This is a genomic window from Streptomyces sp. NPDC057424, assembly GCF_042803315.1.
In the GTDB taxonomy this organism is placed as follows: Bacteria; Actinomycetota; Actinomycetes; order Streptomycetales; family Streptomycetaceae; genus Streptomyces.
Genome location: NZ_JBHVCP010000053.1, coordinates 1 through 52,331 on the forward strand (window position 1 = coordinate 1; position 52,331 = coordinate 52,331).

Annotated in this window: 44 protein-coding genes, 1 tRNA gene and 2 pseudogenes; 18 read left to right on the plus strand and 29 right to left on the minus strand. The window is 72.0% G+C overall.

The features are described 5' to 3' along the window. Window positions 1-25: 25 nt before the first annotated feature. Window positions 26-682 carry an ANTAR domain-containing response regulator gene (locus ACFU3E_RS30635; RefSeq protein ID WP_384165405.1) on the minus strand — a complete coding sequence of 219 codons (657 nt, stop codon included), beginning with the start codon at window positions 680-682 and terminating at the stop codon, window positions 26-28. A gap of 102 nt (window positions 683-784) precedes the next feature. On the opposite strand from ACFU3E_RS30635, the gene ACFU3E_RS30640 reads away from it, so the two are divergent. Then, window positions 785-859: transfer RNA gene (locus tag ACFU3E_RS30640), tRNA-Leu, on the plus strand. Between the two features lie 106 nt (window positions 860-965). After that, a pseudogene (locus ACFU3E_RS30645) lies at window positions 966-1,713 on the plus strand (helix-turn-helix domain-containing protein). 7 nt (window positions 1,714-1,720) lie between these two features. Here ACFU3E_RS30645 and pyk read toward each other — a convergent pair. Both pyk and ACFU3E_RS30655 read right to left on the minus strand, forming a co-directional pair. After that, on the minus strand, window positions 1,721-3,157 hold the full coding sequence (gene pyk, locus ACFU3E_RS30650) for a pyruvate kinase (RefSeq protein WP_384165408.1): 1,437 nt from the start codon (window positions 3,155-3,157) through the stop codon (window positions 1,721-1,723). Between the two features lie 162 nt (window positions 3,158-3,319). Continuing rightward, the gene (locus ACFU3E_RS30655; protein ID WP_384165411.1) at window positions 3,320-4,036 is read right to left on the minus strand and encodes an SIMPL domain-containing protein; all 717 of its coding nucleotides are present in this window, start codon (window positions 4,034-4,036) and stop codon (window positions 3,320-3,322) included. A gap of 161 nt (window positions 4,037-4,197) precedes the next feature. On the opposite strand from ACFU3E_RS30655, the gene ACFU3E_RS30660 reads away from it, so the two are divergent. Continuing rightward, complete coding sequence (locus ACFU3E_RS30660) at window positions 4,198-5,994, plus strand: bifunctional metallophosphatase/5'-nucleotidase (RefSeq protein ID WP_384165414.1); 1,797 nt, start codon at window positions 4,198-4,200, stop codon at window positions 5,992-5,994. A gap of 13 nt (window positions 5,995-6,007) precedes the next feature. Here ACFU3E_RS30660 and ACFU3E_RS30665 read toward each other — a convergent pair whose 3' ends face one another. The 5 genes from ACFU3E_RS30665 to ACFU3E_RS30685 form a co-directional block, all read right to left on the minus strand. Beyond that, on the minus strand, window positions 6,008-7,420 hold the full coding sequence (locus ACFU3E_RS30665; RefSeq protein ID WP_384165417.1) for a lysine N(6)-hydroxylase/L-ornithine N(5)-oxygenase family protein: 1,413 nt from the start codon (window positions 7,418-7,420) through the stop codon (window positions 6,008-6,010). Then, a complete protein-coding gene (locus tag ACFU3E_RS30670; protein WP_384165420.1) occupies window positions 7,417-8,817 on the minus strand; it encodes a pyridoxal phosphate-dependent decarboxylase family protein in 1,401 nt (466 codons plus the stop codon). The genes ACFU3E_RS30665 and ACFU3E_RS30670 overlap by 4 nt, the downstream gene beginning before the upstream one ends. Window positions 8,818-9,622: 805 nt before the next feature. Further along, on the minus strand, window positions 9,623-12,763 hold the full coding sequence (gene pepN, locus ACFU3E_RS30675) for an aminopeptidase N (protein ID WP_384165424.1): 3,141 nt from the start codon (window positions 12,761-12,763) through the stop codon (window positions 9,623-9,625). Between the two features lie 138 nt (window positions 12,764-12,901). Beyond that, the gene (locus ACFU3E_RS30680) at window positions 12,902-13,252 is read right to left on the minus strand and encodes a chorismate mutase (RefSeq protein ID WP_384165427.1); all 351 of its coding nucleotides are present in this window, start codon (window positions 13,250-13,252) and stop codon (window positions 12,902-12,904) included. Window positions 13,253-13,272: 20 nt separating this feature from the next. Then, window positions 13,273-13,536 (minus strand): hypothetical protein, encoded by a 264-nt coding sequence (locus ACFU3E_RS30685; protein WP_384165430.1) that lies wholly within the window; start codon window positions 13,534-13,536, stop codon window positions 13,273-13,275. 332 nt (window positions 13,537-13,868) lie between these two features. Here ACFU3E_RS30685 and ACFU3E_RS30690 point away from each other — a divergent pair, with 332 nt between their 5' ends. Then, entirely contained in the window at window positions 13,869-14,756 is an 888-nt protein-coding gene (locus tag ACFU3E_RS30690; RefSeq protein WP_384165433.1) for a hypothetical protein, read from the plus strand. 147 nt (window positions 14,757-14,903) lie between these two features. Here the strand turns inward: ACFU3E_RS30690 and ACFU3E_RS30695 are convergent, their stop codons facing one another. Beyond that, the gene (locus tag ACFU3E_RS30695) at window positions 14,904-15,818 is read right to left on the minus strand and encodes an SDR family oxidoreductase (protein WP_384165436.1); all 915 of its coding nucleotides are present in this window, start codon (window positions 15,816-15,818) and stop codon (window positions 14,904-14,906) included. Window position 15,819: 1 nt separating this feature from the next. Then, entirely contained in the window at window positions 15,820-16,578 is a 759-nt protein-coding gene (locus ACFU3E_RS30700; RefSeq protein ID WP_384165439.1) for an SDR family oxidoreductase, read from the minus strand. A gap of 55 nt (window positions 16,579-16,633) precedes the next feature. On the opposite strand from ACFU3E_RS30700, the gene ACFU3E_RS30705 reads away from it, so the two are divergent. Genes ACFU3E_RS30705 through ACFU3E_RS30720 form a run of 4 tightly spaced genes read left to right on the plus strand, consistent with a single transcriptional unit; the run spans window position 16,634 to window position 19,993 of the window. Further along, window positions 16,634-17,395 carry an enoyl-CoA hydratase family protein gene (locus ACFU3E_RS30705; protein WP_384165442.1) on the plus strand — a complete coding sequence of 254 codons (762 nt, stop codon included), beginning with the start codon at window positions 16,634-16,636 and terminating at the stop codon, window positions 17,393-17,395. Beyond that, the gene (locus ACFU3E_RS30710; RefSeq protein ID WP_384165445.1) at window positions 17,392-18,228 is read left to right on the plus strand and encodes a CoA transferase subunit A; all 837 of its coding nucleotides are present in this window, start codon (window positions 17,392-17,394) and stop codon (window positions 18,226-18,228) included. Before ACFU3E_RS30705 ends, ACFU3E_RS30710 begins: the two co-directional genes overlap by 4 nt. Next, entirely contained in the window at window positions 18,225-18,944 is a 720-nt protein-coding gene (locus tag ACFU3E_RS30715) for a CoA-transferase subunit beta (protein WP_384165448.1), read from the plus strand. The genes ACFU3E_RS30710 and ACFU3E_RS30715 overlap by 4 nt, the downstream gene beginning before the upstream one ends. Further along, on the plus strand, window positions 18,941-19,993 hold the full coding sequence (locus ACFU3E_RS30720; RefSeq protein ID WP_384165451.1) for an NAD(P)H-dependent flavin oxidoreductase: 1,053 nt from the start codon (window positions 18,941-18,943) through the stop codon (window positions 19,991-19,993). Before ACFU3E_RS30715 ends, ACFU3E_RS30720 begins: the two co-directional genes overlap by 4 nt. Here the strand turns inward: ACFU3E_RS30720 and ACFU3E_RS30725 are convergent. The 3 genes from ACFU3E_RS30725 to ACFU3E_RS30735 are packed head-to-tail and all read right to left on the minus strand — an operon-like array spanning window position 19,977 to window position 22,609. After that, the gene (locus tag ACFU3E_RS30725) at window positions 19,977-21,134 is read right to left on the minus strand and encodes an acetyl-CoA C-acetyltransferase (protein WP_384165453.1); all 1,158 of its coding nucleotides are present in this window, start codon (window positions 21,132-21,134) and stop codon (window positions 19,977-19,979) included. The two genes, ACFU3E_RS30720 and ACFU3E_RS30725, sit on opposite strands and share 17 nt — an antisense overlap. A gap of 23 nt (window positions 21,135-21,157) precedes the next feature. Next, complete coding sequence (locus ACFU3E_RS30730) at window positions 21,158-21,808, minus strand: TetR/AcrR family transcriptional regulator (RefSeq protein ID WP_384165456.1); 651 nt, start codon at window positions 21,806-21,808, stop codon at window positions 21,158-21,160. A gap of 12 nt (window positions 21,809-21,820) precedes the next feature. Further along, the gene (locus ACFU3E_RS30735) at window positions 21,821-22,609 is read right to left on the minus strand and encodes an SDR family oxidoreductase (protein WP_384165458.1); all 789 of its coding nucleotides are present in this window, start codon (window positions 22,607-22,609) and stop codon (window positions 21,821-21,823) included. Window positions 22,610-22,658: 49 nt separating this feature from the next. Here ACFU3E_RS30735 and ACFU3E_RS30740 point away from each other — a divergent pair, with 49 nt between their 5' ends. Both ACFU3E_RS30740 and ACFU3E_RS30745 read left to right on the plus strand, forming a co-directional pair. Further along, on the plus strand, window positions 22,659-23,798 hold the full coding sequence (locus ACFU3E_RS30740) for an acyl-CoA dehydrogenase family protein (RefSeq protein WP_384165461.1): 1,140 nt from the start codon (window positions 22,659-22,661) through the stop codon (window positions 23,796-23,798). Further along, window positions 23,798-24,832 carry an acyl-CoA dehydrogenase family protein gene (locus ACFU3E_RS30745; protein ID WP_384165464.1) on the plus strand — a complete coding sequence of 345 codons (1,035 nt, stop codon included), beginning with the start codon at window positions 23,798-23,800 and terminating at the stop codon, window positions 24,830-24,832. The genes ACFU3E_RS30740 and ACFU3E_RS30745 overlap by 1 nt, the downstream gene beginning before the upstream one ends. Here ACFU3E_RS30745 and ACFU3E_RS30750 read toward each other — a convergent pair. Together ACFU3E_RS30750 and ACFU3E_RS30755 are read right to left on the minus strand one after the other, a co-directional pair. Beyond that, window positions 24,804-26,462 carry a cytochrome bc complex cytochrome b subunit gene (locus ACFU3E_RS30750; RefSeq protein ID WP_384165467.1) on the minus strand — a complete coding sequence of 553 codons (1,659 nt, stop codon included), beginning with the start codon at window positions 26,460-26,462 and terminating at the stop codon, window positions 24,804-24,806. The two genes, ACFU3E_RS30745 and ACFU3E_RS30750, sit on opposite strands and share 29 nt — an antisense overlap. 112 nt (window positions 26,463-26,574) lie before the next feature. Further along, window positions 26,575-27,309 (minus strand): vWA domain-containing protein, encoded by a 735-nt coding sequence (locus ACFU3E_RS30755; protein WP_384165470.1) that lies wholly within the window; start codon window positions 27,307-27,309, stop codon window positions 26,575-26,577. 207 nt (window positions 27,310-27,516) lie between these two features. On the opposite strand from ACFU3E_RS30755, the gene ACFU3E_RS30760 reads away from it, so the two are divergent. Continuing rightward, window positions 27,517-28,413, plus strand: a complete 897-nt coding sequence (locus ACFU3E_RS30760) for a chitosanase (RefSeq protein ID WP_384165473.1) — start codon at window positions 27,517-27,519, stop codon at window positions 28,411-28,413. Window positions 28,414-28,546: 133 nt separating this feature from the next. On the opposite strand, the gene ACFU3E_RS30765 is transcribed toward ACFU3E_RS30760, so the two are convergent. The 3 genes from ACFU3E_RS30765 to ACFU3E_RS30775 all read right to left on the minus strand — a co-directional run bounded on the left by ACFU3E_RS30765 (window position 28,547) and on the right by ACFU3E_RS30775 (window position 35,724). Beyond that, window positions 28,547-30,010, minus strand: coding sequence for a glutamate synthase subunit beta (locus ACFU3E_RS30765; protein WP_384165476.1), 1,464 nt, complete (start codon window positions 30,008-30,010; stop codon window positions 28,547-28,549). Next, window positions 30,003-34,610: a glutamate synthase large subunit gene (gene gltB / locus ACFU3E_RS30770; protein ID WP_384165533.1), complete on the minus strand. Its 4,608-nt coding sequence runs from the start codon at window positions 34,608-34,610 to the stop codon at window positions 30,003-30,005. The genes ACFU3E_RS30765 and gltB overlap by 8 nt, the downstream gene beginning before the upstream one ends. Window positions 34,611-34,992: 382 nt before the next feature. Then, window positions 34,993-35,724 carry a VIT1/CCC1 transporter family protein gene (locus tag ACFU3E_RS30775; RefSeq protein ID WP_384165479.1) on the minus strand — a complete coding sequence of 244 codons (732 nt, stop codon included), beginning with the start codon at window positions 35,722-35,724 and terminating at the stop codon, window positions 34,993-34,995. 215 nt (window positions 35,725-35,939) lie between these two features. Between ACFU3E_RS30775 and ACFU3E_RS30780 the strand changes: the two genes are divergently transcribed. Genes ACFU3E_RS30780 through ACFU3E_RS30805 form a run of 6 tightly spaced genes read left to right on the plus strand, consistent with a single transcriptional unit; the run spans window position 35,940 to window position 42,755 of the window. Further along, a complete protein-coding gene (locus ACFU3E_RS30780) occupies window positions 35,940-36,989 on the plus strand; it encodes an ADP-ribosylglycohydrolase family protein (RefSeq protein WP_384165482.1) in 1,050 nt (349 codons plus the stop codon). Then, complete coding sequence (locus tag ACFU3E_RS30785) at window positions 36,986-38,224, plus strand: ADP-ribosylglycohydrolase family protein (protein ID WP_384165485.1); 1,239 nt, start codon at window positions 36,986-36,988, stop codon at window positions 38,222-38,224. Before ACFU3E_RS30780 ends, ACFU3E_RS30785 begins: the two co-directional genes overlap by 4 nt. Before the next feature lie 7 nt (window positions 38,225-38,231). Next, window positions 38,232-39,401, plus strand: coding sequence for an ADP-ribosylglycohydrolase family protein (locus tag ACFU3E_RS30790; RefSeq protein ID WP_384165488.1), 1,170 nt, complete (start codon window positions 38,232-38,234; stop codon window positions 39,399-39,401). Beyond that, window positions 39,389-40,750, plus strand: a complete 1,362-nt coding sequence (locus tag ACFU3E_RS30795; RefSeq protein ID WP_384165491.1) for an ADP-ribosylglycohydrolase family protein — start codon at window positions 39,389-39,391, stop codon at window positions 40,748-40,750. The genes ACFU3E_RS30790 and ACFU3E_RS30795 overlap by 13 nt, the downstream gene beginning before the upstream one ends. Continuing rightward, window positions 40,747-41,946 carry a CaiB/BaiF CoA transferase family protein gene (locus tag ACFU3E_RS30800; RefSeq protein WP_384165494.1) on the plus strand — a complete coding sequence of 400 codons (1,200 nt, stop codon included), beginning with the start codon at window positions 40,747-40,749 and terminating at the stop codon, window positions 41,944-41,946. The genes ACFU3E_RS30795 and ACFU3E_RS30800 overlap by 4 nt, the downstream gene beginning before the upstream one ends. Continuing rightward, window positions 41,943-42,755, plus strand: a complete 813-nt coding sequence (locus ACFU3E_RS30805) for an HpcH/HpaI aldolase/citrate lyase family protein (protein ID WP_384165497.1) — start codon at window positions 41,943-41,945, stop codon at window positions 42,753-42,755. The genes ACFU3E_RS30800 and ACFU3E_RS30805 overlap by 4 nt, the downstream gene beginning before the upstream one ends. Before the next feature lie 66 nt (window positions 42,756-42,821). Here the strand turns inward: ACFU3E_RS30805 and lgt are convergent, their stop codons facing one another. From lgt to hisI, 11 genes and pseudogenes are all read right to left on the minus strand, one after another. Next, window positions 42,822-43,799, minus strand: coding sequence for a prolipoprotein diacylglyceryl transferase (gene lgt, locus ACFU3E_RS30810; RefSeq protein ID WP_384165500.1), 978 nt, complete (start codon window positions 43,797-43,799; stop codon window positions 42,822-42,824). Between the two features lie 84 nt (window positions 43,800-43,883). Further along, the gene (locus ACFU3E_RS30815) at window positions 43,884-44,660 is read right to left on the minus strand and encodes a DsbA family protein (protein ID WP_384165503.1); all 777 of its coding nucleotides are present in this window, start codon (window positions 44,658-44,660) and stop codon (window positions 43,884-43,886) included. A gap of 86 nt (window positions 44,661-44,746) precedes the next feature. Further along, window positions 44,747-45,565: a tryptophan synthase subunit alpha gene (gene trpA, locus ACFU3E_RS30820; RefSeq protein WP_384165506.1), complete on the minus strand. Its 819-nt coding sequence runs from the start codon at window positions 45,563-45,565 to the stop codon at window positions 44,747-44,749. After that, on the minus strand, window positions 45,562-46,845 hold the full coding sequence (gene trpB / locus ACFU3E_RS30825; RefSeq protein ID WP_384165509.1) for a tryptophan synthase subunit beta: 1,284 nt from the start codon (window positions 46,843-46,845) through the stop codon (window positions 45,562-45,564). Before trpB ends, trpA begins: the two co-directional genes overlap by 4 nt. A 118-nt stretch (window positions 46,846-46,963) precedes the next feature. After that, window positions 46,964-47,119 (minus strand): annotated as a pseudogene (gene trpM / locus ACFU3E_RS30830) (tryptophan biosynthesis modulator TrpM); the annotation flags it as partial. Window positions 47,120-47,140: 21 nt separating this feature from the next. Then, window positions 47,141-47,950, minus strand: coding sequence for an indole-3-glycerol phosphate synthase TrpC (gene trpC / locus ACFU3E_RS30835; RefSeq protein ID WP_384165512.1), 810 nt, complete (start codon window positions 47,948-47,950; stop codon window positions 47,141-47,143). A gap of 139 nt (window positions 47,951-48,089) precedes the next feature. Then, on the minus strand, window positions 48,090-48,524 hold the full coding sequence (locus tag ACFU3E_RS30840; protein ID WP_384165515.1) for a DUF2752 domain-containing protein: 435 nt from the start codon (window positions 48,522-48,524) through the stop codon (window positions 48,090-48,092). Between the two features lie 83 nt (window positions 48,525-48,607). Continuing rightward, on the minus strand, window positions 48,608-48,859 hold the full coding sequence (locus tag ACFU3E_RS30845) for an HGxxPAAW family protein (RefSeq protein WP_384165518.1): 252 nt from the start codon (window positions 48,857-48,859) through the stop codon (window positions 48,608-48,610). A gap of 110 nt (window positions 48,860-48,969) precedes the next feature. After that, a complete protein-coding gene (locus tag ACFU3E_RS30850) occupies window positions 48,970-49,611 on the minus strand; it encodes a TIGR02234 family membrane protein (RefSeq protein ID WP_384165521.1) in 642 nt (213 codons plus the stop codon). Between the two features lie 41 nt (window positions 49,612-49,652). Then, entirely contained in the window at window positions 49,653-51,134 is a 1,482-nt protein-coding gene (locus ACFU3E_RS30855) for an anthranilate synthase component I (RefSeq protein ID WP_384165524.1), read from the minus strand. Between the two features lie 11 nt (window positions 51,135-51,145). Further along, window positions 51,146-51,589 carry a phosphoribosyl-AMP cyclohydrolase gene (hisI, locus tag ACFU3E_RS30860; protein ID WP_384165527.1) on the minus strand — a complete coding sequence of 148 codons (444 nt, stop codon included), beginning with the start codon at window positions 51,587-51,589 and terminating at the stop codon, window positions 51,146-51,148. An 84-nt stretch (window positions 51,590-51,673) separates the two neighbouring features. On the opposite strand from hisI, the gene ACFU3E_RS30865 reads away from it, so the two are divergent. Next, complete coding sequence (locus ACFU3E_RS30865) at window positions 51,674-52,309, plus strand: TIGR03085 family metal-binding protein (protein WP_384165530.1); 636 nt, start codon at window positions 51,674-51,676, stop codon at window positions 52,307-52,309. Window positions 52,310-52,331 lie beyond the last annotated feature (22 nt).

The following is a 52,331-nucleotide window of genomic DNA, read 5'->3' on the forward strand; positions in this document are numbered from 1 at the left end:
GGCGGGCGGTCCTCTTCGCCTGACCTCAGCCCTTGCCGGCCTTCTTCTCCTCGGCGTCCTCGATGACCGCCTCCGCGACCTGCTGCATCGACATGCGGCGGTCCATCGACGTCTTCTGGATCCACCGGAAAGCGGCCGGCTCCGACAGCCCGTACTCGGTCTGCAGAATCGACTTCGCCCGGTCCACCAGCTTGCGCGTCTCCAGCCGGAGGGTCAGGTCGGCGACCTCCTTCTCCAGCTCCTTCAGCTCCGTGAACCGCGAGACGGCCATCTCGATCGCCGGCACGACGTCGGTCTTGCTGAACGGCTTCACCAGATACGCCATCGCACCGGCGTCCCGGGCCCGCTCCACCAGGTCGCGCTGCGAGAACGCGGTCAGCATCAGCACCGGCGCGATGCTCTCCTCGGCGATCTTCTCGGCCGCGGAGATGCCGTCCAGCTTCGGCATCTTCACGTCGAGAATCACCAGATCGGGCCTGTGCTCACGGGCCAGCTCCACGGCTTGCTCACCGTCCCCGGCCTCACCGACGACGGTGTACCCCTCCTCCTCCAGCATCTCTTTGAGATCGAGCCGGATCAGCGCCTCGTCCTCGGCGATGACGACCCGGGTCGTCATCGGAGGCACGTGCGACTTGTCGTCATCAGGCACGTCAACAGGCTGGGGCGACTCGGGGGCACTCACGTGGGCTCCTTGGTAGGGGCAGGCCGGTACTGCTCCCAAGAGCGTACCTAGCTGCGGTATGGTGGTCAGGCAGTGGGTCGAGGTCAACCTTGGATTCACCGGGCCCCGGTAGCCCAATTGGCAGCAGGCAATGGATTCAAAACCCATACAGTGTCGGTTCGAGTCCGACCCGGGGCACTTTTCCTCGGTTTCCAAGGTCACCACTTCGAAGCGGATGTCCACGTTCTCGTGAACATCCGCTTTTTGCTGCGTGTCGACGTGATCACAGTTCCACAGTGGCCCCATGTACGACGTCAGCACGCGCAAGCGAGCGCTCGCACTGGTCGCCCAGGGCCGCAGCCTGAATTCGGTGAGCCGTGAAACGGGCATCTCGCGGGCCGCGATCCGCTCCTGGCAGGACCGCCTTGAACCGCTGCCCCGTATGGCACCTCCGGACCCCGGACCGCCCGCCGACGAGTGCAAGTACGCCTACCTACTGGGCCTCTGTCTCGGCGATGGCTGCATCAGCGGCCACCCTCGCGGCACCGGCTATCACCTGAGAATCGCGTGCGCAAACTCGTGGCCCGGTCTGATCGAAGCATGCGAGATTGCCATGCGCGCCATCAACCCGACCGGGTGCGCCTCTCGCACTCAGGCGCAGGGATACGTCTCAGTGGTCAGCTACAGCAGGCACTGGCCGCACCTCTTCCCCCCAGCACGGACCCGGCAGGAAGCACGAACGCCGCATCGCCCTCGAACCCTGGCAACAAGTCATCGTCGACGCCCATCCCTGGGAGTTCATCCGGGGGCTGATCCACTCCGACGGCTGTCGGATCACCAACTGGACGACCCGCACCGTTGCCGGTGAGCAGAAGCGCTACGAACACCCCCGGTACTTCCTCACCAACCTCTCTCCCGACATCATCCGCCTCTTCACCACCACGCTCGACCAGGTGGGCGTCGATTGGAAGAAGGCAAACGCACGCAACATCTCCGTCGCCCGCAAAGCCTCCGTAGCCCTCATGGACGCCCACGTCGGACCCGAGTACTGACGACGTCCTACTGCGGACTGTCGTCCTCCCCGATGCGGTGGACCCGGACCAGGTTCGTCGAGCCGGAGACTCCGGGCGGGGAGCCGGCGGTGATGACGACCGTGTCGCCCCGGCGGCAGCGGCCGTAGCGGAGCAGCAACTCGTCGACCTGGCCGACCATCGCGTCCGTCGAACCGACCTCCGGGCCGAGGAACGTCTCCACGCCCCATGTCAGGGCGAGCTGGGAGCGGGTCGCCTGGTCGGGGGTGAAGGCGAGGAGGGGGATCGGGGAGCGGTAGCGGGAGAGGCGGCGGGCGGTGTCGCCGGACCGGGTGAAGGCGACCAGGAAGCGAGCGCCGAGGAAGTCGCCCATCTCCGCGGCCGCGCGGGCGACCGCGCCGCCCTGGGTGCGGGGCTTGTTGCGTTCGGTGAGGGGCGGGAGGCCCTTGGCGAGGATGTCCTCTTCCGCGGCTTCGACGATGCGGGCCATCGTGCGCACCGTCTCGATCGCGTGCTTGCCGACGCTCGTCTCGCCGGACAGCATCACCGCGTCGGTGCCGTCGATGACGGCGTTGGCGACGTCGGAGGCTTCGGCCCGGGTCGGGCGGGCGTTGTCGATCATCGAGTCGAGCATCTGGGTGGCGACGATCACCGGCTTGGCGTTGCGCTTGGCGAGTGTGATGGCGCGCTTCTGGACGATCGGGACTTGTTCCAGTGGCATTTCGACGCCGAGGTCCCCGCGGGCCACCATGATGCCGTCGAAGGCGGCGACGATGTCGTCGATGTTCTCGACGGCCTGGGGTTTTTCGACTTTGGCGATGACGGGGAGGCGGCGGCCTTCCTCGTCCATGATGCGGTGGACGTCCTGGATGTCGCGGCCGGAGCGGACGAAGGAGAGGGCGATGACGTCGAAGCCGGTGCGCAGGGCCCAGCGGAGGTCGTCCTCGTCCTTCTTGGAGAGGGCGGGCACGGAGACGGCGACGCCGGGGAGGTTGAGGCCTTTGTGGTCGGAGATGACGCCGCCCTCGATGACCTTCGTGTGGATGCGAGGTCCGTCGACTTCGGTGACTTCGAGGCAGACTTTGCCGTCGTCGACGAGGATGCGTTCGCCGGTGGTGACGTCGTCGGCGAGGCCGGCGTAGGTGGTGCCGCACTGTTGGCCGTCGCCTTCGGCGCCGTCCTCGACGGTGATGGTGAAGGTGTCGCCGCGTTCGAGGAGTACGGGTCCGTCGGTGAAGCGGCCGAGTCTGATTTTCGGGCCTTGAAGGTCGGCGAGGAGGCCGACGCTGCGGCCGGTCTCGTCGGAGGCCTTGCGCACCCGGTGGTAGCGCTCCTCGTGTTCGGCGTGGCCGCCGTGGCTGAGGTTGAAGCGGGCTACGTCCATTCCGGCGTCGACCAGGTCTTTGATCTGGTCGTACGAGTCGGTGGCGGGTCCCAGGGTGCAGACGATCTTTGCTCGGCGCATGAGGCGAGCCTATGAGTTACCGACTGGTAGAGAATTGGCCGGGCGTGACTGCTCAACAGACTTTGCGTGAAGTGTTATTGACAAGTGTTGAATTGTGCGACCAGGTGCTCCGATGAGCGGTGAACGGAATTCGGTCGGGTTTCCGGAAAGGGGAGGGGGTGTCTAGAGCTGTGGGGGCACCATCGTGAAGCGGGCGTTGATCTGGGCGTGGACGCGCTGGCGCTGGGGTTCGAGGTCGAGGGGGGCGGGGGTGTCCTCGGCGGCGCCGGCGAAGGCCGCGGAGCGCATGCGGCCGGGGGTCTGGGGGTAGGCCGGCGGGGTGCTCTCGGCGCCGATGTCGGCGAGTTCGACGAGGGCGGAGAGGCTGGTGCCGAGGGCTTCGGCGTACTCGCGGGCGCGTTGGACGGCTTCGTGTACGGCCTTCTTGCGGGCTTCGCGGTGGGCGGGCGAGTCGGGGCGCAGGGCCCACCAGGGGCCGTCGACGCGGGTGAGTTCGAGGTCGGCGAGGCGGGTGGTGAGTTCGCCGAGGGCGGTGAAGTCGGTGAGTTCGGCGGTGACGCGGACGCTGCCGTGATAGGTGCGGACGCGTTCGCCGCGGCCGTGTTTGGTGAGTTCGGGGGTGATGGAGAAGGCGCCGGTCTCCAGGCGTTCGACGGCGTCGCCGTAGGACTTGACGAGGTCGAGGACGCCGGCGTTGCGGCGGGTGAGGTCGTCGAGGGCGGAGCGCCGGTCGCGGCCGCGGGCGGCGACGGTGATGCCGATGCGGGCGATCTCGGGGTCGACTTCGAGGCGGGCCTCGCCGCGGACGGCGATGCGGGGGGCCTCGGGTGTGCCGTAGGGGACGGCGGGCTGGGAGGCGTCTGGGGTGGCCGCGGTCATACGCCCCACTCTGTCATGTCTGGGCTGGTTGGCGGTCCGGGACCGGGGGGCCGAGTCATCAGATCGCAACCTGCCGGGTCTGTTGCGGCCGGTCATGGACGGGTCAGAATCTACGCGCGTTATCTACGCGCGTCGTTCACAGATTCCGCGAGGAGCCAGACATGCCGTTGAACCGCCGGAAGTTCCTGGAGAAGTCCGCCGTGACCGGGGCGGGGGTGGCGCTGGCCGGTGCGGTCTCGGCGCCGGGTGCGCAGGCGGCCGAGGCGAAACGGGGCGCCAAGCGGTACGCGTTCACCGTGCTGGGGACGACGGACCTGCACGGCAACGTCTTCAACTGGGACTACTTCACGGACAAGGAGTTCGACGACAAGGACCACAACGACATCGGTCTGGCGAAGGTCTCCACCCTGGTGAACCGGATCCGCGAGGAGAAGGGCCGCCGCAACACGCTGCTCATCGACGCGGGCGACACCATCCAGGGCACGCAGCTGTCGTACTACTACGCCAAGGTCGACCCGATCACCGCCGAGGGCGGGCCGGTGCACCCGATGGCGCAGGCGATGAACGCCATGGACTACGACGCGGCGGCGCTCGGCAACCACGAGTTCAACTACGGCATTCCGGTGCTGCGGAAGTTCGAGCAGCAGTGCCGTTTCCCGCTGCTGGGGGCGAACGCGCTGGACGCGAAGACGCTGCGGCCGGCGTTCGCGCCGTACAGCATGCACCGGCTGCGTACACCGTTCGGGCGGGACGTGAAGGTGGCGGTGCTGGGGCTGACCAACCCGGGCATCGCGATCTGGGACAAGGCGAACGTGCAGGGGAAGATGACGTTCCCGGGTCTGGAGGAGCAGGCGGCGAAGTGGGTGCCGAAGCTGCGGTCGATGGGCGCGGACGTCGTCATCGTGTCGGCGCACAGCGGTTCGTCGGGCACGTCGTCCTACGGTGACCAACTGCCGTACATCGAGAACGCGGCCGCTCTGGTGGCCGAGCAGGTGCCGGGGATCGACGCGATCCTGGTCGGGCACGCGCACACGGAGATCCCCGAGTACTTCGTCACGAACAAGAAGACCGGCAGGCAGGTGGTGCTGTCGGAGCCGCTGAAGTGGGGCCAGCGGCTGACGCTGTTCGACTTCGGGCTGGTCTGGGAGAAGGGCTGCTGGAAGGTCGAGAAGGTGGGCGCGAAGGTCCTGAACTCCAACACGGTGGAGGAGGACCCGAAGATCACGAAACTGCTCACGGACGAGCACGAGAAGGTCGTGGCGTACGTCAACCAGGTCATCGGCACCAACGCGGCGGAGATGACGTCGGCCGAGGCGCCGTACAAGGACGTGCCGATCATCGACCTGATCAATCACATTCAGGCGGACACGGTGAAGCAGGCGCTGGCGGGCACGGAGCACGCGTCGCTGCCGGTGCTGTCGCAGGCGGCGTGCTTCTCGCGCAGTGCCCGGATCCCGGCGGGCGAGGTGACGATCCGGGACGTGGCGGGGTTGTACGTCTTCGAGAACACGCTGGAGGCGCGTCTGATGACGGGTGCGCAGATGAAGGCGTATCTGGAGTTCTCGGCGAGCTACTTCGTGCAGACGGCGCCGGACGCCGCGGTGGATCCGGCGAAGCTGACGAACGCGAACGGTACGCCGGACTACAACTACGACGTGGTGAGCGGTCTGACGTACGAGATCGACATCGCGAAGCCGGCCGGGTCGCGGGTGACGGACGTGCGGTTCGAGGGGCAGCCGCTCGCGGACGACGCGACGTTCGTGTTCGCGGTGAACAACTACCGGGCCAACGGCGGCGGGAACTTCCCGCATGTCGCCGCGGCCCAGCTGCTGTGGTCGAACTCGGACGAGATCCGCAACACCATGATCGCCTGGGTGAAGGCGAAGGGGTCGATCGACCCGGCCGGGTTCGCGGCGGTGGACTGGAAGCTCACGCGCAACGGCACGCCCGTCTTCTGAGCCGCGCCCTTCGTCACCTTCGGTCGTCGACCAGCGGGGTCAGTGCCGGTGCCTCGCGGGGCGGCGGGACGTGCCGGCGCTGGGTGAGGCCGAAGGTGGTGAAGGCGGTGCGGCGCGGGAGTTGGTAGGCCTCCCTGCCGGTCAGGGAGTTGAGGATGATGGCGCTGCGCCAGGCGGCGAGGCCGAGGTCGGGGGCGCCGACGCCGTGGGTGTGGGTCTCGGCGTTCTGGACGTACACCGTGCCGGTGACGGACGGGTCGAGGACGAGCCGGTAGTCCTCGTCGATGCGGGGCCGTTCCCGGTGGTCGCGGCGCATGTAGGGGTCGAGGCCGGCGAGGATCCGGTCCAGGGGGCGCTCGCGGTGGCCGGTGGCCAGGACGACGGCGTCGGTGGTGAGGCGGGAGCGGCTGTCCTGCCGGCTGTGTTCCAGGTGCAGTTCCACCTTGGTCGTGGCGACGCGGCCGGCGGTGCGGACGCGGACGCCGGGGGTGAGGACGGCGTCGGGCCAGCCGCCGTGCAGGGTGCGGCGGTAGAGCTCGTCGTGGATGGCGGCGATGGTGGCGGCGTCGATGCCCTTGTGCAGTTGCCACTGGCTGTCGACGAGCCGGTCGCGGGTGGACTCGGGCAGGGCGTGGAAGTAGCGGGTGTGGTCGGGGGTGAAGTGCTCCAGGCCGAGCTTGGAGTACTCCATGGGTGCGAAGGCCTCCGTGCGGCCCAGCCAGTGCAGTTTTTCGTGTCCGGCCGGTCGGTTGCGGAGCAGGTCGAGGAAGATCTCGGCGCCGGACTGTCCGATGCCGACGACCGTGACGTGTTCGGCGGCGAGGAGGTCGGCGCGGTGGTCGAGGTAGTCGGCGGCGTGCAGGACGGGAACGCCGGGGGCTTGGACGAGGGGTTTGAGAGGGTCGGGGACGTAGGGCTCGGTGCCGATGCCGAGGACGACGTTGCGCGTGTAGGTCCGGCCGAGGGCTTCGGCTTCTCCGTCGGTGTCGAGTTGGGTGAAGTCGACTTCGAAGACGTCGCGTTCGGGGTTCCAGCGGACGGCGTCGACCTGGTGGCCGAAGTGCAGGCCGGGGAGGTTTTCGCAGACCCAGCGGCAGTAGGCGTCGTATTCGGCGCGCTGGATGTGGAAGCGTTCGGCGAAGTAGAAGGGGAACAGCCGCTCGCGGGACCTGAGGTAGTTGAGGAAGGTCCAGGGGCTGGTGGGGTCGGCGAGGGACACCAGGTCGGCGAGGAACGGGACCTGGATGGTGGCGCCTTCGATGAGCAGGCCGGAGTGCCAGCCGAAGGTGGGGCGCTGCTCGTAGAAGACGGTGTCGAGGCCGTCGAGCGGGTGGGCGAGCGCGGCGAGGGAGAGGTTGGCGGGGCCGGTGCCGATGCCGACGAGGTCGCGGGGGGCGTCGGGGCCGGGGGTCTGTGCGGGGTTCATCGGGGGGTGTGTCCTTCCACGAGTGTGGCTCGGCTCGCTGCCGCGAGGTGGAGCAGGGCGGCCAGGTCGTCGGGCCCGGTGGCGGGGTTGAGGAGGGTGGCCTTGAGCCAGAGCCGGCCGTCGAGGCGGGCCCGGCCGAGGACGGCGGAGCCGTCGGTGAGCAGGGCGCGGCGTACGGCGGCCACGGTGGTGTCGGTGGCGTCCGTGGGCCGGAACAGCACGGTGCTGATGACGGGCGGGGCGCGCAGTTCGAAGCCGGGGTGCCGGTCGATGAGGTCGGCGAACTGCCGGGCGTGGGCGCAGACCTGGTCGACGAGTGCGCCGAGGCCGCTGCGTCCGAGGGTCTTGAGGGTGGCGGCGAGTTTGAGGACGTCGGGGCGGCGGGTGGTCCGCAGGGACCGGCCGAGCAGGTCGGGCAGTCCGGCGTCGGTGTCGTCGTCGGCGTTGAGGTAGTCGGCGCGTTGCCGCAGTGCGGCGAGATCGCGGGTGTCCCGGACGGCGAGGAGGCCGGTGGCGACCGGCTGCCAGCCGAGTTTGTGCAGGTCCAGGGTGACGGTGTCGGCGGTGTCGAGCCCGGTGAGCCGGGTGCGGTGCCGGTCGCTGAAGAGGAGGCCGCCGCCGTAGGCGGCGTCGACATGCAGGCGGGCGCCGTGGGCGGCACAGCGGGCGGCGATCTCGGGCAGCGGGTCGATGAGTCCGGCGTCGGTGGTGCCGGCGGTGGCGGCGACGAGCAGCGGGCCGGTCAGGCCGGTGAGGGCCTCGTCGAGGGCGCCGGGGTCGAGTGTTCCGCCCGGGGCGGCTACGACGACGGGTTCGGGCAGTCCGAGGAGCCAGGCGGCGCGGAGCAGTGAGTGGTGGGCGTTGGTCCCGCACACGAGCCGGAGGGATCCGCCGTGGGCCTCGCGGGCGAGGAGCAGGGCGAGTTGGTTGGACTCGGTGCCGCCGGTGGTGATGAGGGAGTCGGGGTGTGCGGGCCCGCCGGTCCCGTGGATCTCCCGGGCCAGTGCTTCCGCGACCATCCTCTCCAGTTCCGATGCGCCCGGCGCCTGGTCCCAGGAGTCCAGGGACGGGTTGAGTGCGGAGGCGGCGAGGTCGGCTGCCGCGGCGACGGCGAGCGGGGGGCAGTGGAGGTGGGCGGCGCACAGGGGGTGGGCCGGGTCGGCGGCGGTTTCGGCGAAGGCGTGGACCAGGGTGTGCAGGGCGTGCGGGTCGCCCCGGTCGGGGAGGACGTCTCCGACCGCGTCCCGTGTGCGGGCCGCGACCGCCGCCGGGCCGCCCGCCGGCAGTGGCCCGCCCCGGGCCCGGGCACCCGTGTGCAGCGCGTCGAGGACGGTGTCGAGCAACGGCCGCAGGGCATGGGGGCCTTCGGGGCCTGAGGCGAGGGGCGGCGTGCTCATGGGGCTGACCTCCGGGGCGCGGGGCGGCGCGCCCCGGAGAACTCAACGATCCAACCCGGGTGGAGGTACCTCCGCAGGGGAAACCGGTCGGAGCCGTGCGGCAGTCGGTCTCGGCTCTTGACGCCGGCGGTGTGGGTCCTCGGCTCGGGCCGCGGAGGCGGGCGGGCCGGGCTGCCGGTGGGCTCCCGGGCCGTGCCGGTGATCTCCGGGGTGATGCCGGTCGTGGCGGCGAAGGACTCCGGCGGGGCTTTGAGCATGCCGGGCGGGAGGTGCGGGAACGGTGTGCCGGTCTCGCGCGGGAGCGCGGTGGAGCACAGGTCGCGGCCGAGGGCGTGGCCGGTCGCGGCGACCCGGCGCTGGTGATGGCCTCGGGCCCGGTGCGGCGGTGGGCGGCGTCCTCGCGGCCGTGGCCGCCCTGGAACAGGTGGGCCGGGTCGTCGTGGCGCAGTCGTACGGTCTCGGCGCCGGCGGGCAGGCGGGCCCGCTCCGGGGCGCGGGCCGGGGCCCGCGAGCGGCCTCCGCCGCGGCGGCGAGGCGTTCGGCCGGGGCTCGGCCGGCGTTGCCGGTGGGGCCGGTCTCGGCGATCACGAGGGGATCCTCGGCTGTGGTCGTCTTTCCTGAACCGAGGCCGGGGAGGGCGGCCGGCCCGCCGTATCGGCGAAGGGGACCAGCCGCCCCCGCAGGGTTCCCGCGCAGCCGGTGCTAGTGCCGCGGCAGGCAACGTTCACCCCGTCGCGACGCCCGGCACGCACTCTCGCCGCACCGGACGCCGCTCCTCGACGGGCAAACGTTGCCTGCCGCGGTACTAGTTCTCGCCGGTCCTCTGGACTCGCAATGCCCGCTCCAGGTCGTCCAGTTGGTCGACGAGCTTGCGGCGCAGCGCGGGGATGGGGTCGGCGTCGCGCAGGCATGCCTCGCCGAGGCGGAGGGTGTCCGCGTCGACGGCGTGCGCGGGGAAGGCCCAGCGGCCCGCGGCCTCGGCGATGGCGGGTCCGCGGCGGTCGGCGACGGCGACCGCGTCGGCGTAGTAGCGCCCGACGTACTCGCGCACCAGGTCGGCCTGTTCGGGCTGCCAGAAGCCCCGGGCGGTGGCGGTGAAGAGGTAGTTGGACAGGTCGTCGGAGCCGAACATGGCCTCCCAGGCGCGGGCCTTGGCCTGCGGGTCGGGCAGGGCGGCGCGGCAGCGGGCGGCGCCCTCCTGTCCGGTGGCGCTCGGGTCGCGTTCCAGTTCGGCGGCGATGGCGGTCTCGTCGGTCGCGCCGAGGACGGCGAGGCGGGCGAGGACGCGCCAGCGCAGCTCGGGGTCGAGCTCCGGGCCGCCTGGGACGGTGCCTTCGGCGAGCCAGGCGGCGATGGTGTCGGGGTGGGCGGCCACGTCGATGCGGTGGCGTACGGCGATCAGGCGCAGGCCTGGGTGGTCGCCGTCCTCGGTGCGGCGGATGAGGTCGCGGCACAGTTCGGACAGGGTGGCGAGCGCGGCGGGCCGCTCCTCGGGGGTGAGGTAGCGGTCGGCGACGTACGTGGAGGCGAAGGCGAGTACGCCCTGGACGATGGCGAGGTCCCTCTCCAGCGGGAGATGGGTCCTGGCGGTCTCCAGATAGGCGGCGGGGGCGAGTTCGCCGTCGCGGACGGCGTCCCTGAGGGCGTTCCAGACGACGGCGCGGGTCAGCGGTTCGGGCAGGCCGGACAGGTCCTTGCGGACGGTCTCGAAGGACTCGGGGTCGAAGCGGACCTTGGCGTAGGTGAGGTCGCCGTCGTTGAGGAGGAGCAGGGCCGGCCGCTTGCCGATGGGGTGCGCGTCGGTCTGCGGGAGGTCCAGGTGGAGGCGTTCGCGCAGGACGAGCCGCCCGCCGTCGTCGCCGAGGTCCCGGTCGTAGAGGCCGGCGGCGATGCGGTGCGGGCGGCTGCCGGCGCGGTCGACGGTGAGGGCGCAGGTGCCGTGCTCGCCGGGGGCGATGTGCGGAGTGAGGGTGTCGACGCCGGTGGTGCGCAGCCAGGCGTCGGCCCAGGCGTGGACGTCGCGGTCGGTGGCGCCGGCGAGGTTGTCGATGAAGTCGGCGAGGGTGGCGTTCGCGAACTGGTGCCGGGCGAAGTGGGCGTTGATGCCGGCGAGGAAGTCCTTCTCGCCGAGCCAGGCGACCAGTTGCCGCAGCGCGCTGGCGCCCTTGGCGTAGGAGATGCCGTCGAAGTTGAGCAGCGCGGAGGCGGTGTCGTCGACGGCCTCGGGGGCGACGGGGTGGGTGGAGGGGCGCTGGTCGGCGTCGTAGCCCCAGGACTTGCGGGTGACGCCGAAGTCGGTCCAGGTGTCGGTGCCCCACGTCCTGGGGGGAGTCCCCACGGATCCCCCGAGGGTCGCCTCGGTGAGGGTCTGGTAGCCCATGTACTCGGCGAAGGACTCGTTCAGCCAGATGTCGTCCCACCACTTGAGGGTGACGAGGTCGCCGAACCACATGTGGGCCATTTCGTGGGCGATGACCATGGCGCGGGTCTGGCGTTCGGTGTCGGTGACGGCGGAGCGGTAGACGAACTCGTCGCGGAAGGTGACGAGGCCGGGGTTCTCCATGGCGCCGGCGTTGAACTCGGGGACGAATGCCTGGTCGTAGGAGTCGAAGGGGTAGGGCGCGTCGAACTTCTCGTGGTAGCGGTCGAAGCACGCGCGGGTGACGTCGAGGAGCTCGTCGGCGTCGGCGTCCAGGTAGGGGGCGAGGGAGCGGCGGCAGTGCAGGCCGAAGGGCAGGCCGCGGTGCTCGGTGCGCACGGAGTGCCAGGGGCCGGCGGCGACGGCGACGAGGTAGGTGGAGATCAGCGGGGTGGGGGCTGTCTTCCATACGCCGTCGGCCTGTTCGGTGATGCCGTTGGCGAGGACGGTCCAGTCCTGCGGGGCCTTCACCGACAGCTCGAAGACGGCCTTCAGGTCGGGCTGGTCGAAGGCGGCGAAGACGCGCTGGACGTCGTCCAGGAACAGCTGGGTGTAGACGTAGGTCTCGCCGTCGGTGGGGTCGGTGAAGCGGTGCATGCCCTCACCGGTGCGGGAGTAGCGCATCCGCGCGTCGACGCGCAGTTCGTGCTCGCCGGCGGTGAGGTTGGGCAGGGCGAGCCGGTTGCCGTCGAGGGCTTCCGGGTCCAGGGGGTGTCCGTCGAGGGTGACGGAGCGCAGCTCGGCGGGCTTGAGCTCGACGAAGGTGTCCCCGTCCACGCGGGCAGCGAACCTGATCTGGGTGCGGGAGTCGAAGGTCTCGTCTCCGCCGGTCAGGTCGAGGTCGATCGTGTAGTGGTGGACGTCGAGGAGCCCTGCTCGGGTCTGCGCTTCGTCGCGCGTCAGTACGGACATGCGTGACATGCTGCCTGATGGCGTCGGCAAGGCACAGAGGCGGATCGGTACGTGCCCAATGTCCGGTCTAGGTGCGGTCCTTTTCGAGCTCCCCGGCGCGCGCCCCCATGGGTCGTTGTGTCGGCACGCGCGCCTCGGGGTGCGGCAGGCCGGGGCGGGGGTGCGTGTCGGTCCCGGTGTGCTCCCCGAGGAGGGCGCGCAGGCGGTGCACCTCCCGTTCCAGGGCGAGATGGCGCCGGTGGCGTCGTAGAGGTAGCGGACCTTGGTGCGCAGGGCCCAGGGGTCGACGGGCTTCAGGACGAGGTCGGCGACGCCGAGCGCGTAGGCGGTGGTGGTCAGTTCGTGGTCGGCGCCGAAGCCGGTGAGCAGGATCACGGGGATGTGCTGGGTCTGCTCCACGCGCCGCATGTAGCGCACGACCTCCAGCCCGCTGACGCCGGGCATGCGCACGTCGAGCAGGAGCAGGCCGACATGGCCGCGGAGCACCTGTTTGAGTGCCTCGTCGCCGCTGGTGGCCCGGGCGAGCAGGTAGCCCAGCGGGGCCAGGGCGTTCTCCAGCGCGTACAACGTGTCCTCGTGGTCGTCGACGATGAGGATCCTGGTATCCGACGGCATGGCCCGACGCCCCTCCCTCGTGGAGGACCAGAGTAAGTCCGGGACAGTGACGCGCAGTGCCCGTCAGCTGACATGCTGTGCACAGCGCAGCATGCCCCGAGCGGGCCGCCGTGTCACTCCCCCGGGGCGCGCGCGAGGTCAGTTGGTGCCGGTGGCGGAGCCGTTGACCGCCTCGTCCGCGATGCGCTCGTGGTGGCGGATGACCTCGGCGACGATGAAGTTCAAAAACTTCTCGGCGAAGGCCGGGTCCAGCTTGGCGTTCTCGGCGAGCGCGCGCAGCCGGGCGATCTGGCGGGCCTCGCGGGCCGGGTCGGCGGGCGGCAGCTGGTGCTGGGCCTTGAGGTGGCCGACCTGCTGGGTGCACTTGAAGCGCTCGGCGAGCATGTGGACGACGGCCGCGTCGATGTTGTCGATGCTGTCGCGCAGCCGGGTGAGCTCTTCACGGACGGCGGGGTCGACGTCGCGGGAACCGGTGTTGCTGGTGGTCATGGGGCGTCAGCCTACGGGGATCACGCCGGAGGGCCGCCTGCCGTCTCATCCTTCGGCGGCAGGAGTTGCCTGTGGAAGCAGACGTCCTCGTGACCGCCGGGGACGCCCGCGATGCGGCGTTCCCGGTGGCCGAGCCGTGGGTGGAAACCGGGTGCCTGGCAGCTGTGTGGGGAGACGGTCATGTCGGTGCAGCCGCGCCGGGCGGCCTCGGTCTCCGCCGCGCGCATCGGCCCGCTGCCCCAGCCGGAGTGCCGCTGGTCCTCGCGCACCCAGAGCGTCTCCACCGAGCACAGGGTGCCCCAGGTCCAGGCGGTGAGGCCGCCGACCAGTTCGCCGGTCCCGTCGGTGGCGCGGACGGAGAGGGGCTCGGTGACGGCCCCGCCCGCGGCGGCGGTGCTGAAGGCGGTCAGTTCCTCGTCGAGCCGCTTTCGAGGTCGTCGTCCCGGCCGCCCACCCGGAGCGAGGTGGCCACGTTGTGCTGTTCGCTGGTCACGGCACGGATTCCGCCGGAGGGGCCGGGCGGCGACGACCGGTTCTCGCCGTGCCGGCGCCGGTTCGCGGCGGGTCGCGTCCTCGTACAGTGGAACCGGGTTCAGGGGCGTCTTGGGGGTGAGGCGTGGCGAACGACGGGCCTGTCGAGCACGGCTACCCGCATCTGGAGACGGTGCGGGCCGCCATCACGGCGCTGTACAGGCGTCTGTCGTACGACACCATCCAGACGTTCGCGACCAGCGTGGTCCCGGCCGACGTGGCGTTCTGCGACACCGACGACCTGCATCTGGGGGCGCAGCGGGTGGCGCACGAGCTGGTGCGGCACTACCGGCTGCCGGACGCCCGGCTGGTCGTGGGCTTCCGGGAGATGCGGCACGCGGCGAACGTGGAGCTCACGGCCGGGCCGGAGTACTTCGTGGAGCTGAACGACCGGTTCCGCAGGCATCGGCGGGACATCGGTGCGGCGCTCGCGCACGAGGTGATGCACGTGTATCTGCATCGCCTCGGCATGTCCTTCCCGGGAGTCCGGGACAACGAGATCCTCACGGACACGGCGACGACGTACCTGGGTGCGGGGTGGCTGCTGCTGGACGCCTACCGGGAGGACGGGGCGTCGTCGCAGAAGCTGGGGTATCTCACGCCGGAGGAGTTCGGGTACGTGCTGGCCAAGCGGGCGCTGGTCTTCGGGGAGGACCCGTCGGTGTGGTTCACCAGTGCGCAGGCGTACACGGCGTATGGGAAGGGGATGGAGCTGGCCCGCCGTGACGAGCGGCAGCCGCCGCTGACCGCGGCGGGGTGGGCGGGGCGGCGGCGGTACGCCCGGGATCGGCGGCACGGGCCGTCGGGCCCGCCGCAGCCGGGGGTGCGGTACGCGTTCTCCGCCGACGGGGGCGGGCGGCTGCGGGTGTCGTTCCCCTGCCCTACGTGCCACCAGCGGATCAGGGTGCCGGTGCGGGGACGGGTCCGGGCGCGGTGTGCGCTGTGCCGGAGCGTGCTGGAGTGCGATACGTAGGGCGCGTGAGCGGGCTACTGGGGCCCGCCCCAGCGTCCCGGCCCGGCCCGGTCGCTGTGCGAGGTCCTCTCGTCTTCTCCAAGGGGTCCTTTCACTATGCCCGCCCGGGTCGCGCGGCCTGATCGGACGCTCGTAGTGAAAGGCCCCCTAAGCCCCGTAGACCGCCCCGGGTGCCTGCGCCTCCGACAGGAGCTTCCGGGTCTGTTCGCCCGCCTCGGCCGGGGTCCACCGTCCGCCTTTGTCCGTGCTCGGGCCCGGCCTCCACCCCTCCATCACCGTGATCCGGCCGCCCTCCGCCTCGAAGACCCGGCCCGTCACCCCCGCGCTCGCCGCCGAGCCCAGCCAGACGACCAGGGGCGAGACGTTCTCCGGGGCCATGGCGTCGAAGCCCGAGTCGGGGGGTGCCATGGTGTCGGCGAAGGTGCGTTCGGTCATCCGGGTCCGGGCGGCGGGGGCGATCGCGTTGACCTGGACGCCGTAGCGGCGCAGTTCGGCCGCCGCAACCAGGGTCAGGGCGACGATTCCGGCCTTCGCGGCGCTGTAGTTGCCCTGCCCGACGGAGCCCAGCAGGCCGGCGCCGCTGCTGGTGTTGATGATCCGGGCCTCGGGCCGGCGGCCCGCCTTCGCCTCGGACCGCCAGTGCGCGGCCGCGTGCTTCAGGGGCAGGAAGTGGCCTTTGAGGTGGACGCGTACGACGGCGTCGAAGTCGTCCTCGTCGAGGTTGACCAGCATCCGGTCACGCAGGAAGCCCGCGTTGCTGACGAGGGTGTCGAGCCGGCCGTACGTCTCCAGGGCCGTGCGGACCAGCGAGGCGGCGCCGCCGGTCGTGGCGATGTCACCGCCGTGCGGCACCGCCTCGCCGCCCGCCGCGCGGATCTCCTGGGCGACCCGGGCCGCGGGGCTGCCGGGACCGGGTGCGCCGGGCGTGCCGTCGAGGCCGACCCCGAGGTCGTTGACGACGAGCCGTGCCCCCTCGGCCGCGAACGCGAGCGCGTGGGCCCGGCCGAGCCCGCGCCCCGCGCCCGTCACGGCCACGACCCGGTCCGCGCAGATTCCGTTCATGTCAGCTCTCCTCGTCCGCGACAGGCGTGTGACCGGCGGTGGCGGCGTCCAGGAACGCCGGCCGCTCCCCGCCCCCGTGCACCAGCAGGCTCGCCCCGCTGATGTACGCGGCGGCGTCGGACGCCAGGAACACCGCCGCGGAGCCCACGTCGGACGGCTCGGCGAGACGCCCCAGCGGGACCGTGCCGGCGACGGCGGCGATGCCGTCCCGGTCGCCGTAGTGGAGGTGGGACAGTTCCGTGCGGACCATGCCCACGACGAGGGTGTTGACCCTGATGCCGGGCGCCCATTCCACGGCCATCGAGCGGGCGAGGCTCTCCAGGCCCGCCTTGGCGGCGCCGTAGGCGGCGGTGCCGGGCGAGGGGCGGCCGCCGCTGACGCTGCCGATCATGACGACCGAGCCTCCGGCGCGCCGGAGCAGGTCGTGGGCGGCGAGGGACACGGCCAGCGGCGCGAGCAGGTTGAGCTCCACCACGCGTGCGTGCCGGTCCGCCCCGGCCTCGGTGAGCAGCCGGTGGGGCGCGCCGCCCGCGTTGTTGACGAGGACGTCCAGCCGGGGCAGACCGGCGAACAGACGTCCGACGGCGTCGGCGTCCCGGACGTCCAGGGGCACGAACTCGGTGCCGGGAAGCGGGACTTGCGGTGGCCGCCGGGCGCAGACCAGGACCTCGGCGCCCGCCCGCACGAAGGCACGCGCGATGCCGGCGCCGACGCCGCGGGTCCCGCCCGTGACGACGGCGACCTTCCCGTCCAGCTCCATGCGCTGCTACCTTTCCACCTAACAAACGTTTGGTGGAAAGGTAGCTGATGCGGCCATGGGTGTCTCCACCTCGTGCGGGGAAAAGGGCGTAGCCGTCGTCACCGTCGACTTCCCACCGGTGAACGCCCTGCCGGTGGCGGGCTGGTTCGCCCTGGCCGACGCGGTGCGCGCGGCCGGACGCGACCCCGAGGTCCGGTGCGTGGTGCTGGCCGCCGAGGGGCGCGGCTTCAACGCGGGCGTGGACATCAAGGAGCTGCAGGCGGACGACCGGGAGCACAGCGCGCTGCGCGGCGCGAACAGCGGCTGCGCGCAGGCCTTCGCTGCGGTCTACGAGTGCGAGGTGCCGGTCGTGGCGGCGGTGCAGGGCTTCTGCCTGGGCGGCGGCATCGGCCTGGTGGGGAACGCGGACGCGATCGTGGCGAGCGAGGACGCGGTGTTCGGTCTGCCCGAATTGGACCGCGGCGCCCTGGGCGCGGCCACACACCTGGCCCGGCTGGTCCCCCAGCACCTGATGCGGGCGCTGTACTACACGGCGCGCACGGCGAGCGCGGCCGATCTGCACGCGCACGGCTCGGTGTGGCGGGTGGTGCCGCGGCCCGAACTGCGTGCCGTCGCCCTGGAGCTGGCCCGGGAGATCGCCGCCAAGGACGGCCGTCTGCTCCGCCTGGCGAAGGCCGCGCTCAACGGCATCGACCCCGTGGACGTGCGCCGCAGCTACCGCTTCGAGCAGGGCTTCACCTTCGAGGCGGGACTGAGCGGGGTGGGCGCGCGGGTGCGCGACACCTTCGGCACCGGAGGGCAGGAGGGCTCGCGGTGAGGGACAAGACGATGTCGGCGGACGAGGCCGTGTCCAGGCTGTCCGGCGGCATGACGCTCGGCATCGGCGGCTGGGGCTCGCGCCGCAAGCCGATGGCCCTGGTGAGAGCACTGCTCAGGTCGGAGATCACCGACCTCACGGTCGTCTCGTGCGGCGGCCCCGACGTGGGCATGCTGGCCGCGGCCGGGCGGATCCGCAAACTGGTCACGGCCTTCGTCACCCTCGATTCGATCCCCCTGGAGCCGCACTACCGGGCGGCCCGCGAGCGGGGAGCCCTCGAACTGGCCGAGATCGACGAGGCGATGTTCCTGTGGGGTCTGCGGGCGGCGGCGAACCGGCTGCCGTTCCTGCCGGTGCGGGCCGGGCCCGGCTCGGACGTGATGCGGGTCAACCCCGGTCTGCGGACGGTCACTTCGCCGTACGAGGACGGTGAGACGTTCGTCGCCGTGCCCGCCCTGCGGCTGGACGCGGCCCTGGTGCACGTCAACCGCGCCGACCGGTCGGGCAACGGGCAGTACCTGGGCCCGGACCCTTACTTCGACGACCTGTTCTGCGCGGCGGCCGACACGGCGTACATGAGCTGCGAACGGATCGTCGACACCGCCGAGCTGACGAAGGAGGCTCCGCCCCAGACCCTGCTCGTCAAGCGGCACACGGTCACCGGTGTCGTCGAGGCCCCGAACGGCGCGCACTTCACGTCCTGCGCGCCCGACTACGGCCGCGACGAGGCCTTTCAGAAGCGGTACGCGACCATGCCCTGGCCCGATTTCGAGGCCGGGTTCCTCGCCGGGGACGAGCAGACGTACCAGTCGGCCGTGCGGGAGGGGACATGACCGGGCCCACCCGTGCCGAGTACTGCGTGATCGCCTGCGCCGAGGCCTGGCGGGGCGCCGGCGAGGTGCTGGCGAGCCCCATGGGACTGATTCCCTCGCTCGGCGCCCGGCTGGCCCGGCTCACCTTCGCGCCCGACCTGCTGCTGACCGACGGTGAGGCGCTGCTCGTCCGCCCGGACGGCACGCCCGAGGGCTGGCTGCCGTACCGCGAGCATCTGGCCTGGGTCACGGGCGGACGGCGGCACGTGATGATGGGCGCGAGCCAGATCGACCGGTTCGGCAACCAGAACATCTCGTGCATCGGCGACTGGGAACGCCCCAGGCGGCAACTGCTCGGGGTGCGTGGCGCACCGGTCAACACCTTGAACAATCCGACCAGTTACTGGATCCCGAAGCACTCCCGGCGGGTCTTCGTCGAGCGGGTCGACATGGTCTGCGGGGTCGGCTACGACCATGCGGCCGGCGCCCGGTACCACCGCATTCCGCGTGTCGTCTCGGACCTGGGCGTCTTCGACTTCGCCACCCCCGACCACTCGATGCGACTGGCCTCGCTGCACCCGGGAGTCACGGCCGAGCAGGTCAGGGAGGCGACGGGGTTCGAGCTGACCGTGCCGGACGAGGTGCCGGCGACCCGGGAACCGACCGGTGAGGAGCTCCGGCTGATCCGCGAGGTCGTCGACCCTGCCGGGGCCCGGGCCCGGGAGGTCGCCCCGTGAGGGGGACGGCGCTCACCCGGCTGACCGGCGTGCGTCACCCGGTCGTGCAGACGGGGATGGGCTGGGTGGCGGGCCCCCGTCTGGTCTCCGCCACGGCGAACGCGGGCGCCCTCGGCATCCTCGCCTCCGCCACGATGACGCCCGGCCGGCTGCGCGCGGCCGTACGGGAGGTGAAGTCCCGCACCGACGCGCCGTTCGGGGTGAACCTGCGCGCCGACGCCGCCGACGCGGGCGACCGCGTCCGGATCCTGGTCGAGGAGGGCGTCCGGGTGGCCTCCTTCGCCCTCGCCCCCTCCCGGGAGCTGATCGGCGAGCTCAGGGAGGCCGGTGTGGTGGTCATGCCGACCGTGGGGGCGCGGCGGCATGCCGAGAAGGTCGCGGCGTGGGGCGCGGACGCGGTGCTCGTGCAGGGCGCGGAGGGCGGCGGGCACACCGGCGAGGTGGCCACGACCGTGCTGCTGCCGCAGGTGGTGGACGCGGTGCCGATACCGGTCGTCGCGGCGGGCGGGTTCTTCGACGGGCGCGGGCTGGCCGCGGCCCTCGCCTACGGGGCGGCGGGCGTGGCGATGGGTACGAGGTTCCTGCTGACGTCGGACTCGACCGTGCCGGACGCGGTGAAGGCGAGGTACCTCGCGGCGACCGTGCGGGACGTGACGGTGACCAGGGCGGTGGACGGGCTGCCGCACCGCATGCTGCGGACGGAACTGGTGGCCGCCCTGGAGGACGCCGGCCGGGCCGGGGCACTGGCGCGGGCCGTGCGCGCGACGGCCGGATTCCGCAGGCTGTCCGGGCTGACCTGGCGGCAGCTGGTCCGCGACGGGCTGTCCCTCAAGCACGGCAAGGGCCTGACGTGGAGCCAGGTACTGCTCGCGGCGAACACGCCGATGCTGCTGAGGTCGGCGATGGTGGACGGCCGTACGGACCTGGGTGTGATGGCGTCCGGGCAGGTCGCCGGGGTGATCGACGACCTGCCGTCCTGTGCGGAGCTGGTGGAGCGGATCATGGGGGAGGCCGAGGAGACGCTGGCGCGGCTCACAGCCGTTCGATGACCGTCACGTTGGCCTGGCCGCCGCCCTCGCACATGGTCTGCAGGCCGAACCGGCCGCCGGTGCGCTCCAGTTCGTGCAGCAGGGTCGTCATGAGCCTGACGCCGGTCGCGCCGAGGGGGTGCCCGAGGGCGATCGCACCACCGTTGACGTTGACCCGGTCCGGGTCGGCGCCGGTCTCCTTCAGCCAGGCCAGGACGACCGGGGCGAAGGCCTCGTTGATCTCGACGAGGTCGATGTCGTCCATGGTCAGGCCGGTCTTCTTCAGAGCGTGGGCGGTGGCCGGGATCGGGGCCGTGAGCATGCGGATCGGGTCCTCGCCGCGCACCGAGAGATGGTGCACGCGTGCGCGGGGGGTGAGCCCGTGGTCGCGGACGGCCCGCTCGGAGGCCAGCAGCATCGCCGCCGCTCCGTCGGAGACCTGCGAGGAACAGGCGGCGGTGACGGTGCCGCCGTCGAGGACCGGCTTGAGCCCGGCCATCTTCTCCAGGGAGGTGTCCCGGCGCGGGCCCTCGTCGGCGGTGACCTGCCCGTACGCCACGGTCTCGCGGCCGAAGCGCCCCTCGTCGATCGCCCGCACCGCCCGCTGGTGGGAGCGCAGGGCGAACTCCTCCTGGTCCCGCCGGCTGATCCCCCACCTCGCGGCGATCATCTCGGCGCCGACGAACTGGTTGACGGGCTGGTCCCCGTACCGCGCCCGCCAGCCGGCGCTGCCCGCGAACGGGCCCCGCGTCAGCCCGAGCGGTTCGGCGGCCTGCCGGGTGGCGAAGGCGATGGGGATCATCGACATGTTCTGCACCCCGCCGGCGACCACCAGGTCCTGGGTGCCGGACAGTACGGCCTGGGCCGCGAAGTGCACGGCCTGCTGCGAGGAGCCGCACTGCCGGTCGACGGTCACGCCCGGCACCTCCTCGGGCAGCCCGGCCGCCAGCCAGCAGGTCCGCGCGATGTCCCCGGCCTGCGGCCCGACCGCGTCCAGACAGCCGAGGACGACGTCCTCCACGGCGGCCGGGTCGGCGCCCGAGCGGGTCATCAGCTCTTTCAGGACGTGCGCGCCGAGGTCGGCGGGATGGACCGCGCCCAGTCCTCCCCCGCGCCGCCCGACGGGCGCGCGGACCGCTTCGACGATGTAGGCCTCGGCCATGACAACTCCCTCACGAGTAGGGGCTATTCGCGTACGGCGATCCCGTCCAGCACCATCGACAGGTACTGCCGGGCGATCTCCTCCGGGCTGTGCTGCCCGCCCGGCCGGTACCAGGACGCGGCGACCCACACCGTGTCGCGCACGAACCGGTAGGTGAGCCGGACGTCGAGGTCGGCGCGGAAGGCCCGCTCGGCGACGCCCCGCTCCAGCGTGGACAGCCAGGCCTTCTCGAACCTGCGCTGCGACTCGGCGAGGAACGCGAACCGCTCCTGCGCCACGAGCTGTCTGCTCTCCTTCTGGTAGATCGCGACGGCCGCGCGATGCCGGTCGATCTCCCGGAACGACTCGGTGACCAGGGCCTGAAGCGTCTCGCGCGGCCCGAGACCGGCGCCCAGGACGGTGTCATAGCCGTCCCAGAGCTCGTCGAGGAACGTGCGCAGGATCTCCTCCAGCATCGACTCCTTGGAGTCGAAGTGGTAGTAGAGGCTGCCGGCGAGCATCCCCGCGTGGTCCGCGATCTTGCGGACGGTGGTGGCGTTGTAGCCCTGCTCGGCGAAGACCTCGGCGGCGGTGCCGAGGAGTTCACCGCGGCGGTCGCGGGCGGCGACGGCCGCGGCGGGATCGGTGGCGGGCTCTGTGGCGTTCACCTGGGGCTTCTTCTTCGTGGGAGGCACAGGTCCATTGTCCTAGGGGTGCCGGCTGCTGACGGACACCACTTCTCCGGTCATGTAGGAGGAGTAGCCGGACGCCAGGAACACGATCACGTTGGCCACCTCCCAGGGTTCGGCGTACCGCCCGTAGGCCTCGCGTGCGGTCAGCTCGGCGAGCAGTTCGGGCGTGGTCACCTTCACCAGGTGGGGGTGCAGGGCGAGGCTCGGGGCCACGGCGTTGATCCGCACCCCGTATCCGGCCGCCTCGACCGCCGCGCACCGGGTCAGTGCCATCACGCCGGCTTTGGCGGCGGCGTAGTGGGCCTGCCCGGCCTGGGCGCGCCAGCCGACGACGGAGGCGTTGTTGACGATCACCCCGCCGCCGGTGCCCTTCATGTGGCGCAGGGCCGCCCGCACGCACCGGAAGGTGCCGTTCAGCGTGACGTCCAGAACGCGGGACCACTGGTCGTCCGTCATGTCGACGAGGTCAGCGGTGCCACCGAGCCCGGCGTTGTTGACCACGACGTCGAGGCGCCCGTGTTCCTTCACGGCCGTCTCGAAGAGGGCGCGGACCTGCGTCTCGTCGGTGACGTCGCAGGGCAGCGCGGCGACCGACGTCCCGCCGAACTCTCCGGCCAGCCGCGCCTCGTACTCCTTGAGCCGTCGCGCGTGCGCGTCGCTGATCAGCACGCGCGCACCCTCCTCCAGGAGGCGCCGCGCCGTGGCCCCGCCGATCCCCGCGCCGGCCGCCGCGGTGACGACGGCGGTCCGCCCCTTCAGCAGGCCGTGGCCGGGCACGTACGACGGACTCTCGACGCCTGTCATGGGCTCACGCTAACCTACCAAACACTTGTTAGGGAAGAAGGGAGCGGTTGTGGACCTGGCGTTCTCCCCGGCGGACGAGGAGTTCCGCACGGAGGTGCGGGCGTGGCTGCACACCCACGTGCCGCGCGCGCCCCTGCCCTCCCTGGAGACCGAGGAGGGCTTCGCCGCGCACCGCTCCTGGGAGGCGGAGCTCGCCGCGGACCGCTGGTCGGTCGTCACCTGGCCGTCGCGGTACGGCGGGAGGGACTCCGGGCTCCTGCGGTGGCTGCTCTTCGAAGAGGAGTACTGGGCGGCGGGCGCACCGGGGCGCGTCAGCCAGAACGGCATCCAGCTGCTCGCCCCGACCCTCCTCGACCACGGGACCGAGGAGCAGCGGTCCCGGGTCCTGCCCCCGATGGCCTCCGGCGAGGTGATCTGGGCGCAGGCCTGGTCGGAGCCCGAGGCCGGTTCGGACCTGGCGTCCCTGCGGGCGAAGGCCGTACGCACGGACGGCGGCTGGCTGCTGAGCGGCCAGAAGACCTGGTCCTCCCGGGCCGCGTTCGCCGACCGCGCCTTCGGTCTGTTCCGCAGCGACCCGGACGCGGCGAGACCCCACCAGGGCCTGACGTACCTCATGTTCGGTCTGTGCGCCCCCGGTGTCACGGTCCGCCCGATCGCCCGCCTCGACGGCAAGCCCGCCTTCGCCGAGCTGTTCCTGGACGAGGTCTTCGTGCCCGACGAGGACGTGATCGGCGAACCGGGCCAGGGGTGGCGCATCGCGATGTCGACGGCGGGCAACGAACGCGGCCTGATGCTCCGCTCCCCCGGCCGTTTCCTCGCCGCCGCGCGCCGGCTGGAGGAGCTGTGGCGGGAGCGGGGCAGCCCGGTGTCCCTGCGGGGCCGGGTGGCCGACGCCCTGATCGGCGCCCGCGCCTACGAGCTCTTCACGTACGCGGCCGCCTCCCGTTTCCTGGACGGCGAGGCCGTCGGCCCCGAGTCGAGCCTCAACAAGGTCTTCTGGTCGGAACTGGACCTCGCGCTGCACGAGACGGCCCTCGACCTGCTCGGCCCCGAGGGCGAGCGGGCGGACACCGACTGGGCGGAGCGGTACGTCTTCGCCCTCGCCGGTCCCCTCTACGCGGGCACGAACGAGATCCAGCGCGACATCATCGCCGAGCGCCTGCTCGGCCTGCCGAAGGGACGCCGCTGATGCGTTTCCTCCTGGACGCCGAGCAGCGCGCCTTCGCCGCGTCGCTGGACGCGCTGCTGACGGCGGCGGACACACCGGCGGTGATCAGGGACTGGAGCCGGGGCGATCATGCGAGCGGGCGGGCGCTGTGGTCCCGTATCGCGGAGGCGGGCGTGTTCGCGCTGGCGGTGCCGGAGGCGTACGAGGGGCTGGGCCCGCGGCCTGTCGAACTGGCCGTGGCCTTCGTGGAGCTGGGCCGCCATGCGATGCCGGGACCGCTGGTCGAGACGGTCACCGCAGCGGTGCTCCTCAAGGGGGCGGACCCGGAGACCGCCAAGCGGCTGCTCCCGGCGCTCGCGTCCGGGGAGACGATGGCGACGGTGGCCCCGCCGGGGCCGGACGGTCCCCCACGGAAGCAACCGCCGGACGAGACCGGTGGACCCGGCACGCCACCGCCCCCGCAAGGCCCCTACGCCCTGGACGGCGACGCCGCCCCCCTCCGGCTCGCCTTCGCCCCCGACGGCATCCGCCTCTCCGGCGGTCACGGCCCCGTCCGCCCCTCCCTGGACCCGGCCCGCCGCCTGACCCCCCTCGACCCCGGCGGCGAACTCCTCGGCCTCCCCCGGGAAGAGGCCCTCACCTGGGCCCGCCTCGCCACCGCCGCCCAGGCCCTCGGCGTGGGCCTCGCACTCCTCGGCAGAACCACCGGATACGTCAAGCAGCGCATCCAGTTCGGTGTGCCCGTCGGGTCGTTCCAGGCGGTCAAGCACCGGCTGGCCGACGCGAAGACGGCCCTGGAGTTCGCGCGGCCGCTGCTCTTCGGTGCTGCGCTCACCCTGCGTCCGGCCGACGTCGCCGCCGCCAAGGCCGCCGCGTGCGAGGCGGCGTACACCACCGCCCGTACCGCGCTGCAACTGCACGGGGCGATCGGCTACACCGCGGAGTACGGCCTGTCGCTGTGGCTGACCAAGGCCCGGGCCCTGCGCACGGCCTGGGGCGGCCCCGAGGAGTGCCGGGCCCTGGTCGTCAGTGCGGCTGGTGGTCGCCGCTGGTGATCTCCCGGTACTCCTCCACCGTCGGCTTCTCGATCCGCGCGTCCGGCCCGAACATGGCCTTCGCGAGCCGGGCACGCAGCCGCTCGGACCGCTTGACCCTGCGGCGGACACCATCGGCGTCGACCTCCGGCCCGATCGTGTGCGGCGGGTTCTGTTCGTGCTGCGTGAGGGTGAACAGCTGGGCCTGGGAGAGGGGCTCGTGCACCTCGATGTACTCGCCGTTCGGCAGCCGCTTGATCGTGCCCGTCTCCATGCCGTGCAGCACCTTGGCGCGGTCGCGGCGCTGCAGGCCCATGCAGATCTTCTTCGTGACGATGAAAGCGGCGACCGGCAGCACGAAGACGCCGATCCGCACGAACCAGGTGATCACGTTGATGGACAGATGCAGTTGGATGGCGACGATGTCGTTGCCGCCGCCGATCAGCAGCACCGCGTACAGGGTCAGCCAGGCCACGCCCAGGCCGGTACGGACGGGCGCGTTGCGCGGCCGGTCCAGGATGTGGTGCTCGCGCTTGTCGCCGGTGATCCACGCCTCGATGAAGGGGTAGACGCCGAGGGCGAGCAGGATCAGCGGGAAGAGCGAGAAGGGGATGAACACGCCGAGGGCGAGCGTGTGCCCCCAGAGGTTGATCTCCCATCCCGGCATCACCCGGATCAGGCCCTCGGAGAAGCCGAGGTACCAGTCGGGCTGGGCGCCGGTGGTGACCAGGTCGGGGCGGTAGGGGCCGAAGGCCCACACGGGGTTGATCTGGGCGATCGCGCCCATCACCGTCAGGACGCCGAAGACGAGGAAGAAGAAACCCCCGGCCTTGGCCATGTAGACCGGCAGGAAGGGCATCCCGACGACCGACCGTTCCCGGCGGCCGGGGCCCGGGAACTGGGTGTGCTTGTGGTAGAAGACCAGGATCAGATGCGCGGCCACCAGGCCCAGCATGATCCCGGGCAGCAGCAGGATGTGGACGGGGTACAGCCGCGAGATGATGTCCTCGCCCGGGAACTCCCCGCCGAACAGGAAGAACGACAGGTACGTGCCGACGATCGGGATCGACAGGATCGCGCCCTGCGCGAAGCGGACTCCGGTGCCGGACAGCAGGTCGTCGGGGAGCGAGTAGCCGGTCAGGCCGGTGATGATGCCGAGCATCAGCAGGGTCCAGCCGAAGACCCAGTTCAGCTCGCGCGGCTTGCGGAAGGCGCCCGTGAAGAACACCCGCATCATGTGCACCAGCATGCCGGCGACGAAGACCAGCGCCGCCCAGTGGTGGATCTGCCGGATCAGCAGCCCGCCCCGCACATCGAAGCTGATGTCCAGCGTGGACTCGAACGCCCTGCTCATCAGGACGCCGTTGAGCTCCGTGTAGGAGCCGTCGTAGACGACCTCCTGCATGCTCGGCTCGAAGAACAGGGTGAGGAAGACGCCGGTGAGGATCAGCACGACGAAGCTGTAGAGGGTGACCTCGCCCAGCATGAAGGACCAGTGGTCCGGGAAGACCTTGCGCATGTTGGCCTTGGCCAGGGCATAGAGTCCGAGCCGCCCGTCCGCCCAGTCGGCGAACTGCTCGCCCTTTCCGGCGGGAGGGCTCCGGTGAGCGGAGTCCGTCCCGTACACCCGTCGTGCGCCGTCGTCGCCCATACGTCGTCGCCTCCCCGTCGGATCCTTCCCAGGGTGGCACGGCGCCACGGCCGTGCAACCGGGGCGTGGGCCAAGGGAGGGGGCGGTTGGGCCAGGGGAGCGAGCGGCCGGCTCAGCGGCTGCCGTGGCCCCTCACGATCCCCTGCGCCCGTGCGGACACGAGCCACTTCGGGAACTCGCCCACCAGCCGGTCGTACAACTCGGCGTCCGGGACCTTCTGCGGATCCGCCCCCGCGTGGAAGAACCCGGCGTTGTCGACGACCCGCCTGCCCGGCACCGCCAGCTCGTCCAGCTTGCGCAGGAAGTCGAACTGCTTGCTGCCCGGGTCGCCGAAGCCGATGAACTGCCAGAACAGCGGCAGCTTCGCCGCCTTGCACAGGTACCGCTCCGCGGCGAGCTTGCTGACGGGCCCGCCGTCGGTCTGGAACACGACCAGGGCGGGCTCGGCCGCCCCGCTGTCGAGGTAGTGATCGATGACGGCGTCCATCGCCAGGTGATAGCCGGTCTTCCCCATGTGCCCGAGCCCCGCCACGATCCGGTCGATCCGCCCCTGATGGTCGGCCAGGGCGATCTCGGTCTCGGCGTCGACATCCGTGGAGAAGAACACGACCGGCACGGTCCCGTCGTCGTCGAGATGCGCCGACAGCCCGAGCACCCGGTCGGCCAGCGCCTGCACACTGCCGTCCTTGTAGTACGGCCGCATCGAGCCGGAGTAGTCGACCACGAGGTAGACCGCGGCCCGCAGGCCGTCCAGGCCGTGCTTCGCGAGGGACACCCCGGCGCTCTTGTAGAGGTTCACCAGCGCGGGAGCGGCCTCCTGGACCTTGCTCAGACTGATCGCGGCCATACGTGTCCCCCTGGATCACCGGATGTGGATACCGAAAGTATGCCTCGGCGACCTGCCGGTGGACTCACGCGGACGCTGGCGTACGCTTACGCGCCCCTGGACCGGCGCCGCGCGCCGGTGCGGGCGGGGGCGTGCGCCGGGCCGCTGGTGCTCCAGGCGGCCGGGACGGCGGGGCAGGTGACGGAGCTGACAGGCAGGGTGATCCCAGTGAAGCGTGCCGGTGCGGCGTTCTTCGTCGCTGTTCCCATGGCCGCCGCGGCGGCCTACTTCCTCGCACCCACGGACTCCGCCGAGCCCCTGGCGAAGCCCTCCGTGTCCGCCGCCCAGGCGGCCCGGGAGGAGGCCAAGGACCGGGCGGAGGAGGAGCGGGCGGAGGACGACAGGGTGATCGCCGGGCTGCCCGCGGGGCTGGCCGCCCCGGAGAAGAAGGAACTGGCGCAGCGGATCGTGGCGAGCGCCCACCAGTCGACGCTGAACTGGCGCGCTCTCTACGGCTCCATCGAGGACCTGGGGGACGGGCGGGGCTACACCGCCGGGATCGTCGGCTTCTGCACCGGCACCCACGACCTGCTCGCCCTGGTCGAGCGCTACACCGAAACCCACCCGGACAACGGCCTGGCCCGCTACCTGCCGGCCCTGCGCGAGGTCGACGGCACGGACTCCCACGAGGGCCTGGACCCCGGCTTCACCGCGGCCTGGAAGGCGGAGGCGAAGCTCCCGGCCTTCCGCAGGGCCCAGGACGAGCATCGTGACCGTGTCTCCTTCGACCCGGCGGTCCGCCTCGCCAAGCTGGACGGCCTGGGCACGCTCGGCCAGTTCGTCTACTACGACGCTCTGGTCTTCCACGGCCCCGACGCCGGCCCCGAGGGCTTCTACGGCCTGCGCGAACGCGCGCTGCGCGTGGCGGACACGCCGGCCGAGGGCGGCGGTGAGAAGGCGTACCTGGACGCCTTCCTCGACATCCGCCGCACCGCCATGGCCACCGAGCGCATGGACACGAGCCGCGTCGACACCGCCCAGCGCCGTTTCCTGGACGAGGGCAACCTGCGTCTGGAGACGCCGCTGGAGTGGGCCGTCTACGGGGACACGTACAAGGTGCCGTGACCAGGGCCCGTACGGGGCGTCGCGCCCGGCGGGGGAAAGCGACGGCGCCTGCCCGTTCGTCCGGTCGGGGACTGTTGGGCAGGCGCCGTCAGTGTTCCGCACGCCTTTGTGCGGGACGTCTTGTGAGGTGCGGTCAGACCATCAGCGCACGGTCCGTCGGGCGGATCGGCGCCGGCAGCTCGCTCGCACCCGTGAGGGCACGGTCCACCCCGCGCGCCGCCGAGCGGCCCTCCGCGATCGCCCAGACGATGAGCGACTGGCCGCGGCCGGCGTCACCGGCGACGAACACGCCCGGCACGTTGGTCTGGTAGCTGTCGTCACGGGCGATGTTGCCGCGCTCGTCGAGCTCCAGGCCGAACTGTTCGACCAGGCCGTTCTCCCGGTCGGTGCCGGTGAAGCCCATGGCGAGGGTGACCAGCTGCGCGGGGATCTTGCGCTCGGAGCCCGGCTTCGGGGTCAGCTTGCCGTCGATGAACTCCACCTCGGTGAGGTGCAGCCACTGGACGTTGCCGTCCTCGTCGCCCTCGAAGTGGGTCGTCGAGACCGCGTAGACGCGCTCGCCGCCCTCCTCGTGGGCCGAGGTGACCTTGTACAGCATGGGGAAGGTCGGCCAGGGCTGGTTGACCGGGTGCCGCTCGTCGCTCGGGCGGGGCATGATCTCCAGCTGCGTGACGGAGGCCGCGCCCTGGCGGTGGGCGGTGCCCACGCAGTCCGCGCCGGTGTCGCCGCCGCCGATGACCACGACGTGCTTGCCCTCGGCCGAGATCGGGGGCGCCACGAAGTCACCCTCCTGCACCTTGTTGGCCAGCGGCAGGTACTCCATGGCCTGGTAGATGCCCTTGAGCTCACGGCCCGGCACCGGCAGGTCGCGGGCCATGGTGGCGCCGACGGCCAGGACGACCGCGTCGTAGCGCTTCTTCAGGTCCGTGGCCTTCAGGTCGCGGCCGATCTCGATGCCCGTGCGGAAGCGGGTGCCCTCCGCGCGCATCTGCTCGATGCGGCGGTTGATGTGCCGCTTCTCCATCTTGAACTCGGGGATGCCGTAGCGGAGGAGGCCTCCGATGCGGTCCGCGCGCTCGTAGACGGCGACGGTGTGGCCGGCGCGGGTCAGCTGCTGGGCGGCGGCCAGACCGGCCGGGCCCGAGCCGATGACGGCGACGGTCTTGCCGGACAGGCGCTCCGGGATCTGCGGGGCGACGTCCCCGGTCTCCCACGCCTTGTCGATGATCGAGACCTCGACGTTCTTGATGGTGACCGGCGGCTGGTTGATGCCGAGCACACACGCCGACTCACACGGAGCGGGGCACAGGCGGCCGGTGAACTCGGGGAAGTTGTTCGTCGCGTGCAGGCGCTCCGACGCGGCCGCCCAGTCCTCGCGGTAGGCGTAGTCGTTCCACTCGGGGATCAGGTTCCCGAGCGGGCAGCCGTTGTGGCAGAACGGGATGCCGCAGTCCATGCAGCGGCTGGCCTGCTTGCTGATGATGGGCAGCAGGGAGCCGGGAACGTAGACCTCGTTCCAGTCCTTGACGCGCTCCTCGACGGGGCGGGACTTGGCGAGCTCGCGCCCGTGGTTCAGGAAGCCCTTCGGGTCAGCCATTGATCGCCGCCTCCATCATCTTCTCGTGGGTCTCGGTCTCGGAGAGACCGGCTCGCTCGGCGGCTTCCTTGGCGGCGAGCACTGCCTTGTACGTGCTGGGGATGATCCTGCTGAAGCGCTCGACTGCGGTGTCCCACTCGGCCAGGAGCTTCTCGGCGACGGTGGAGCCCGTCTCCTCCTGGTGGCGGCGGACCACGTCGTGCAGCCACTGCTTGTCGGTGTCGTCCAGCGCCTCGACGGCGTCCAGGTTGCCGACGTTGACGTTGTCGGGGTCCAGGTCGATCACGTACGCGATACCGCCGGACATGCCGGCCGCGAAGTTGCGGCCCGTCTCGCCGAGCACCACCGCGTGGCCGCCGGTCATGTACTCGCAGCCGTGGTCGCCCACGCCTTCGGAGACGACCGTCGCGCCGGAGTTGCGGACGCAGAACCGCTCGCCGACCTTGCCGCGCAGGAACATCTCGCCGCCGGTGGCGCCGTAGCCGATGGTGTTGCCGGCGATGACGCTGTACTCGGCGAGGTGGTCGGCCGCGCGGTCCGGGCGGACCACGATCCGGCCGCCGGACAGGCCCTTGCCGACGTAGTCGTTGGCGTCGCCCTCCAGGCGCAACGTGACACCGCGCGGCACGAACGCGCCGAAGGACTGGCCGGCGGAGCCGGTGAAGGTGATGTCGACGGTGTCGTCGGGCAGGCCCGCGCCACCGAACTTCTTCGTCACCTCGTGGCCGAGCATGGTGCCGACCGTGCGGTTGATGTTGCGGATCTGCACCTGGGCGCGCACCGGCTGGGCGTCGGTGGCACCAGCCGCGGCGAGCGCGTCGGAGGCCAGCTTGATCAGCTGGTTGTCGAGCGCCTTCTCCAGGCCGTGTTCCTGCGCGATGAGCTGGTGGCGCACCGCGCCCTCGGGCAGCTCGGGCACGTGGAACAGCGGCTCCAGGTCCAGGCCCTGCGCCTTCCAGTGGTCGACGGCACGCGTGACGTCCAGCGTCTCGGCGTGGCCGACGGCCTCCTCGATGGTGCGGAAGCCCAGCTCGGCGAGGATCTCGCGGACCTCTTCGGCGATGTACTGGAAGAAGTTCACGACGTACTCGGCCTTGCCGTTGTACCGCTCGCGCAGGACCGGGTTCTGCGTGGCGATGCCGACCGGGCAGGTGTCCAGGTGGCAGACGCGCATCATGACGCAGCCGGAGACGACGAGCGGCGCGGTCGCGAAACCGAACTCCTCGGCGCCGAGCAGCGCGGCGATGACGACGTCGCGGCCGGTCTTCAGCTGGCCGTCGGTCTGGACGACGATGCGGTCGCGCAGGCCGTTGAGCAGCAGCGTCTGCTGGGTCTCGGCGAGGCCGAGCTCCCAGGGACCGCCGGCGTGCTTCAACGAGGTGAGCGGCGAGGCACCGGTACCGCCGTCGTGGCCGGAGATGAGCACGACGTCCGCGTGCGCCTTGGAGACACCCGCGGCGACCGTGCCGACGCCGACCTCGGAGACCAGCTTCACGTGAATCCGCGCCTGCGGGTTCGCGTTCTTCAGGTCGTGGATCAGCTGGGCCAGGTCCTCGATGGAGTAGATGTCGTGGTGCGGGGGCGGCGAGATGAGGCCGACGCCCGGCGTCGAGTGACGCGTCTTGGCGACCCACGGGTAGACCTTGTGGCCGGGCAGCTGGCCGCCCTCGCCGGGCTTGGCGCCCTGGGCCATCTTGATCTGGATGTCGTCGGAGTTGACCAGGTACTCGGAGGTCACACCGAAGCGGCCGGAGGCGACCTGCTTGATGGACGACCGGCGGGCCGGGTCGTACAGCCGCTCCGGGTCCTCGCCGCCCTCACCGGTGTTGGACTTGCCGCCCAGCTGGTTCATGGCGATGGCGAGGGTCTCGTGCGCCTCCTGGGAGATGGAGCCGTACGACATGGCGCCCGTGGAGAACCGCTTGACGATCTCGGAGACGGGCTCGACCTCGTCGATGGAGATCGGCTGCCGGTCCGACTTGAAGCCGAAGAGCCCGCGGAGCGTCATCAGCCGCTCGGACTGCTCGTTCACGCGCTCGGTGTACTTCTTGAAGATGTCGTAGCGGCCGGAGCGCGTGGAGTGCTGGAGGCGGAAGACAGTCTCCGGGTCGAACAGGTGCGGCTCGCCCTCGCGGCGCCACTGGTACTCGCCGCCTATGTCCAGCGCGCGGTGCGCCGGGGCGATGCCGGAGGCCGGGTAGGCCTTGGCGTGGCGGGCGGCGACCTCCTTGGCGACGACGTCGATGCCGACACCGCCGATCTTGGTGGCCGTGCCGTTGAAGTACTTCTCGACGAAGGCCTCGTCGAGACCGACGGCCTCGAAGACCTGGGCGCCGCGGTAGGAGGCGACGGTCGAGATGCCCATCTTCGACATGACCTTCAGCACGCCCTTGCCGAGGGCGTAGATGAGGTTGCGGATGGCCTGCTCGGGCTCGATGCCGGGCAGGAACGTGCCGGCGCGGACCAGGTCCTCGACGGACTCCATCGCCAGGTAGGGGTTGACGGCGGCGGCGCCGTAGCCGATGAGCAGGGCGACGTGGTGGACCTCGCGGACGTCACCGGCCTCGACCAGCAGGCCCACCTGGGTGCGCTGCTTGGTGCGGATGAGGTGGTGGTGGACGGCCGCGGTGAGCAGCAGCGACGGGATCGGCGCGTGCTCGGCGTCCGAGTGGCGGTCCGACAGGACGATCAGGCGGGCGCCGTTCTCGATGGCGGCGTCGGCCTCGGTGCAGATCTCGTCGATGCGCGCGGCCAGCGTGTCGCCGCCGCCGTGCACCCGGTACAGGCCGGAGAGCGTCGCGGCCTTGAAGCCGGGCATGTCGCCGTCGGCGTTGATGTGGATGAGCTTGGCCAGCTCGTCGTTGTCGATCACCGGGAAGGGCAGCAGGACGCTGCGGCAGGAGGCCGCGCTCGGGTCGAGCAGGTTGCCCTGCGGGCCCAGCGAGGAGCGCAGCGAGGTGACCAGTTCCTCGCGGATGGCGTCCAGCGGCGGGTTGGTGACCTGCGCGAACAGCTGGGTGAAGTAGTCGAAGAGCAGGCGCGGGCGGTCCGACAGCGCGGCGATCGGCGAGTCGGTGCCCATCGAGCCGATCGGCTCGGCGCCGGCCTTGGCCATCGGCGCGAGGATGACGCGCAGCTCCTCCTCGGTGTAGCCGAAGGTCTGCTGGCGGCGGGTGACCGAGGCGTGCGTGTGCACGATGTGCTCGCGCTCGGGCAGGTCGGACAGCTCGATCTCGCCGGCTTCCACCCACTCCGCGTACGGGTTCTCCGCGGCGAGCTCGGCCTTGATCTCGTCGTCCTCGATGATGCGGTGCTCGGCGGTGTCGACGAGGAACATGCGGCCGGGCTGGAGGCGGCCCTTGCGGACGACCTTGGACGGGTCGATGTCCAGGACGCCGACCTCGGAGCCGAGGACGACGAGGCCGTCGTCGGTGACCCAGTAGCGGCCGGGACGCAGGCCGTTGCGGTCGAGGACCGCGCCGACCTGGGTGCCGTCGGTGAAGGTGACACAGGCCGGGCCGTCCCAGGGCTCCATCATCGTGGAGTGGAACTGGTAGAAGGCGCGCCGGGCCGGGTCCATGGAGTCGTGGTTCTCCCACGCCTCCGGGATCATCATCAGCACGGAGTGCGGCAGGGAGCGGCCGCCCAGGTGCAGGAGCTCCAGGACCTCGTCGAAGGAGGCGGAGTCGGAGGCGTCCGGCGTGCAGACCGGGAAGATCCGGTCGATGGCCTTCTCGTCGGAGCCGAACAGGTCCGAGACCAGCTGCGACTCGCGGGCGACCATCCAGTTGCGGTTGCCCTTGACGGTGTTGATCTCACCGTTGTGCGCGACGAAGCGGTAGGGGTGGGCCAGCGGCCACGAGGGGAACGTGTTCGTCGAGAACCGGGAGTGCACGAGCGCGATCGCGGAGGCGAAGCGGCGGTCGGACAGGTCCGGGAAGAAGGGCTCCAGCTGGCCGGTGGTCAGCATGCCCTTGTAGACGATGGTCCGCGCGGACAGCGAGGGGAAGTACACGCCGGCCTCGCGCTCGGCGCGCTTGCGCAGCACGAAGGCCTTGCGGTCGAGGGCGATACCCGTGGCGGGCACGGCCGCGCCGTCGCTGACGAAGATCTGGCGGAAGACCGGCATGGTCGACCGGGCGGTGGCACCCAGCAACTGCGGGGCGACCGGCACCTCGCGCCAGCCGAGGACGGTCAGGCCCTCGTCGGACGCGATGGTCTCGATCTGCGAGACGGCGTCGTCGGTGGCGTCCTCCGGCAGGAAGGCGATGCCGACGGCGTAGGAACCGGCGTCGGGCAGTTCGAATCCGGCCACGTCACGGAAGAAGGCGTCCGGGACCTGCGACAGGATGCCGGCGCCGTCGCCGGAGTCGGGCTCGGAGCCGGTGGCGCCGCGGTGTTCGAGGTTGCGCAGGACGGTCAGAGCCTGCTCGACCAGGGTGTGGGACGCCTCGCCGGTGAGGGTGGCGACGAAGCCGACGCCGCAGGCATCGTGCTCGTTGCGGGGGTCGTACATACCCTGCGCAGCAGGGCGAGCATCCATGAACGACCAGTTCTGGCCATTCGCGGAATGCTGGGACGGCTGGCGCGGCGTACGCATCGGCTCTCCCGTCGTCGTCATCTGGCATATGCAAGTGCCGAGGGACGACGTTGGCCCTCGCGTGATCGCAAAATTTCGTGCAGGTTACATGATGGAGCGGTTCTCGGGAAGCGGGATAATCCGTTCCAGCATGCGGACACTGCGGGTTCGCGGCGGGGGTACCGCGCCAGCAGTGGAAGCTGTGGAGGGGCCGCACGAAACGATCGGGTCAGATCGGTTTCCGTCGGCCCGGGGAGCGGGACAGGCGTCTTCGCCCACCCCGCTGAGGGTGCGCGGCGAGCCTCATTGCCCGCAGCGCTTACGGCTCATGCCCGGTGATTGCGCATTCGAAACCAGTAAGTAACGGCTGCCCATGCAGTCCCTTGCATAGGTCCGAGCCGGACTATCCTATGGCCGTTCCGAACAAGGCGCCCAGGGCGTACGTCACACCGGCCGCCGCGCCTCCCAGGAACAGCTGCCGCAGCCCGCTGTACCACCAGGTGCGTGCTGTCACCTTGGCCACCACCGCGCCGCACAGGAAGAGCCCGAGCAGCGCCAGCAGCACCGCCGGCCACATGCTGCTCGCACCCAGCAAGTAGGGCAGGACGGGGATCAGCGCGCCCAGCGCGAAGGAGCCGAAGCTCGACACCGCGGCCACGGTGGGCGAGGGCAGATCGCCGGGGTCGATGCCCAGCTCCTCGCGGGCGTGGATCTCCAGCGCCTGCTCGGGATCCTTCGACAGCTGCCGGGCGACCTCCCGGGCCAGGCGCGGCTCGACGCCTCGCGAGGTGTAGAGCGCGGCGAGCTCGGCCTCCTCGTCGTCGGGGTGCTTGCGCAGCTGGCGCCGTTCCACGTCCAGCTCGGCCTCGACGAGCTCGCGCTGCGAGGCGACGGACGTGTACTCGCCGGCGGCCATGGAGAAGGCGCCGGCGGCCAGGCCCGCGAGCCCGCTGAGGATCACGGTGTGCTGGCCGACCGCCCCACCCGCGACACCGGTCATCAGGGCGAGGTTGGAGACGAGGCCGTCCATCGCACCGAACACCGCGGGACGCAGCCAGCCGCCGTTCACGTCCCGGTGCGTGTGGTTGTCCCGGTGCGCCTCGTGCAGCGTCGCCTCGGTCTCGATGATGGCCATGAAAAGAACCCCGCTCCCCACGTTTGGACGCGTTCCAGTTTTTTACGACGCCAAATTTACGCCTCGGATTCCGCCCTCGCCAGCAAGGAAAGGCTGCGCTAACCTGCGGTTTTACCGTTTCGCGCTCACCTGATCATCGCTGCGCACAGATGTCGACCGGGTGATGCTGGGACGCGCGAGGCTCGGCGGAGCCACCGGAGTGGGACACATGCCGTATGGCATCGATCGCCTGCATCCCCTCCGTCCCGGCGCCCGGGGACGCCGCCGAGCTTCGCGAACGGGCCCGCGGCGCGCTGCTGGGCCTGGCCGTCGGGGACGCCCTCGGGGCACCGGCAGAGAACCTGAAGCCCTCCGAGATCCGTGCCCGCTGGGGACGGATCACCGGCTACGTGGCAGAGAACCCGGCGGGCACGGACGACACCGAGTACGCGATCTTCTCCGGTCTCCTCCTGGCCCGGCACGGCTCCGCCCTCACCCCGGCCCACGTGGAAGCGGCGTGGCACGAGCTGATCGCCGACCGCGACGAGGGCCCCTTCCGGGGCGCCGGCTTCAGCGAACGCGGCACCCTGGAGAACCTGCGCCGGGGCCTGGCCGCCCCCATCTCCGCCCAGCACAGGCATGCCTGGAGCGACGGCCTGGCCATGCGCGCGGCCCCCTTCGGTGTGTACGCGGCGGGCCGCCCGGTGGAGGCGGCCCGGCTGGTCGCGATCGACGGCTCGGTGAGCCACGAGGGCGAGGGCATCTACGGCGGCCAGGCGGTGGCGGCGGGCGTCGCGGCGGCGATGGCGGGCGCCCCGTCGATCGCGGTCGTGGCCGCGGCCCTCGCGGTCGTACCCGACGACTCCTGGACGGCCCGCAGCCTGCGCCGCGCGGTGACGGTCGCCCACCGCGGCGAACGCGCGGTCCGCTCCGCGGTCGTCATCGGCGGTTACCCCTGGACCGATCTGGCCCCCGAGGCGGTCGCCCTCGCCTTCGGCGCGTACGCGGCGGCCGACGGCGACTTCGAGCAGTCCGTCCTGACCGCGGTGAACATGGGCCGCGACGCGGACACGACGGCGGCGGTGGCGGGGGCGCTGGCGGGGGCGACGCGGGGGATGCCGGCGATCCCGGCGGCATGGGCGGCGGCCATCACCCCGGCCCGGGGCTCCTGCCTCCCGGCGATGGCGGGCCACCACGTCCTGGACGTGGCGGACCTGCTGACACCGGCGGGGCCCGGCTCTACGGACCACATCCTGGCGGGCGACGGATCGGAGACCCCCACATGACGACCCACGCACCCGCGGCCGCCGACGGTGAACGCGCCCCACGGCAGACCAGGACCCCTCGGGTGACAGTCACGGGCGGGGCGCGGGCGGGAGACAGAAGGGCCGAAGGCGAAGCCGGGGCCCCGAGACGGGCCGAAGGACTCCTGCTCGGACTGGCCGCCGGCGACGCCGCCGGCTGGCCCGCCGCCCGCCACCGGGCCGCCCGCATGCCCGACTGGACCCGCCGCCTCACCCGCGAACTGGACACCTTCGCCGAACACAACGCGACGACCACCCTCCCCGTCCCCATCGCCCTGAACCAGCCCCCCGAGCCCCTCCGCCTCGGCCCCTCCGACGACGCCGAGTGGGCGGCCTTCGCGGCAGAAGCCCTCCTGCGCGCGGGCGACGACACCGTCCTGAACGACCTCAGCCGAGAACGCCGCACCCGGGCCGCGATCGACCTCACCTGGAACGCCCTCGCCGCCGAGGTCGCCGCCGCGGCGGACCGCGCTCCCGAGATCGAGTCCGCCGTCCTCCCCCTGCGCGCCCGCATCTCCGTCCGCGCCGGCCTCGGCAACCTCGCCACCGGCCTGCGCCCGCCCGCGACCGGCCACGACAACCCGCACTATTTCGACGACGCCGCCTGCGTACGCGCCTGCGTCCTGGCCGTCGCCCACCCCGGCGACCCCCGGGGCGCCGCCGGCCTCGCCGAGTTCGACGCCCGCTACACCCAGGACGGCGACGGCGTCCACGGCGCCCGCGCGATGGCGGCGGCCCTCGCTCTCGCCCTGGCCGGGGCGAACGTCGACGCCTGCGTCACGGCGGCCCTGGCCGAGCTCCCCCAGGAGACGGAGATCGGCCGCAACGCCCGGCACGCCCTGCGGCTCGCCGCCGCCGCGGACAGCGCCTTCGCCCTGGTCCCGCCCCTGGAGCACCAGATCGTCGACCACGTCTACAGCTACGGCATCGCCGCCGCCGAGACGGTCCCGGTCGCCCTCGCCCTGGCCGTCGCCGCCCGCGGCCGCATCGCGGAGGCGATCCCCGCGGCGGCCTGCCTGTCCCGCGTCGCGGACTCCGCCCCGGCCCTGGCGGGCGCACTCACCGGCGCGCTGGGCGGCGGCGCGTCGATCCCCGCCTCCTGGCGGGACACCTGCCGCACCCTCTCCGGCTGCGTCCTGCCCCGCCTCACCGGCACGGACCTCGTGGAACTCGCCGGGCTCCTGGAAGCCGTACAACCGGCCCGCCCGGGTGGATGATGCGGCCATGCAGCCCAAACCCCACCAAAACACCCCTCTGGACGAGCGGATCACCGGCGCCCTGGTCGGGGCAGCCGTCGGCGACGCCCTCGGCGGCCCCGTCGAGGGCTACTCGCCCGAGCAGATCCTCGAACGCCACGGCGGCCGCGTCCACGGCGTCGTCGGCCCCTGGCACGGCGACGACTGGCGCACCGCCCGCCCCCTCGCCCCGTACCACAAGGGCGACGGCCACGTCACCGACGACACCTTGATGACCCACGCCCTGGTCCGCGTCTACGCCCGGGTCCGCGACCACCTCGACGCCTACGCGATCGCCGACCACCTGGTCCCGGACCTGATGACCGAGCCGCGCTGGATCCCGGAACTGGAGTCCGAGGCCCTCCCTCTCCAGCGGATCTTCCTGGCGGAGAAGTGGCTGGTGACGAGGATCCACTACGGCCACGCCGACCCGCGCGAGGCCGGCACCGGCAACATCGTCAACTGCGGGGCGGCGATGTACATGGCCCCGGTCGGCCTGGTCAACGCGGCCCACCCGCGTGCGGCCTACGCCGAGGCCCTCGACGTCGCCGGCGCGCACCAGTCGTCGTACGGCCGTGAGGCGGCGGGCGTTCTGGCGGCAGCGGTGGCGGCGGCGTGCACGCCGGGCGCGACCCCCGACTCGGTCGTCTCGGCATGCCTCTCCCTCGCGAAGGACGGCACCCGGGCCGCGATCGAGCGGGTCTGCGAAGAGGCGTCCCGCCACACGGACTTCGAGTCGGCACTGCGCCCGTTGCGCGAGGCGGTCGCCCCCTACGACACGGTGGGCCCCGACTACCGCGCCCCTTCGCTCGGCGCCCGCCGCCCTTCGCGCCTGCACGCGATCGAGGAACTGCCCATCGCGCTGGGCATGTTGCTCGTGGCACGGGGGGACTACCGCCACGCGGTCCTCGGGGCGGTGAACTACGGCCGCGACTGCGACTCCATCGCCACGATGGCCGGCGCCCTGGCGGGGGCCCTGGGCTCACCGGTCCCGGAGGACTGGGCCAAGACGGTCGCGGAGGCCAGCCGCCTGGACCTCTGGGAACCGGCGACCGCCCTCACCGCCGTGACCCGCGAGGTCTTCGCCCGGGACGTGGCCCGCCGACGCACCCACGAGCAGGCCTTCGCGTCCCTCGGAGGCCTGGAATGCTCCGACTGACCTGGGTCCAGCCGGAGGACCTGATCGGCCACGAACTCCGCCAGGCGGCCCAGGACGGCCGCGAGCCGAAGGCGATCGCAGCCCGCTGGCGAGCGGCGGGCGGCCCCCAGGCTCCGGCCACCGCGGGCGCGTCCCCCACCCCGGCGTCCCGCTACCTCCGCCAACTGGCGGAAGACCTCCTGGACGAACTGGCCGACCTCCCGAGCACGCTGGCGGAGGACGAACCGACGGACCTGGACAGGGTCAGGTCCGCCTGCCCCGACTGGCCAGGGCCCGTGGGCACCCCGGCCACCACCGCGCACCGCCTCGAGGCCGCCTGGCTCGGCCGCGCCGCCGGCTGCCTCCTGGGCAAACCCGTCGAGAAGCTGCCCCTCGACGCCATCCGGCGACTGGCCCGGTCCACCGGAAACTGGCCCCTCACCACCTACTTCACCGCCTGCGGCGTCCCGGAAGAACTCCTCGCGGAGCACCCCTGGAACCGCTCCTCGGCACCCACCTCCCTCGCCGAGAACATCGACGGCATGCCCGAGGACGACGACCTCAACTACCCCCTCCTCAACCTCGTCCTCCTCCAACGCCACGGCAGAGCCTTCACCACCACGGACGTGGCACGCACCTGGCTGGACGAACTCCCCGCCGGCCGCACGTTCACCGCCGAACGCATCGCCTACCGCAACCTCCTCGGCGGCCTGGAACCCCCGCACACCGCCCGCCACCGCAACCCCTTCCGCGAGTGGATCGGCGCCCTGATCCGCGCCGACGTCCACGGCTGGACCAACCCCGGCCGCCCGGGCCGGGCCGCCGAACAGGCCCACCGGGACGCCACCCTCACCCACACCGCCAACGGCGTCTACGCGGCGATGTTCACCGCGGCCGTCATCGCCGCTGCGGCGACCGGCGACCACGACGTCCACACCTGCCTGCGCACCGGCCTCACCGTCGTACCCCCACGTTCCCGCCTGGCCGGCGCCGTCCGCCACGCCGTCCGGCTGGCCCAGGAGCACGACGACTTCGACACGGTCGTCGACGAACTCCACGCCACCCACGCCGGCACCCACCACTGGGTGCACGCCGTCCCCAACACCGCCCTGATCGCCGCCGCGCTCACCCATGCGAACGGCGACTTCGACGGCTCCGTCTGCCGTGCCGTGAGCGGCGGCTGGGACACCGACTCCAACGGCGCGACGGCGGGCGGCATCGCCGGGCTGCTGGCCGGACACCCCGGCACGCTCCCCGACCGCTGGACGGCGCCGCTGAAGAACCGGCTGTCGACGTCCATCGGCGACTTCGACGGCATCGGCTTCGACACCCTCGCCCACCTCACGCACCGGGAGAGCCACCGCCCATGACCGCGCCCACGACAGCGCCCCTCACCGGCCTGCGCGTCCTCGACCTCGCCACCCTCTTCGCCGGCCCGATGGCCGCCACCCTGCTCGGCGACTTCGGCGCCGACGTCGTCAAGATCGAGCACCCGAGGAAGCCGGACCCCTCCCGCGGCCACGGCCCGTCGAAGGACGGCGTGGGCCTGTGGTGGAAGATGCTCGGCCGCAACAAGCGCACCATGACCCTCGACCTGTCGAGACCCGGCGGCCGCACCACCCTCCTGCGCCTCGCCGCCACCGCCGACGTGATCATCGAGAACTTCCGCCCCGGCACCCTGGAGAAGTGGGACCTGGGCTGGCCGGAGCTGTCGGCTGTGAACCCCCGCCTGGTCCTGGCCCGCGTCACCGGCTTCGGGCAGTTCGGCCCCTACGCCCACCGCCCCGGCTTCGGCACCCTCGCCGAGGCGATGAGCGGCTTCGCCGCGATGACCGGCGAACCGGACGCGCCCCCGACCCTGCCGCCGTTCGGCCTGGCCGACTCCATCGCCGGCCTGACGACGGCGTACGCGGTGATGACGGCGCTCGCCGCCCGCGACCGCACCGGCGCGGGCCAGGTCGTCGACATGGCCCTGATCGAACCGATCCTGGCCGCGCTCGGCCCCCAGCCGCTCTGGTACGACCAGCTCGGTCACGTCCAGCCCCGTACCGGAAACCGCTCCCCCAACAACGCCCCGCGCGGTGTCTACCGCACCGCGGACGGCACCTGGGTCGCCGTCTCCACCTCGGCCCAGTCGGTCGCGGAACGCGTGATGCACCTGGTGGGCCGCCCGGAACTGATCGACGAGCCCTGGTTCGCCTCGGGCGCCGACCGGGCCCGCCACGCCGACATCCTGGACGAGGCGGTCGGCGGCTGGATCGCCGCGCGCACCCGCACCGACGTCATGGCCGCCTTCGAGAAGGCCGAGGCGGCGGTGGCCCCGGTCCAGGACGTCCGGGACGTGATGGCGGACCCGCAGTACCAGGCCCTCGACACCATCACCACCGTCGACGATCCCGAACTCGGCCCGCTGCGCATGCAGAACGTCCTCTTCCGGCTCTCCGCCACGCCCGGCGCGATCCGCTGGGCCGGCCGCCCGCACGGCGCGGACACCGAGGAGGTCCTGACCGAGCTGGGCCTCTCCCCGGCCGACGTCACGGCGCTGCGCGCGGCGGGCGCCCTGTGACGGCGTACCCGCTCACGTGGCTCTACGCCCCGGGCGACCGGCCCGACGTGGTGGCCAAGGCCCTGACCTCCGGTGCCGACGTCGTCGTCATCGACCTGGAGGACGCGGTCGCCCCCGACCGCAAGGCCTACGCCCGCGCCACCACCGCGGAGCTGCTCGCCGACCGGCCCCCGGCCCCGGTACACGTGCGTGTCAACGCCCTGGACAGCCCCTGGGGTGAACAGGACATCGCGGCGGTGGCCCGGGCCCCCGGTCTCTCGGGCCTCCGCCTGCCCAAGATCACCTCGCCCGCGGAGGTCACCCACGTCGCACGCCGCGCCGCGGCCGGCCTGTACGCCCTCCTGGAGACGGCCCTCGCCGTGGAACAGGCGTACGCCATCGCCGGCGCCCATCCGAACCTGCGCGGCATCGCGCTCGGTGAGGCCGACCTGCGGGCCGACCTGGGGGCATACGACGACTCGGGCCTCGACTGGCCCCGCTCCCGGGTGATCGTGGCGGCCCGGGCCGCCGGCCTGCCGCCACCGCCCCAGTCGGTCCACCCGGACACCCGCGACCTGGAGGGCCTGGCCGCCTCCTGTGCTCACGGCCGCGCCCTGGGGTTCCTCGGCCGCGCCGCGATCCACCCCCGCCAGCTCCCGGTGATCGAACGGGCCTACCGGCCCACCGAGGAGGAGACCGAGCAGGCGGAGGCAGTCCTCAAGGCGGCCGCCACGGAGCAGGGCGCCCAGGCCCTGCCGGACGGCCGTTTCATCGACGCGGCGGTGGTGACGGCGGCCCAGCGCACCCTGGCTCTGGCCCGCCGCCGCTGACACCTCCCGCACGCACCGAGGGCGCCCGGAACTGTCCGGGCGCCCTCGGTGTCGTGCCGGGGGGTGTCAGGTCTTCTTCGCCGAACCGGCCTCGTCCTTGGCGTCCTCGGCGCCGCCGTCCTTCGCGGCGTCACCGTCCTTCACAGCCTTGCCGTCCTCGCCCTCGGCGTCGCCGTCCTCGCGCTCGCCGCCGGCCTCGCCGTCCGCGTCGCCGGCCGGACCGCCGGAGGCTCCCGGTTCCACGACGTCCTCCCGGCCGGGCCGCTTCTTCGACGACACCACGAGGTACGCCACCGCGAGCAGGAACACCAGGATCGCGGTCCAGACGTTCAGCCGGAGACCCAGGATGTGGTGGGCGTCGTCGACGCGCATGTACTCGATCCACGCCCGGCCCGCGCAGTACGCGGCGACGTACAGCGCGAACGCCCGGCCGTGTCCGAGCCGGAAGCGGCGGTCCGCCCAGATGACCAGGAAGGCCACGCCGATGCACCACAGCGACTCGTACAGGAACGTCGGGTGGTAGGTGCCCGGCACCCGCCCGTCCGACGAGGAGGTGATCTCCAGGGCCCATGGCAGATCGGTGGGCTTGCCGTACAGCTCCTGGTTGAACCAGTTGCCCCAGCGGCCGATCGCCTGGGCGAAGGCGATGCCCGGCGCGACGGCGTCGGCGTACGCGGGCATCGGGATGCCCCTGCGGCGGCAGCCGATCCAGGCGCCCAGCGCGCCGAAGGCGATCGCGCCCCAGATGCCGAGGCCGCCCTCCCAGATCTTGAGGGCGTCCACCCAGTCGCGGCCCTCGCTGAAGTACAGCTGGTAGTCCGTGATCACGTGGTAGAGCCGGCCGCCGACCAGGCCGAAGGGCACGGCCCAGACAGCGATGTCGGCCACCGTGCCGGCCCGCCCGCCCCGGGCGATCCAGCGCTTGTTGCCGAGCCAGACCGCGACGAAGACGCCGATGATGATGCAGAACGCGTAGCCGCGCAGCGGAACGGGGCCGAGGTACAGCACCCCGCGCGACGGGCTGGGAATGAAGGCAAGTTCCATGGCAAGGTCGACGCTACCGTGCCGCACCGGGCCCGCGGCGGGCGGCCCGGCTACGGGTCCATAACGGGGGCGTGAGAATGACTCTTACCCCTTGTTCGCCTCCTGCACCATCTGCTTCAGCTTGGCCGGGGTCATCGTCCGGTCCTGGTAGATGTTCTTGCCGTCGAACAGCACGGTCGGCGTGCCCGAGAAGCCACCCTTGTTGAAGGCCTCGTGGGACTTGGCGACCCACGCGTTGTGCGTGCCGTCCTCGACGCACGCGCGGAAGGCGGGGGTGTCCAGGCCGTCGACCTTGCCGGCCAGTTCGATCAGCCTGTCGGTGTCGGCATAGGCGTCGTCGACCTCCGGCGGCTGGTTGTCGAAGAGCACGTCGTGGTACGCGGGGAACTTCCCGGCGTCCTGGGCGCAGGCCGCGGCGTTGGCGGCGTTACGGGAACCGGTGCCGCGCATGTTGCCGTCGATGAGGGTGACCAGGTGGTACTCGGTCTTCAGCTGGCCCGCGTTCGTCAGTTCGTGGATCACCGGCCGGTACGCCGTCTCGAAGGACTTGCACGCGGGGCAGCGGAAGTCCTCCCACACCGTGAGAGTGGACTTGGCGCTGTCCTTGCCGACCGGGATGGCCAGACTGTCCTTGCCCTGGGCTCCCGAGGGCGCCACGACCGGGCCCGAGGCCTCACTGTCGTCGTCCTTGCCGGCGTTGGCCGCGACGACGCCGATCACCGCCGCGAGTCCCAGGACGGCGACGACGGCACCGCCCACGATCAGCGCGCGCCGGCGCTTGTCCGCGGACTTCTGCTTCTCGCGCTCGGCCGCCAGCTTCTGACGGGCGGTGCGCTTTCCCTCACGGTTCTTCTCGCTCACACCCCGGAAACGAACCGGGGAGGCGCACCGCGCCTCCCCGGTCCCAGGTCCACCCGTACGAGGGACCTGTATGACTTCCCGGCTTGTTACGCCTGTCCGCGCACGCCCTGGGCGAGGTCGCCCGCGAGCCCGCGCACCGCTTCAAGACCGGCCGCGTCGTCCGGCGCGTCCAGCATCGCCTTGACGAAGGCCGAGCCGACGATCACGCCGTCGGCGAAGCCGGCGACCTCGGCGGCCTGGGTGGCGTTGGAGACGCCGAGTCCGACGCAGACGGGCAGGCCGGTACCGGTGGCCCGGGTGCGTTCCACCAGGTCCTCGGCCTGCGAGCTGACGGTCGCGCGGGTGCCGGTGACGCCCATCAGGGAGGCCGCGTAGACGAAGCCGCTGCCCGCCGCGGTGATCTGCGCGAGCCGCTCGTCCCTACTGCTGGGCGCGACGACGAAGACGGTGGCCAGACCGTGCTTCTCCGCGTGCTCCCTCCACAGCGCCGACTCCTGCACGGGCAGGTCCGGCAGGATGCACCCGGCGCCGCCCGCCTCGGCGAGCTCGGCGGTGAACCGCTCGACGCCGTAGCGGTCGATGGGGTTCCAGTACGTCATGACGAGGATGGGCTTGCCGGTGGCTGCGTGGGCCTCGCGGACCGTGCGCATCACGTCGGCGATCTTGACGCCGCCGCGCAGGGCGATGTCGTCGGCGGTCTGGATGACGGGGCCGTCGAGGACGGGGTCGCTGTGCGGCAGACCCACCTCGACGACGTCGGCGCCGCCGTCGATGACGGCCTTGATCGCCTCGATGCCGCCGTCCACGGTCGGGAATCCGGCCGGGAGGTAGGCGATGAGTGCGGCGCGCCCTTCGGACTTCGCTGCGGCGAGGGTGTCGCTCAACAGCTGGATGTTCCCGCTCACTTGGCGTCCCCCTCGATCTCGGCGGTGCCGGAGGCGTCCTCGGCGACCTCGGCGTCGGTGTCGTACAGGCCGAAGTAGCGGGCGGCGGTGTCCATGTCCTTGTCGCCGCGGCCGGACAGGTTGACCACGATCAGCCCGTCCTTGCCCAGCTCCCTGCCGACCTCCAGGGCGCCGGCCAGCGCGTGGGCGCTCTCGATGGCCGGGATGATGCCCTCGGTGCGCGACAGCAGGCGCAGGGCCTGCATCGCCGCGTCGTCGGTGACCGCGCGGTACTCGCCGCGGCCCGAGTCCTTCAGGTACGAGTGCTCCGGGCCGATGCCCGGGTAGTCCAGACCGGCCGAGATCGAGTACGGCTCGGTGATCTGGCCCTCGTCGTCCTGCAGGACGTAGGAACGGGAGCCGTGCAGGATGCCGGGCTCGCCCGCGGTGAGGGTCGCGGCGTGCTCGCCGGTCTCGACGCCGTGCCCGGCCGGCTCGCAGCCGACGAGGCGGACGTCGGTGTCCGGGATGAAGGCGTGGAAGAGGCCGATGGCGTTGGAGCCGCCGCCGACGCAGGCGACGGCCGCGTCGGGCAGGCGCCCGGCGCGTTCCAGGAGCTGACGGCGGGCCTCGACGCCGATGACCCGGTGGAAGTCGCGGACCATCGCCGGGAAGGGGTGGGGGCCTGCGACGGTGCCGAAGAGGTAGTGGGTGTGGTCGACGTTGGCGACCCAGTCGCGGAAGGCCTCGTTGATGGCGTCCTTCAGCGTGCGGCTGCCCGACTTCACGGCGATGACCTCGGCGCCGAGCATGCGCATCCGGGCCACGTTGAGGGCCTGGCGCCGGGTGTCGATCTCGCCCATGTAGATCGTGCACTCGAGGCCGAAGAGGGCGCAGGCGGTGGCCGTGGCGACGCCGTGCTGGCCGGCGCCCGTCTCGGCGATGACGCGGGTCTTGCCCATGCGCTTGGTGAGCAGGGCCTGGCCGAGGACGTTGTTGATCTTGTGGGAGCCGGTGTGGTTCAGGTCCTCGCGCTTGAGGAAGACCCGGGCGCCTCCGGCGTGCTCGGCGAAGCGGGGTACCTCCGTGAGCGACGACGGGCGGCCGGTGTAGTGGACCAGGAGGTCGTCGAGTTCCTTGGCGAACTCGGGGTCGTGCTTGGCCTTGTCGTACTCGACGGCCACCTCGTCGACGGCTGCGACGAGGGCCTCGGGGATGAACTTGCCGCCGAACGCCCCGAAGTAGCCTTCGGGGTTGGGGGTTTGACCTTCGGGGTCGGGGATGAAGAACTGACTGGGCATGCGAAGACCTTCACGGTGAGTGTGTATGGAGTGCACTAGTCGCCGTGGGGGCAGGGTCGGCTGTTGACCGCGGGCCGTGATGTGGCTGATCGCGCAGTTCCCCGTGCCCCTGGAGGCCCTGCCATCGCATGCCGTTGACCTGGCCCGGTTCGTCACCGATGACGTACCGGACGCGGCGGCCGTGGACCCGGCGGGCCGGGGCGCGGCAGCCGCGGGGGCGGCAGCCGCGCGCGAGGCGGGCGTACCGGTCCACGGTCGTCAGGGTGAGAGTCATCGGGGCAAGCCTAGCGGGTGATCAGCTCCGGCCGTGCCGGAGTGCGGGATGCTCACCGGCCGCCACCAGGTCCGAGACCGCGGTTCTGGGGTCCTTGCCGGTGACGAGGGACTCGCCGACCAGGACCGCGTCGGCGCCGGCGTTGGCGTAGGCGATGAGGTCGTGCGGGCCGCGGACGCCGGACTCGGCGATCTTGATGATGTGGTCGGGGATCTCCGGTGCCACGCGCTCGAAGGTGCCGCGGTCGACCTCGAGGGTCTTGAGGTTGCGCGCGTTGACGCCGATCACGCGGGCGCCGGCGTCGACCGCGCGCTCGACCTCGTCCTCGTCGTGCACCTCGACGAGCGGCGTGAGCCCGATGGACTCGGCGCGCTCGATGAGGGACTCCAGGGCGGGCTGGTCGAGGGCGGCGACGATCAGCAGCACGACGTCGGCGCCGTAGGCGCGGGCCTCCCACAGCTGGTACGACGTGACGATGAAGTCCTTGCGGAGGACCGGGATGTCCACGCGGGCGCGGACCGCCTCCAGGTCGCCCAGCGAGCCGCCGAAGCGGCGCTCCTCGGTGAGGACGGAGATGACGGCCGCGCCGCCCGCCTCGTAGTCCGCGGCGAGTCCGGCCGGGTCGGCGATCGCGGCCAGCGCGCCCTTGGAAGGGCTGGAGCGCTTGACCTCGCAGATGACCTTCACACCGTCGCCGCGCAGTGCGGCAGCGCCGTCCTTGGCTGCGGGAGCCTTCGCCGCACGCTCCTTGAGCTCGTCGAGGCTGACGCGCGCCTGCCGCTCCGCGAGGTCGGCACGGACTCCGTCGATGATCTCGTCGAGCACACTCACGCGAGCGGCCCCCTTCCAGACTCTTGACAGTTCCAGCGACCGATCGAAAACCGATGGTCACTGCGATGGTATCCGCAGCGAGGCGTAGGCCTCACATCCGGTTGACGCCGGTCCCACTACCTGGACGTTCGCCAGTTGATCAAGGGTGGAGCCAGCCACCGAAGGGCAGGTTCCGGACAACCGAGAAGACCAGCAGCAACGCACCGAGGCTCCACACCAGTCCCGGGTGTGGGTCGATCCTCAGCGGGCGCCCGCGGGCCGCGTGCACCACCCATACGGTCCACAGCACGGCGAAGCCCAGATAGCCGAGGGTCGCGAGCGCGTTCGCGTGCAGCGCCGCCAGGACGTCCCCGTGGACGAAGGCGTGCGCGCTGCGCAGGCCGCCGCAGCCGGGGCAGTACAGGCCGGTGTAGTGCAGCAGCGGGCAGGCGGGGTAGTGGCCGGGTTCGTTGGGGTCGACGGTGCCCACGTAGGCGAAGGCGGCGGCGACGGCCGCGAGCACCCCGGCGGGGACGGCCAGGCGGCTCGGGACGCTCGGCGTCACTCTTCGGCTCTCGGTGTTCACGGTATGCATTGTGCCCCGGGTGCGCACGAGGGGCGGTCCCGGCACCCCGTGTGCCGGCCGCCCCTCGTGCGACGCGCGGTGTTCCGCCGGGATCAGCTCTCGGCGCTCGCCGGCGTGCGGTCGCCGGTCAGCTGGTGCGGCCGGTGAAGGTCCTTGGGCTGGCCCAGGCCCATCATCCGCATGATGCCGCCGACGACACCGCCGAGGAGCACGACCACCATGCCCGCCCAGAAGCCCAACGGCTGGTCCATCACCATGAACGCGCCCGAGACGCAGAACCCGATGAAGACGATCGTGACACCGGTCCAGGCGGCCGGGGTGTGACCGTGGCTGCTGCCCGCCATTGCTTGCTCCTCGTTGCTGTGTGCCTGTCTGAGCAGGACGCTCGGGGCCATTGTCCCGCACGCGTGCCCGCGGGGTGAGCGGGGGTACTCCCCCGGTCCTCCAGGTGGGCTCAGGCCCCGGTCGGGTCCTCACCGCGGTCGAGGGCCTTCCACAGGTCCTCGGGCCGGCCGGGGTCGACGGCGGGGGTCTTCCGGCGCGGCTGGGGCGTGCCGCTCCGCTCGTAACGGCCGGACATGGCGGGCCACAGCCGGCCGTAGCGCAGGGCCAGCAGCCCGGCCAGGAGGATCAGGACGCCGCCGACGACCGCGACGTAGGGCCAGGCGGTGTGGCTGAGGGCGTCGACGGAGGCCGAGGTGTCACCGGAGGCCCGGGCGGCCTGCTCGTCGAGCGCGGAGCTGTCGGAGGCGCCGAGCAGGGCCGCGGCGATGATGCCGGCGCCGGAGAGCGCCAGCAGCGCGGCGACGACGAGGCGGCCGGCGCGGCGGACGGCGAAGACCGCGACGAGCGCGGCGAGGCCCACGATGGCGAGCGCCGCGGGAACGCCCGTGACGTCGCTGCCCGTGGCGGTCAGGGGGAAGGCGCCACCGGCCACCGTCGCGGTGCCCTGCGACCATTGCTGCCGGGTGGAGAGCAGCGCCACGGCCGCGCCGAGCGCGCCGCTCAGCAGCGCGACGGCGAGGCTCAGGCGGCCGGCCCGGGCGGATCCGGGGGCTTCGGAACGGGGGTGAGGTACAGCAGTCACGTACCCCACTATCGCCTGAACCCCGGGCGAACCGTCACCCGGGGTTCATCTCAGGCCTTTCCGAGCCGGTTGGCCGTGTGGACGGCCCGCAGCACCGCGGCCGCCTTGTTGCGGCACTCGGTGTCCTCGGCGACCGGGTCGGAGTCGGCGACGATGCCCGCGCCGGCCTGGACGTAGGCGGTGCCGTCCCGCAGGAGGGCCGTACGGATGGCGATGGCGGTGTCGGAGTCGCCGGCGAAGTCGAGGTAGCCGACGCAGCCGCCGTACAGCCCGCGCCGGGACGGTTCCAGTTCGTCGATGATCTGCATGGCGCGGGGCTTCGGGGCGCCGGAGAGGGTGCCGGCCGGGAAGCAGGCGGTGAGGACGTCGAAGGCCGTGCGGCCCGGGGCGACGCGGCCCGTCACGGTCGAGACGATGTGCATGACGTGCGAGTACCGCTCGACGGACATGAAGTCGACGACCTCCACCGAGCCGGGCTCGCAGACCCGCCCGAGGTCGTTGCGTCCCAGGTCGACGAGCATGAGGTGCTCGGCGCGCTCCTTGGGGTCGGCGAGCAGTTCGTCGGCGAGGGCCTGGTCCTCCTGCGGGGTGGCGCCGCGCCAGCGGGTGCCGGCGATGGGGTGGACCATGGCCCGGCCGTCCTCGACCTTGACCAGGGCCTCGGGGGACGAGCCGACGACGTCGAACCCGTCGAAGCGGAACAGGTACATGTACGGGGACGGGTTGGTGGCCCGCAGGACCCGGTAGACGTCCAGTGCGCTCGCCGTGCACGGCGTCTCGAAGCGCTGGGAGGGGACCACCTGGAAGGCCTCGCCGGCCCGGATGCGCTCCTTGATGTCCTCGACGGCCACCTGGAAGTCGGGGCCGCCCCACAGCGCGGTGTACTCGGGCAGCTCGGAGGGCGGGAGGACGGCCGGTGGCTGGGCGACCGGGCGGGAGAGGTCGGCCTGCATGGCGTCGAGGCGGGCGACGGCGTCGGCGTGGGCCTCGTCGACGCCCGTCTCCAGGTCGTTGTGGTTGATCGCGTTGGCGATCAGCAGGACCGAGCCCTCCCAGTGGTCCATGACGGCCAGGTCGCTGGTGAGGAGCATGGTCAGCTCGGGCAGCTTCAGGTCGTCGCGCTCGCCGGGGCCGATCTTCTCCAGACGGCGGACGATGTCGTAGCCGAGGTAGCCGACCATGCCGCCGGTGAAGGGCGGCAGGCCGTCCTGGTGGGGGGTGTGCAGGGCCTCGATGGTGGCGCGCAGGGCGGCGAGGGGGTCGCCGTCCGTGGGGACGCCGACGGGCGGGGCTCCGAGCCAGTGGGCCTGCCCGTCGCGTGCGGTGAGGGTGGCGTGGCTGCGGACGCCCACGAAGGAGTACCGGGACCACGAGCGGCCGTTCTCCGCGGACTCCAGCAGGAAGGTGCCGGGCCGCTCGGCGGCGAGCTTGCGGTAGAGCGCGACCGGCGTGTCGCCGTCGGCGAGGAGCTTGCGGGTGACGGGGATGACCCGCCGGTCGGTGGCGAGCTTGCGGAAGGTCTCGAGGTCCATGGCGGCTGACCTTACTGATCCGTGGCGGAGCCGTCGGAACCGCCGTCCTCGAGCAGCACGTCGGTGTCGAAGCACGTGCGCGCGCCGGTGTGGCAGGCGGCGCCGACCTGGTCGACCTTGACGAGCACGGTGTCGGCGTCGCAGTCCAGGGCGACGGACTTCACCCACTGGAAGTGGCCGGAGGTGTCGCCCTTGACCCAGTACTCCCGGCGGCTGCGCGACCAGTACGTGCACCGGCCGGTGGTCAGGGTGCGGTGCAGCGCCTCGTCGTCCATCCAGCCGAGCATCAGCACCTCTCCGGTGTCGTGCTGCTGGGCGATGGCGGGCAGGAGACCGTCGGGGCTGCGCTTGAGGCGCGCGGCGATCTCCGGGGCGAGGCGGCCGGATGGAGCGCTGTGGCGCGAAGCGCCTCCGTGAGGGGCGGTGGCCGGGCGACGGGGGGGCGTGCTGGTCATGCCGTCCATTGTGCCGGGCGCCACCGACGGGCCAGGTGGAGTGTCCACTGGGCGGACCCGGCGGCCGGCCGTAGGCTGGGCCGTATGTCGACCCATGCCAAGCGTGAACGACTTCTCCTCGCCGACCTGTTGGAGACCGCGGGCCCGGACGCGCCCACCCTGTGCGAGGGCTGGACCACCCGGGACCTCGCCGCGCACGTGGTGGTGCGCGAGCGCCGTCCGGACGCCGCCGGAGGAATACTGATCAAGCAGCTCGCGCCACGCCTGGACAGGGTGATGGCGGAGTACACCGACAAGCCGTACGAGGAGCTGATCCAGCTGATCCGTACGGGCCCGCCGCGTTTCTCGCCCTTCTCCCTCAAGCCGGTCGACGAGGCGTCGAACATCATCGAGTTCTACGTCCACGCCGAGGACGTCCGCCGTGCCCAGCCCGACTGGTCGCCGCGCGACCTCGACCCGGTCTTCCAGGACGCCCTGTGGTCCCGCCTGGAGCGCACGGCCCGCCTGATGGGCCGCGGCGTCCCGACGGGCCTGGTCCTGCGCCGCCCCGACGGCCAGACGGCGGTCGCCCACCGCGGCACCCCGGTGGTCACCGTGACCGGTGAGCCGTCCGAACTGGTCCTGTTCTCCTACGGCCGCCAGAGCGCGGCCAAGGTCGGCCTGGACGGTGACGAGAACGCGATCGCGAAACTCCACGAGACGAAGCAGCTCGGGATCTGAGCGGGTATGCGGGAGCCCCGGC

What these genes read in the sequence shown, in the direction of transcription:
- ACFU3E_RS30840 (WP_384165515.1), bottom strand. Translation starts at nt 48,524, where the DNA reads ATGCATACCGTGAACACCGAGAGCCGAAGAGTGACGCCGAGCGTCCCG.
- ACFU3E_RS30790 (WP_384165488.1), top strand. Translation starts at nt 38,232, where the DNA reads ATGCAGCCCAAACCCCACCAAAACACCCCTCTGGACGAGCGGATCACC.
- ACFU3E_RS30695 (WP_384165436.1), bottom strand. Translation starts at nt 15,818, where the DNA reads ATGAACGGAATCTGCGCGGACCGGGTCGTGGCCGTGACGGGCGCGGGG.
- ACFU3E_RS30755 (WP_384165470.1), bottom strand. Translation starts at nt 27,309, where the DNA reads ATGGCCGCGATCAGTCTGAGCAAGGTCCAGGAGGCCGCTCCCGCGCTG.
- ACFU3E_RS30725 (WP_384165453.1), bottom strand. Translation starts at nt 21,134, where the DNA reads ATGGCCGAGGCCTACATCGTCGAAGCGGTCCGCGCGCCCGTCGGGCGG.
- ACFU3E_RS30655 (WP_384165411.1), bottom strand. Translation starts at nt 4,036, where the DNA reads ATGACCGCGGCCACCCCAGACGCCTCCCAGCCCGCCGTCCCCTACGGC.
- ACFU3E_RS30780 (WP_384165482.1), top strand. Translation starts at nt 35,940, where the DNA reads ATGGCATCGATCGCCTGCATCCCCTCCGTCCCGGCGCCCGGGGACGCC.
- ACFU3E_RS30800 (WP_384165494.1), top strand. Translation starts at nt 40,747, where the DNA reads ATGACCGCGCCCACGACAGCGCCCCTCACCGGCCTGCGCGTCCTCGAC.
- gltB (WP_384165533.1), bottom strand. Translation starts at nt 34,610, where the DNA reads ATGCGTACGCCGCGCCAGCCGTCCCAGCATTCCGCGAATGGCCAGAAC.
- ACFU3E_RS30785 (WP_384165485.1), top strand. Translation starts at nt 36,986, where the DNA reads ATGACGACCCACGCACCCGCGGCCGCCGACGGTGAACGCGCCCCACGG.
- ACFU3E_RS30700 (WP_384165439.1), bottom strand. Translation starts at nt 16,578, where the DNA reads ATGGAGCTGGACGGGAAGGTCGCCGTCGTCACGGGCGGGACCCGCGGC.
- pepN (WP_384165424.1), bottom strand. Translation starts at nt 12,763, where the DNA reads ATGCCGTCGGATACCAGGATCCTCATCGTCGACGACCACGAGGACACG.
- ACFU3E_RS30795 (WP_384165491.1), top strand. Translation starts at nt 39,389, where the DNA reads ATGCTCCGACTGACCTGGGTCCAGCCGGAGGACCTGATCGGCCACGAA.
- hisI (WP_384165527.1), bottom strand. Translation starts at nt 51,589, where the DNA reads ATGACCAGCACGCCCCCCCGTCGCCCGGCCACCGCCCCTCACGGAGGC.
- lgt (WP_384165500.1), bottom strand. Translation starts at nt 43,799, where the DNA reads ATGGAACTTGCCTTCATTCCCAGCCCGTCGCGCGGGGTGCTGTACCTC.
- ACFU3E_RS30665 (WP_384165417.1), bottom strand. Translation starts at nt 7,420, where the DNA reads ATGAACCCCGCACAGACCCCCGGCCCCGACGCCCCCCGCGACCTCGTC.
- ACFU3E_RS30750 (WP_384165467.1), bottom strand. Translation starts at nt 26,462, where the DNA reads ATGGGCGACGACGGCGCACGACGGGTGTACGGGACGGACTCCGCTCAC.
- ACFU3E_RS30745 (WP_384165464.1), top strand. Translation starts at nt 23,798, where the DNA reads ATGCGTTTCCTCCTGGACGCCGAGCAGCGCGCCTTCGCCGCGTCGCTG.
- ACFU3E_RS30735 (WP_384165458.1), bottom strand. Translation starts at nt 22,609, where the DNA reads ATGACAGGCGTCGAGAGTCCGTCGTACGTGCCCGGCCACGGCCTGCTG.
- ACFU3E_RS30705 (WP_384165442.1), top strand. Translation starts at nt 16,634, where the DNA reads ATGGGTGTCTCCACCTCGTGCGGGGAAAAGGGCGTAGCCGTCGTCACC.
- ACFU3E_RS30670 (WP_384165420.1), bottom strand. Translation starts at nt 8,817, where the DNA reads ATGAGCACGCCGCCCCTCGCCTCAGGCCCCGAAGGCCCCCATGCCCTG.
- ACFU3E_RS30715 (WP_384165448.1), top strand. Translation starts at nt 18,225, where the DNA reads ATGACCGGGCCCACCCGTGCCGAGTACTGCGTGATCGCCTGCGCCGAG.
- trpB (WP_384165509.1), bottom strand. Translation starts at nt 46,845, where the DNA reads ATGCCCAGTCAGTTCTTCATCCCCGACCCCGAAGGTCAAACCCCCAAC.
- ACFU3E_RS30765 (WP_384165476.1), bottom strand. Translation starts at nt 30,010, where the DNA reads ATGGCTGACCCGAAGGGCTTCCTGAACCACGGGCGCGAGCTCGCCAAG.
- ACFU3E_RS30680 (WP_384165427.1), bottom strand. Translation starts at nt 13,252, where the DNA reads ATGACCACCAGCAACACCGGTTCCCGCGACGTCGACCCCGCCGTCCGT.
- ACFU3E_RS30660 (WP_384165414.1), top strand. Translation starts at nt 4,198, where the DNA reads ATGCCGTTGAACCGCCGGAAGTTCCTGGAGAAGTCCGCCGTGACCGGG.
- ACFU3E_RS30865 (WP_384165530.1), top strand. Translation starts at nt 51,674, where the DNA reads ATGTCGACCCATGCCAAGCGTGAACGACTTCTCCTCGCCGACCTGTTG.
- ACFU3E_RS30855 (WP_384165524.1), bottom strand. Translation starts at nt 51,134, where the DNA reads ATGGACCTCGAGACCTTCCGCAAGCTCGCCACCGACCGGCGGGTCATC.
- pyk (WP_384165408.1), bottom strand. Translation starts at nt 3,157, where the DNA reads ATGCGCCGAGCAAAGATCGTCTGCACCCTGGGACCCGCCACCGACTCG.
- ACFU3E_RS30775 (WP_384165479.1), bottom strand. Translation starts at nt 35,724, where the DNA reads ATGGCCATCATCGAGACCGAGGCGACGCTGCACGAGGCGCACCGGGAC.
- ACFU3E_RS30845 (WP_384165518.1), bottom strand. Translation starts at nt 48,859, where the DNA reads ATGGCGGGCAGCAGCCACGGTCACACCCCGGCCGCCTGGACCGGTGTC.